Here is a 57,671-nt window from a genome sequence, read left to right as displayed (position 1 = left end):
GCCGCCGGAGCCGAGTTGTATGAGCCTTGGATGTCGTTCACCCGAGGACTTCAGGAAGCCGCTCCGACAGTTTCTGGTAGTCCTGCAGCGAGTTGTAGGCGTGGATGGACAGCCGGATGAAGCCGCGGTTGTCGAAGCCGGTCAAGGTGATCTCGGCCTTGAGGTCGCGGGAGACGCGCTCCTTGATCGCCTCGCCGGCGGTGAGGTCGACGGTGGACGGGAGCTCGACCAGGCGCATCGTCGGCGTCTGCCGGGCGAGCTGCGCGATCCCGGTCCCGAGCGCCTTCGCCACGATCTTCGCGCCCTCGTCGATCATCGCGCTCAGCTGCGTACGCCGTACCGGCCATTCCAGCTCGTCGAGCACGCGGAGCGACTCCGGCGCGGCGATCCACGGCGCGTAGTCGTAGGTGCCCTGCATGTCGAACCGCTCCGGCAGCCGTTCGTCGTACTCCGACCAGGACACGATCAGCGGGAGCGTCGCCGACCGCCAGCGCTCCGCGACCACGAGACCGGCCGTCGCACGCGGTGCGGCCGGCCACTTGTGGAAGTTGCCCGTCCAGAAGTCGGCGCCGTCGGCCGCCGGGGCGTCGATCAGCCCTGGAGCATGCGCGCCGTCGACGACGACCGGGACACCGCGGTCGTGGCACACCTCGACCAGCGCCGCGATCGGGAAGATCATCGCGGTCGCCGAGCTGATCTGATCCACGATGAGGGCGGCGGCGTCGTCCAGGTGGGCCGCGAGCAGCGCGACCACGGTCTCGTCGTCGGCCTCCAGGGGTACGTCGACGATGACCACCTCGGCCTGGTTCAGCCGGGCGAAGCGCTCGGCGGCGTACCGGACCGCGCCGTAAGCGTGGTTGGTCAGCACGATCCGGCTGCCCGCCCGGATCGGCAGCGTGGCCAGCGCGGCGGTCACGCCGGCGCTCGCGTTCGGGACCAGCGCGAAGCCGGCGGGATCGGTCCGCAGGAACGACGCCAACTCGAGGCGGCTCGCGGTCAGTCGCGCCGCGACCGAGCGGAACCAGGCCATCGGGTTCGCGTCGGCCTCCGTGCGGAGGGCGGCCAGGACCTCTTGGGTCCGCCGCGGCACAGCGCCGTACGAACCATGGTTGAGGTGCAGGACCTCGGGGTCGAGGGTCCACAGGTCGGGGCGGGGGCTCAAAAGCGTCACCAGCCAAACGGTACATACTTCCTGTCGTGTATCCCTACCTCGACCACGACGGGCCGATCGCGATGGCCCATCGGGGCGGCGCGCTGCACCCGGACAACATCGGCTACGAGAACTCGCTGCACGCGTTCCAGAACGCGGTGGACCTCGGGTACCGCTACCTCGAGACCGACCTGCACGCCACCAGCGACGGGGTCGTGATCGCCTTCCACGACAGCAAGCTGGACCGGGTCACCGACCGGACCGGGGTCGTGGCGGAGCTGCCCTGGTCCGAGGTCAGCAAGGCCAGGATCAGCGGCCACGAGCCCATCCCCCGCCTGGACGAGCTCCTCGAGCACTTCCCGGACGTCCGGTTCAACCTCGACATCAAGGCCGAGAACGGGCTGAAGCCGGCGGCCGGCGTCCTGCGGGCCGCGAACGCGATCGACCGGGTCTGCGTGTCGTCGTTCTCCCAGTCCCGGGTACGGCGAATCCGCAAGGACCTCGGTCCGCGCCTGTGCACCGGGTACGGCGAGTTCGAGATCGTGCTGATCCGGTTCCTGCCCTTCGCGCTCAAGTCCGGCGGGGCGTGCCTGCAGATCCCCGACGGATACGGCCCGTTGCGGGTGCTCACGCCCGGGTTGATCAAACGAGCGCATGCCCGGGGCAAGCAAGTGCACGTCTGGACCGTGGACGATCCGGCCACCATGCGGCGGATGCTGGACGCCGGCGTGGACGGCCTGATCACCGATCGCACCGATCTGCTCCGCGACGTCCTGGTCGAGCGGGGTCAGTGGGATTGAAGTGTTATCCGCGGGGACGCCGCATCGTCGCCGGGACCTGACACACTTCCGCGCATGGGACTTCTCTCCGCCCCGGCCGCGGTGGACAAGCGCGAGTACTGGGGGTTCAGCGCCTTCGACTGGGCGAACTCCGGCTATGTCACCACGGTCGGCACGGTCCTGTTCGCGCCGTACCTGACGTCGGTCGCCGAGACCGCGGCCTGCGGGTACGCCGGTACGACGGACAGGCCGTGCAACACCAATCTCCACGTTCTGGGGCTGGGCATCTCCCCCGGTTCACTCGCCTTCTACGTCGTCACGGTGGCGACGCTGATGTCGGCGCTCTTCCTGCCCGTGGTGGGAGCGATCGCGGACCGGATGTCCCGCAAGAAGGTGCTGATGTGCGGGTTCGCCTGGGTCGGCGCGCTGGCGGCGTGCTCCATGGTGTTCGTGGGCGGCGGCCGCTGGTTGCTCGGCGCTCTGCTGCTTTTCGTCGGCAATCTGTGCCTGGGCTCGTCGCTGGTCGTCTACGACTCGATCCTGATCGACATCGCGCCGCCGGATCAGCGCGACACCGTCTCGTCCCGCGCGTGGGCGTTCGGGTATGCCGGTGGGTTCATCCTGCTGCTCCTCAACCTCGCCGTGGTCACCGCGCACGACGCGCTCGGGATGAGCCAGGGGACGGCCGTCCGCCTCAGCCTGCTCAGTGCCGGGCTGTGGTGGGGACTGTTCACGTTCATCCCGTACGTGCGTTTGCGGAACCGGCCCCCGACGAGCGTCGAACCGGTGCGGAGCAGGGGCTTGGTCCGGCAGAGCTTCGGGCAGTTGTCGGCGACGCTCAAGCACCTGCGGAGCTATCCGATGACGCTGCTGTTCCTGGTCGCGTACCTGTTCTTCAACGACGGCATCCAGACGGTCGTCTCGGTGTCGTCGACGTACGGCGAGAAACAGCTCGGTTTCGCGACCCAGGTGCTGATCGCGACGATCCTGCTGGTGCAGTTCGTGGCGTTCTTCGGGGCGCTGGCGTTCGGCCGGTTCGCCCAGCGGTACGGCGCACACCGGACGATCATCGGCGGTCTGGTCGTCTGGATGCTGATCGTGATCGCCGGGTTCCTGCTGCCCGCCCACCAGATCGTGCCGTTCCTGGCGATGGGCATCGCGATCGGCATCGTCCTCGGCGGCACCCAGGCGCTGTCGCGGTCCGCCTTCAGCCAGCTGATCCCGAAGGGCCGCGAGGCCGAGTACTTCTCCCTCTACCAGGCCGGCGAGCGCGGCACCTCCTGGCTCGGCACCCTCGTCTTCGGGCTGGTCCACCAGCTCACCGGCTCCTACCGCCCGGCCATCGTTGCCCTCGGCCTCTTCTTCCTCATCGGCCTGATCCTGCTGACCCGCGTCGACATGCGCCGAGGCATCACCGAAGCCGGCAACGCCCAACCCGCAATCGTCTAGCGCCACGGCCGGCTAAGTGTGCAGCTCGACAGGAGGTGTCCGCCCCGGCCTCGGCCAGGCCGGCCGGGCCGAGGCGTGAATGCCTCGCCCGACCGGCACCCTGGACCGACACGTCCTGTCGAGCTTGCACACCAGCCGACCTCACTCACTTCGCCCACATCCGGCAAAAGAGCCGGATATCCCCTCGCACGGCACGGACTCCAACACCGCCGACGTCGTGACACCCAACCCGCCGCCTGGGTTGCGGAGCCGCCATCGAGCCGACGCGGCTTGCGGGTCAGCCAACCAGCCGTTGGGTTGGCCCACCGGATTCTGGTTTGCCAACCCTCACACTGACGGGTCAACCCACCGCAGCTGGCCCCGACCTTTCTGGATGCGCACTAATCGGGTACGACAGAGGCGACAAGCTTCTGCACCTGCTGCCGACTCGGCCGGATGCCGGTCCGATCTGCGAACAGCATGTGGGTGGAGCCGATCAGGGTGAGCGCGAGCGTGTCGACGTCCGCGCCGGCGGGGATCCGGCCGAGGTCGCGCTCAGCTTTCAGGTAGTCGATGATAATGTGCCCGCCGTCCGTAAGGATCGGTACTCCGGTGGGGACTGCCTGCCGCAGGCGCGCGCGCAGCCCGTCGCGCGAGATCGTCAGGCTGATGATCGCCACCGCCACCGACCCGAACAGCTCGGTCAGCATGGTCGTCAGGTTGTCCGCCACACTCCCCCGCCCAACGGACTCCCGCAGTACGGCGGCCTGACCGTCGAGCCGCTGGATCCGATCCAGCACCAACTCGGCCAGGAAGCCGTCGAAGTCGGTGAAGTGCCGGTGCAGCACGCCCTTCGCGCAGCCCGCTTCGGTGGTGACGGCCCGGCTGGTCAGCGCCTCCGGTCCGTCCCGAAGCAGGACGCGCTCGGCCGCGTCGAACAGCTGCTCGCGGGCGTCCCGCAGCGCCACACCTGTCGGCATACGCACCTTCCGTTGACATGAGTGGGCAGTCGCCCATTAATGTGGGCGCATGCCCACTTTACCGCACGAGCACCGTGAGATGGCCGAGTCCTTCGGGGCCGGCGCCGACCTCTACGACCGGGCCAGACCGCGCTACCCGGATGCACTCATCGAGGCGATCGTCGCAGCGGCACCGGGCCGGAAGTTCCTCGACGTCGGGTGCGGCACCGGGATCACCTCCCGGCAGTTCCAAGCGGCGGGGTGCCAGATTATGGGTGTGGACGTCGATCAGCGGATGGCGGCGTTCGCCCGCAGTACGGGCGTTGAGGTCGAGGTGTCACCGTTCGAGTCGTGGGACCCGGCGGGCCGGACCTTCGACGCCGTCGTCGCCGGGATGACGTGGCACTGGATCGACCCGGACGCCGGCGCGGCCAAGGCGGCCGCAGTACTACGACCAGGCGGCCGGCTGGCGGTCTTCTGGTATGTCCTCCAACCGCCGCCTGAGGTGGCCGAGGCCTTCGCCGCCGTTTACCGCGAGGTGCTCCCTGACAGCCCGATGTATCACCGCGTGGTCGCCTCCCCACTGGGGGCGTACGACGCCTTCCTCGACAAGGCCGCCGACGGTCTGCGCGGGACCGGTGCCTTCGAGGAACTCGAGCGATCGCAGTACCCCTGGAGCCGCGCGTACACGCGCGACGAGTGGCTCGACCAGGTCAGGACCGGAGGCACCGCCAAGCAATTCGCGGACGCCAGCAAGCTCGAGCCACTCCTCACCGGCATGGCCACCGCGATCGACGAAGCCGGCGGCAGCTTCACCATCGACAGCACCGCGGTCGCACTCACCGCCACCAGGCGATGACGTGCGCCCGGCCGGGGTGCTGGCCGGGCGCACGGTTCGGGGTTACCGCGACGGCGTGGCGCTCGGGTTGCGGAAGCCTCCGCCGAAGCTTCCCTGCCGGACGGTGTTCGCCGTGATCGTGCCGTTGGCGTTCTGGCCGCTGACGACGACCTGTTCACCCTGCTTGAGGTCGGCCGCGGTGCCCTTGGCGGTGATCTCGTACGTCGTGTCGCCGGTCAGCTTGACCGTGACGTTGCCGTTCTGCGTCTTCACCACGAGCTCGGTACCCGTCGCCGACACGACCGTGCCGATCGCCGCGCCGCCCGGACCACCTTGGCCGGCGCCCGGTGCCTGCCCGTTGCCGTTCTGGCCCCGGAAGCCGCCGTACCCGCCGCCGAAGCCGCGGCCGCCGGCCTGCGGCTGAGTCGTCGTACTGTCCGACGCGAACGCCGCGTGCAGGCCGGCGCCGCCGGCGAGGCCGATGGCCAGGACCACGATGCCGGCCAGGATCGCCGTCGCCAGTGGCAGGTTGAGGCTCTTCTTCGGCGTCAGCGCCGCGTCGACCTCCTCGTTCGACCCGATCTGGGCGAACTCGTCGGGGTTCTGGTTGCTCATCGGCGTCCTCGCTTCGCTCCGGGCGCCGATTCCGGGCTGTGTTTGATGATGAACTCGCTCCGCTCGTTCATATGCCTCTCACTCGTGTCGTAGTGCGTCGATGGGACGAAGACCGGCGGCTCGGTGCGCCGGCATGCTGCCGAAGAACAGGCCGACCGCCGCGGACACGCCGAGCGCGAGTCCGATCGACGACGGCACCAGCACCGGCTGCACACCGGCGAGCTGGAAGCGGGTGACGATCAGCGCGACGCCGACCCCGACGGCGCCGCCGATCAGGCTGAGCAGGGTCGCCTCGATCAGGAACTGGCCGAGGATCGTCCGCCGCCGCGCGCCGAGCGCCTTGCGGATGCCGATCTCACGGGTCCGCTCGGTGACGGTGACCAGCATGATGTTGGTGACCCCGATCCCGCCGACGACCAGGCTGATCGCGGCGACCGTCGCCAGCAGGGCGGTGAAGGTCGCGGCGGTGTCCTGGCTGGTCTGCAGGATCTGCGCGGAGTTCGTGATCCGGAACGGCGAGGTCTGGTTCGCCGGCACCTGGTGCCGTGCGGTCAGCAACTGCGTGACCTCGGCCTGCGCGGTGTCCACGCGATCCTCGTTCGCCGCCTGGACCACGATCTGGTTGATCGCGCCGTACCCGGCCTGGGTCGCGCGGAGCGTGCTGATCGGCATGATCGCGGTCGCGTTCGGATCCGAGAACCCGGTGCTGTCCTTGCTCGCCAGCACCCCGCGGACGACGAAGTCGACGGCGCCGAGCTTGATCGTCTGACCGACCGCGCTCGCGGGCCGGGTGAACAGCTCGGTCGCGGTCGTCTGCCCGAGCAGGATGACCCGCTGTGAGGTGTCGACGTCCTCCTGGGTGAACGACGCTCCGGTCCCGACCGGCGTGTTGGTGGCGGGCATGTACTCCGGCGTCGTACCGATCACCTGGCTCACCGTGTAACTGGTGTCGCCGTTCGTCGCCGTCGTACCGCTGCTCGTCATCACCGGGGCGACCGCCGCCACGTCGGGGGCGAGCCGCTCGTCGGCGAGGGCGGCCGCATCGTCGAGGGTCAGGCTGTACTGCTGGGCCGACGGCCCGGCCTGGCCACGCTGGAAGCCGCCGCCACCGCCGGTCGTGGAGACCGTGAGCAGGTTGGTGCCCATGGCCTCGAGCCGGGCCTGGACCGCCTTGCCCGAGCCGTTGCCGACAGCAACCAGCACGATGACCGCGCCGACGCCGATGGAGACGCCGAGGATGGTCAGCAGCGAGCGGAGCTTGTTCGCGTTGAGACCGCGCAGGGCGGCCGCCATCAGGTCGCGAGGTGACATCAGCGGGTCACCTCGTCCGCGACGATCCGGCCGTCGGAGACCTGGATCAGCCGCCGGGCCCGGGCCGCCACGTCATGCTCGTGAGTGATCACGACGACCGTGCGCCCGTCGGCGTTCAGCTGGTCGAACATGCCGAGCACCTCGTCGGTCGAGTGAGCGTCCAGGTTGCCGGTCGGCTCGTCGGCGAGCAGGATCCGCGGCCCGGTGGCCAGCGCGCGGGCGATCGCGACACGCTGCTGCTGGCCGCCGGACAACTCGTTGGGCCGGTGATCGGCGCGATCGGACAGTCCGACCAGGTCCAGCGCGCGACTGGCTCGCTCGCGCCGCTCGGCGCGGCGCAGATGAGCGTAGGTGAGCGGGAGTTCGACGTTGGCGAGCGCGCTGGTGCGCGGGATCAGGTTGAACGACTGGAAGATGAACCCGATCTTGCGGCCGCGGACGAGCGCCTGCTGATCCTCGGTCAATCGGGCCACGTTGCTCCCGTCCAGCCAGTACTCGCCCCGGCTCGGGACGTCCAGGCAGCCGAGGATGTTCATCAGCGTCGACTTGCCGGATCCGGACGAGCCCATCACCGCGACGTACTCACCAGCCTCGACCCGCAGGGACACCCCGCGGAGCGCGTGCACGGCGGTCTCGCCGCTGCCGTACGTCTTGGTGACGTCCCGGATCTCGATCAGGGCGTCAGCGGCCACGGTTGCCCCCGCCGCCTGTGCCCGCGCCGACGCCGGGGAACTGGCCGCCACCGGCGGGGAACTGCCCCTGACCGAACTGCCGGCCCTGGCCGGTCTGGTTCGTGGTGCCACCGATCGTGCCCTGCAGCAAGTCGATCCGGTCGCCCTCGTTCAGACCGGAGGTGATCTGGGTGAAGCTACCGCCGCGGACGCCGACCTTCACCTCCCGCGTCCCGCCGCCGTCGGCCATCGTGACGGTGTACGTCGTACCGCTGGTGGCGATCGCCGTGCTCGGGACGTAGAGGGCGTTGGTCGCCTTCGCGGTCTGCACGGTGACGTTGGCGGTCTGGCCGATCCGGGCGTTCGCCGGCAGCTTGGCCAGCGAGAAGGTGGCCGAGTACGAGACGACGCCGTTCGTCGTGGTCGGCGTCGGCGACACGGACACCAGCGTGGCGGTGAGCGTCGTACCCGGTTCGGCGTTCAGGGTGACGGTGGCGGACTGGCCGGCCTTGATCTTGATCGCGTCCGCCTCGGCGAACGACGCGACCACCTGGAGTGCCTTGAGGTCCGAGATGTCGACGAAGCCGGAGCCCGACGTGGTCGTCGTACTCGAGCTGGTCGACCCTGAACCTTGACCTGAGGTCGAGCCTGAACCAGAGCCGGAGGCTGACCCCGAACCGGTACTCGAGCCGCCGGTCACCGAGCCGACCGAGCCGTTGATCGCGGTGATCGTGCCCGCGATCGGTGCCTTCAGCGTGGTCGCGTCGACCGCGGCCTGGGCGCCCTCGACGTCCTGGTCGGCCTGCTCCTTGTCCGCCTTCGCCCGGGCCAGGCTCGCCTCGGCGTTGCTGACGGCAACCTCCGGGTTCTGGGTCTGGCCCTGGTTCTGGGACTGCGTCTGCTGCTGGCCGTTGGTCGGCGTCGGGCTCGGCGAGGCCGATGCCTCCGCTGCGGCCCCGGCGGCGTCCTGGGCGTCGTCGAGCGACTCCTGCGCGGCCGTGACCGAGTTGGCCGCCGCGATCTGGTTCTGATCGGCGATCCGGAGCTGCCGTTCGGCGGCGGACGGATCGACCTTCGCGACCGCCGCGCCCTTGGCGACCACCTGGCCGACCTTCACCAGGATCTGGGTGACCGTGCCGGAGGTCTCGAACTGCGGTGACGCGTTCTGGGAACTCTGCAGGGTGCCGCTGGAGCTGACGCTGGCGGTCACGTCCCCGCGGGCCACTGCCGCCGTCGGGCGAGTCGCGCTCGCAGCTGGTTGGTCCTTTCGGAAGAACAGGAAGTACGCCGTGAGGGCGATGGCCAGGACGATGGCCACCAGGGCCACGTTGACGAAGCTGAGGCCACGGAGCTTGTGGCGGGGTAGCACCATGGACGCAGACGCTAGGGCCGTTTGCTGAGGATCTGATCCCCGATTCCTGGCAACTGGCTGTGAACTGTCCATCGGTTTGGTGCGTCGTACGTCGGACGCATCGCGACACACCGTGATGAGTGAACGCTCGATGACAGGGCGTCACGACGGTGCTGTCAGGTGCGTACCTGGGGCTCGGGCATGCCAAAATGGGAATGATCCGGGCCGGCCGACCGTTGGCACGGATGACGATCTCGGAGGTATCACATGTCTAATCGCGTACTGCGTGGTTCGGGGCTGGGTGGGGTCAGCTTCGAGGATGACCGCGGTGTCGAGTTCGCGCCGCGCCAGATGATCACGTATGACTGCCCCCGCGGCCACGTGGTCGAGGTGACCATGGCGCACGACGCCGAGGTGCCCGCGATCTGGGAATGCCCGCACTGCGGCAGCGAGGCCGCCCGGTCCACCGGCGAGAAGCCGGAGCCGAAGCAGGAGAAGCCGGCCCGTACGCACTGGGACATGCTGCGCGAGCGTCGCAGCATCTCCGAGCTGGAGGAGCTGCTGGCCGAGCGGGTCGAGTTGCTCCGCAAGGGCGAGATCGGCCCCGCCCACCTGCACCGCACCAAGCGCACCGCCTGATCAAGGCCCTGACGGGCTCTCACCGCAACGGCGCGGTGAGGGTCCGTTTTTCATGTCCTGAGAGGTATTTCACATGATCACCACCCCCATCACGGCCTCGCTCCAGCGAGGGGTGCTCGACCTTGAGCTGACCGACCGTGGCGTGCTGCCGCACCGGCTGCCCGCGTGGGCGCGGCAGCAGTACGACGACGGTCAGCTGGAGATGGCCGAATCCCAGCCGTCCGGGGTGCGGCTCGTGTTCCGGACCCGGGCGACCGTCGTCGAGCTGGAGACGCTGCCGACCAAGCGGGAATATGTCGGCGCTCCCCCGCGACCGGACGGCGTCTACGACCTGGTCGTCGACGGGAAGCTGACAGCTCAGGCCACCGTGGACGGCGGCGACGTCATCACGATCGACCTGATGACCGGGTACACCGAGAGCCGGCGTGGTGAGTCACGGACGCTGCGCTTCGACGGACTGAGCGACGTACCGAAGACCGTCGAGCTCTGGCTGCCGCACAACGAGACCACCGAACTCATTGCCCTGCGCACCGATGCACCGATCGAGCCGGTCGCCGCCGACGGCCGACGGGTGTGGGTGCACCACGGCAGCTCGATCAGTCATGGCTCGGACGCCAGCAGCCCGACAGCCATCTGGCCGGCGCTGGCCGCGGCTCACGGTGGAGTGGAGCTGGTCAATCTCGGCTTCGCGGCCAGCTCGTTCCTTCAGCCGTTCGTCGCCCGCACGATCCGGGACATGCCGGCGGACCTGATCAGCCTGAAGCTCGGTATCAACATCGTGAACACCGACTCACTCCGCCTCCGAAGCTTCACCCCCGCCGTCCACGGCTTCCTCGACACCATCCGCGACGGCCACCCCGACACCCCGCTCCTGGTCATCTCCCCCATCCTCTGCCCGATCCACGAGCACACCCCTGGCCCCACGGGCTGGGACCTGTCCGCGCTCGCCGAAGGCCACCTCCGTTTCGCCGCGACCGGCACCCCAGAGGAAGTTGCCACCGGCAAACTCACCCTCTCGGTGATCCGCGCCGAGCTGTCCCGGATCATCGCCCAACGCGCCACCGCCGACCCCAACCTCCACTACCTGGACGGCCGCGCCCTGTACGGCGAACCAGACAACACCGCCCGCCCCCTACCCGACGACCTGCACCCCGACCCCGAAACCCACCGAATCATGGCCACCCGCTTCGCCGCGCATGGCTTCAGCGCGAAAGGCCCCTTCGCCTGAGGCGCTGGGACCTGGGCCAGGAACTGGCGGGGGCCGTTGTGGTTTGGCTCGCTGCGGCAGCGAGGCTTGGCTGGAGGCGGCGTACGACGTCCAGATGATCGCTGGTCCACAGGATGCGGATCGCTGTCGGGGTCGCTTGGCCGTCGGGGTCGTACAGGTCGCGGCGTACTGCCACCATCAGTTGAGCTTTGGTCGTATGGTCGTGCGGGAGTGGATCGGGCACCCGGCCGTGGCCGTCCAGGGCGTTGGCAAGGGTGGTGTACCACTCGAGAAGCCGGTCCGCCAACGTGAGCAGTGCGGACTGTGCGGCGGCCCGGTCCTCCGAGGCCGGTTGCCCACCGGCGTACCGCTCCCAAAGCTCGACAACTGCGTCCGCCGCCAACCGGACCCCGACCACGCCGGTGACCAGGGCTGTCATCTCGCTCAGCGGGACCGGCTTCGCTCCGCGCTCGGCGAGGTAGGTGCGGAAGGCATCATCCAGTCGGCGGGCTGCGGCCGCTGTTCGGCGGCTGTCCTGTGGTGTGGCCGGGCGGGACCCGGGAACGCAGCAGGACACGGCGTACCCGACGACGCTGACCAGGTACTGCGCACTGTCCACGTACGCCTCCGCCAGCGCCTTTCCGACCGCGGCGGACGCCCCTCGCGGCCAGAACAACAGACCGACGAGCAAGCTCACCGCGCAGCCGAGCGCGATGTCCTCGATGCGGAACAGGATGAGCGACCAGCCTTCAGGCTGAGCGATGTTGAAGAGGATCACCAAGGTGACCGTGAACGCTGCCTGCCCTGCCGCGAAGGAGACCGCGGCAGGGGCGATGCCGGCGACCAGCACCGCGATCGGCAGCAGAATCCACAGCGCCATGGTGTTCTCACCGATCACCGCCAGCAGTGCGGCCCCCACGAGCGAGCCGACGACCGTACCGCCGATAGCACGGTAAGCGTTGTGACCGGTGTTGAGCGCGTTGGAGCGAAGCACCGACAACGCTCCGAGAACGACCCAGAAGGCATGCTGGACACCGGTCACGTTCGCGACCGCGACGGCGATCGCAAGCGCGGCCGCGCCGCGGATGCTGTTGTGCAGCCACACCGAGTGTGGCTCGAGGTGCGCGGCGGCGCGTTCTGCCGCGCTGACGAGCGGATCTGTGAGTGACCTTGGCTCGCGACCGAGCAGGCGGTCCATCCACTTTCGCTGGTCCGCGGCCCGCGCGATCTCGACGTTCTGCGCGATCAGCAGTACCCCGAAGGCAATCTCCTGCGCCCTGAAGGACACGTTGAGACTGCCGAGAAACCCGGCCGTGCCGGGCTCCTCCCCCACTGTGCCGTACGCCGATGGCAGGCGGCCCACCGCGCCTTCTTCGAGCGCCGCGACGGCATTGCGAAGCGCCTGTGCCGCGGTGGCCAGTTGGTCCGGTGCGATCCTCGGATCCGCCAAGAGTTCCGCACTGAGATCCAGTACGGTCGCTGCCGCGAAGTGAACTTCGGACGAGTCCGGATCGCTCGCCGCTCCCTGCGCGGTGGCAGGACTGAACTCGCCAAGGATCGCACTCAACCAGGTGAGTTCGTCGACCAAGCGCACCAGTGCCCTGGATCCCATGGACAGGCCGGTCGGCCGATACGGCGTCGCGGTGAAGGTACGCCGCAGCTCGTCGATGAGGGTCGCCGCCTCTTGCGTCTTCAGGGCGCATATCTCAACGGTGTCCCGTGCTTCGGCGCGAAGCTGCATCGCAGCGGCTCGGCAGACTCGTGCGGCCGGTGCCCCGAGCGGATCAACCGCTGGTCTCGGCCAGAGCAGCCAGACGGCGAGGACAGCGGCTCCGGCAGCAAGAGATACGCCAGCCAGTCGGTCCGGCAGCATCGAGAGCGGCGCGGGCGTCGCCACCGAGAGGATGAACGCGAGCAGCAAAGAAGTGCTGGCAACCGCCAGCACTGAGCTGACGACACCGGAGAACAGTACGGCGAAGCCCACGACGACCGTGGCCGCTGTCGCCGTCCACGCGGACTGCCCTGCGAGTGTGCCCAGCGAAACGAGCACGAGCCATGCCACCGCGAGCTGAACCTGCGCCCGGATGCGCTGCACTGTGGTCCCCGGGAAGTCGACCAGCAGCAACATCGCAAACGCGCCGAACGCGGCAAACGTCGCCACCACCGGGGACTCGATCACCTCGGCGCAGAACGCGAACAGCGCCGGCATCACCACCGCCGTCCTGGCGGCCCGTCGGGTCGCGGCCAGCCCGGGATCCCGGCGCCGCAGCCACGCCGTGACGCGTCCGCCCAGCACCATCACGCCCATCCCGACCTTCACTCGCCGGCCCGATTCCCGATCGTGCCAGTCTGCTCCACCCGATCGCTCAGGTCACGCGGTGCGCGCGGAGGTCCCGACCGAAGAACCTCCGCACAGACGATGGCTCTCCGGCGAGGAAGACCTACTTCGTATCCGGGTCGATGACCTCGCCCTGGACGACGTCGCCTGAGGACTGGGGTGGCCGGGTGGGTCCGCCGGCGCCGGGGATGAAGTCGCCTGGTCCCGAATCACCCAGACCGGAACCACCTAGTCCGGCGCCGCCCAGTTGGCCGGCGAGCCTGCGGTTGAAGAAGGCGGACATGCCACGTCGGGCGAGCGGTCGGGTGAAGGGAAGGACGAAGAAGAAGCCGAAGATGTCGGTGACGAAGCCCGGTGTGAGCAGCAGCGTCCCGCCCACCAGCACGAGCGCGGCGTCGGCCAGTTCACGCCCGGGCATCTTGCCGGTCTCGAACGAGCTCTGCAGCGCCCTCCAGGCCCGCCGGCCCTCGCGCTTGATGATCCAGGCGCCGAGCGCACTCTCGACGAGCAGCAGGGCGACCGTCGGCCAGCCGCCGATCACCTGACCGATCTGGATGATCACGTAGATCTCCACGATCGGCACCACCAGCAACGCGAGCGCCACGAACCACGGCATGTCCTACCCCTTCCTCCTGAGTCACCAGCGTACGGAACGGATGGGAACGGCCAACCCTGAGCGGACCCTGGTTCAGGCCGGGACCTTCTCGCGACTGGGGGTGGCGGCCGGCGGAGTCTGCGGACCATCGTCGGTACGCCGCCGGCGCCGGGCGACCAGCGCCAGCCCGATGCCCAGCAGCCCCAGTCCGGTCAGGATCCACTGCGGCCACGGGCCGAGGGTGCTGGCCAGCGTCCGGGCGTCGCGCACCGGAACCGTCGCGACATAGACATCGGAGACGAACTGGCCCGACTTGTGCTCGACCGTGCCGTCGGGGCGGACCACACCGGAGATCCCGCTGGTGGACGCGATCAGCACGGTCCGGCCGGTCTCGATCGCCCGCATCCGGGTGATCGCGAACTGCTGCTCGGGCTGGCCGGTCCCGCCGTACGTCGCGTTGTTGGTCTGCACGATGAGGACCTGGGCGCCACCCTTGATCAGGTCCGAGATCACGTTGTCGTAGACGAGCTCGAAGCAGATGATGTCGCCGTACGTCACATCGCCGATCGGCATCACGCCCGGGACCTTGCCGGGTGCGGTCTGCGCGCCGATCATCTCCAGCCGCTTGATGTACGGCAGCAGCTGGTCACGGAACGGGATGTACTCACCGAAGGGCACCGGGTGCCGCTTCGCGTACCGCTGCCCGGGGCCGCTGACCGGGTCCCACACGATGCCGGTGGTCTGCCGCTCGTTCGGGCCGGGGCCCTCGGTGACGGCACCGACCAGGATCGGCACGTCGACCGCCTTGACGGCCTCCTCGATGTCGGCCCTCGTCTCGTCGTCCTTGTACGGGTCGATGTCGGTCGAGTTCTCCGGCCAGATCACCACGTCCGGCTTCATCTCGGTGCCGTCCTGGATCCGCTTCTCCAGGTCGAGGGTGGCGGCCAGGTGGTTGCGGGTGACGGTCCGCGCGCGGCCGAGGAACTCCAGCCCCTTGCCGGGGACGTTCCCCTGCACAATCGCGGCCTTCACGGTCTTGCCGTCGCCCTGAGTGGACAGGTTGATCAGCGAGCTGCCGAAGACGATCGCCACCCCGGCGACGAGAGCGACGGCCCGGAGCCGCAGCCCGCTGTTCGGCCGGAGTACGGCGTACAGCAGGACGCCGACAAAGGCGACGACGAAGCTCAGCCCCGGGATCCCGACGAACGCGGCCAGCTTGCCGAGGGACTCGTCGGAGAACGCCCACGCGAGCTTGCCCCACGGGAAACCGCCGAACGGGACCGCAGCGGTCGCGAACTCGGTCGCCACCCATAGACACGGGATCCACAGCATCCACAGCTTGAGCTTGAGCACCTGCGTCGCGAACAACCCGAAGACGGCGTAGAACAGCCCTTCGAGCACCGCCAGTGCGATCGCGGCGTCGCCACCGATCACGCTGAGCCAGGGCACCAGGACTGCGTAGTACGCGATGCCGAAGCCGGCACCGATCAGGAAACCGCCCTTGGCCGAGGCGCCGTTCAGCGCGGCCAGGAACAGGGGTACGGCGATCACCGTGAGCCACGGGTGGTCGTGCGGTTCGAAGGCCAGCCCGAGCAGGGCGCCGGCGGCGACCGCGACGGCAACCCTCGGCAGGACACGCCCCAGAGCCTTCAACCGGTCCACGCGGTAACCCCTTGTCCTCACAAGCCCCGGCGGACGCCGGTCGCACGACCGTACAACGTCCCGGACACGCAAATGTATCCGGTCGGTAGCCATTCGGCACCGATCGCGGAAAGTGATGGGGTGACGACGCTGCGGAAGAGGACGAGGCTCAGATAAGAGGAAAGAGGCTCGGCACTCCTTCGGACCAACCGGCGATCCGCTGGCTGCGAACCGAACGGCTGTTGTCTACTGGGCGCCGAACCTCTTCCACCTCTGCCCCGCGGGGGGCTCACCACCAGCGATCTCAGCCCCCGTCGACTCAAGCCTGGCACTGGCCTGGTCAGCGTCGCGGGATCATCCGGTGGCCGAACTTCGTGTGACCGTGGATCGAACGGGATATGACGACTCCCAAAACGATGCTCGCTGACGGCGACGGTGTCAACCTCTCCACCGGCTCCTTGAGGCCGTTGTAACACGATCGCCCGCCCTGCAAGGGAAAACGAGATTCCCTCACCCAGGTCACGTTACAGAGCCGTCTCGGCACTCCATGTAATCGTTACCCAGGGCAACCAACCGTCACCCGACCGGTACGACGACGGTCCCTTTTGCGCGCGTGATCACAAGCGGTTCGGCCAGCACCTCGGCCGCCGACTCGGACTGATCCGGCCGGCCGCGGCAGACGACGTACGCGTTGAACTCGAGGTCGCGGCTGCGATTGCCGACCCGGGTGATCGTTGCCTGGACCTCCACAACGTCACCGGCCCGCAGCGGCTGCAGGAACTGCACATCCGAGTACGACGCGAACAGCCCTTCGTCGCCGTCGGCCTGGATGCAGACCTCGGTCGCCACATCGCCGAACAGCGCGAGGACGTAGGCACCGTCGACCAGGTTCCCCGCGTAGTGCGCGTGGCTGTACGGCACGTACCGCCGATGCGTCGCGGTCAGCCCGATAGTTGCCTTTGACACCTATGCGCTCCTCTTGCTCGGGGCGTGCTTGCGTTTGGTCACCAGCGCGTCGACCAGATAGCTGGCCACCTCGCCGGGAGTGGTGCCGCGGCCGAACACCCGGTCCACCCCGAGCTCGCCCGCCATCTGCTCGGTGAAACGGGGGCCTCCAGCAACTAATACCGGACGAGTGTCCTCTGAGTACGCCTCGCGGAAGGCGGCCGACATCTCCTTGGTGTTCAGTACGTGCGCCTCCCGCTGGGTCACCACCTGCGACACCAGGATCGCGTCCGCCTTCTCCGCCTTGGCCCGGCGGACCAGCTCGGGCACGGCGACCTGGGCGCCTAGGTTCACCACCTTCAGCTCGCGGTAGTACTCCAGGCCCTTCTCCCCCGCGAACCCCTTGATGTTCATGATCGCGTCGATGCCGACGGTGTGCGCGTCGGTGCCGATGCACGCGCCGACCACGGTGAGCCGGCGGCGCAGCCCCTTGCGGATCGCCAGGTTCGCGTCCTTCGGCGACAGCAGCGGGTAGTCCCGCTCGATCACCTCGACCTTGGATGTGTCGACCAGATGGTTGACCGGCCCGTAGACCACGAAGAACGTGAAGTCCGGACCCATCGCCTTCGAGTGCACGACCAGCGCCGGATCCATCCCCATCTTGTTGGCCAGCTGGACCGCCGCGCCCTCGGCCCGTTTGTCGTGCGGGATCGGCAGCGTGAACGACAGCTGCACCATGCCGTCCCCGGTGGTGTCGCCGTACGGCCGGATGATGCTCACCGCCGCGTCCCCTTCCTTGCGTCCGAAGAAGTGTGGCCTATAACCCTCGGATCTTCGGACGTAACTTCCTCTAGTAGGTCGATGGCGGGGTTGTAGTAGGCGTCGGAGCGTTTCGCGACCCCGTCCAGGCCTCGGCCGGCGTCCTGCGGGCGCTTCATCAGACCGAAGGTGCCGTCGCCGATCGCGTTCAGCAGACCGTCGTCGACGATCCGCTCCAGCAGCTCCACCGACTCCCCCAGCACCTGCCGGGCGCGCTGCGCGATGAAGCCGTCCGGCGCCGGGTGGAAATCCTCGTGCAGGTTGCCCGCGGCCCCCAACACGTAGCGGACGTTCTGCAGCGCCAGGTCCCGGTCGGAGATCCACGGTGTCACGACCGCCTCGGTCATCATGCCGACCAGCAGGATGCCCTGGCCCGTCATCGCGCCGACCAGGTTGAAGAAGCCATCGAGCAGGTAGCCGCGGAACACGTCGCCGGTCATGTGCCGGGTCGGCGGCATCCACTTCAGGGGAGCGTCCGGGAACAGCTGGCGGGCCAGCATCGCGTGCGCCAGCTCGAGCCGGAACGAGTCCGGCAGGTCCGGGTTGATCTCGAACGCGTGCCCGAGCCCGAGCTGCCAGTCCTCGAGGCCCGCCTCCTTGGCGAAGTACTCGTTCAGCAGCTGCGACACCGTCACCGTGTGCGCGGCCTCGACCGCGTCGGCGGTGGTCAGGTAGTTGTCCTCGCCGGTGTTGATGATGATCCCGGCCCGGGCGTGGATCTGCCGGCTGAACCGCTGGTCGACGAAGGTCCGGATCGGGTTGATGTCGCGGAACAGGATCCCGTACATGGAATCGTTCAGCATCATGTCGAGCCGCTGCAGCCCGGCCAGCGTCGCGATCTCCGGCATGCAGAGGCCGGAGGCGTAGTTGGTCAGCCGGATGTAGCGGCCGAGCTCGCGCGACGACTCGTCCAGCGCGGCCCGCATCAGCCGGAAGTTCTCCTGCGTCGCGTAGGTGCCGGCGAAGCCCTCCCGGGTCGCGCCCTCGGGCACGTAGTCGAGCAGCGACTGCCCGGTCGAGCGGATCACGGCGATGATGTCGGCGCCCGCGCGCGCCGCCGCCTGGGCCTGCGGGATGTCCTCGTAGATGTCGCCGGTGGCAACGATCAGGTAGATCCACGGCCGCTGCTCCGGGTCACCGTGCCGCTTGATCAGCCGGTCCCGCTCCCGTCGCCGCCCGTCGATCCGCTTCATGCCAGCGGTCGCGGCCTTCCGCGCCGCCGCCCGAGCGCGGACGGCGTCCCGTCCCTCAGGCAGCCGGAACGCCACGGACCCCGACGCAGCCTTCTGCGCCAGCACGCCGAGGTCTTCCGCCTCGCCACGCACCAACGCGTCCCACACCGGCAGGGCGAGGCCGTGCTCCAGTCCGACGTCGGCGCGGACGGTGTCCGCGAGCCGGTTGACCCACGGAATGCCCTCGGTGTCCGCGCCGGTCAGCCCGGCCAATCGCAGTACCGCTCGCTCGACCGACACCGTGGTGTGCTGCCGGGCCAGGTTGACGATCGGGCGCCCGGCCTTACGGGCCAGGCTGCGCGCCTTCCGAACGGTGACCGGATCGAGGTCGAGCTTCTTCTTGGCGCGCGTCATTGCGACCATCCTTCGGCGTCGTACACGATGCGGCCGCCGACAGCGGTCCGCAGACAAATGGGCACTGGCATTCCCTTGCTCAGGTCCGGCAGCACCGGCACTCCCGCGCGCGGATCCGTCGACCAGGCCGCGACGCGTTGGTCCGGCGTCTGGACGACGAGGTCCGCGTCGCTCCGCCAGATCGCGTACGTCGCCGCCGTACCGGGTGCGAGTACGCCGGCGTCGTCGATGCCGGCCGCTCGCCAGCCACCACGGGTGTGTGCCTGGAACGCGGCCCGCACTGTGATCCGCTCCGACTTCTCGTGATGGAAGGCGGCCGCTCGGACGGCCTCCCAACCACCGAGCTCGGTGACCGGCGAGTCCGAGCCGAACGCGAGTACGACGCCGGCCCGGGCGAGCGACCCGAAGGGGTTCATGCCCTGCCACCGGTCGCCGACGCGCTCGGCGTACATGCCGTCCGGGCCGCCCCACAGCGCGTCGAACATCGGTTGGACGCTGGCGACGACGCCGCAGCGCGCGAGGGTCGCGATCGTTGCCTCGTCGACCATCTCGACATGTTCCAGCCGGTGCCGTGCGGCGACGAGCGCCTGGACGCCGACCTTCTCGGCCGCGAGCTCGAAGCCGCGGGCGATGTTGTCGAGCGCCTGGTCGCCGATGCAGTGGAAGCCTGCCTGGACGTTCCGTTCAGTGCAGGCGATCACGTGCTCGGCGATCTGCTCGGGGGTCAGATACGCGTGACCGCGGTGGTCCGCGCGGTCGGCGTACGCCTCCCGCAGTGCCGCCGTCCGCGAGCCGAGCGCGCCGTCCGCGTTGAGATCGCCTGCAAGACCGGCCAGGTCATACGTCGCGATGTGCTCGAAGACGCCGGGCTCACCCCAGTAGAGGGTCGCTGCCAACCCGAGTCGGTCGGCCACCTCCCGCACGATCGGCAGTTCCCACAGCGGGCCGATGTGCGGCGCCGCCATCTCGTGGAACGCGCCGATCCCCTTCGATGCCATCGCCTTCAGAGCGGCCTCGATGTCCGTACGGCGCTGGTCCGGCCCGATGAGCTCGCTCAGCGCGTCCCGGACGGCGTGATGCGCGTCGCGCTCCACCCGGCCGCTCGGGTCGTAGCCATCGCCTTGCGCAGCGGGAACCAGAGCGGACGAGATCACTCCGGAGTGACCGTCGATCCGGGACAGGTACACGCGGCGGCCGTCAGCGGCGCGATCAAGCTCCTCCGCGGTCGGCGGCCGGCCCTCCGGCCACTTCGTCTCGTCCCAGCCGGCGCCGTCGATGACCGCATCCGCCGGCAGGCTCCGCGCGAACGCCGCGAGCCGGTCGAGCGCCTCGGCCAATGACGTCGTACCGGCGAGGTCGAGGCCGGTCAGCAGCGCGCCGGACTGCGCGGTGTGGACGTGGGCGTCGACGAAGGCCGGCGTGACCAGCTTGCCGTCGAGGTCGATCACCTCGTCCGCGCCGTCGGCGTACGAACCCGCGCCGGTGTCCTCACCGAGCCAGGTGACCACGCCGTCGTCGAAGGCGATCGCGGTGGCATGCGGGTCGGCAGGTGAGTAGACGGAACCGTTCGTCAGAAGTGTGCGCACGAACTAATCCTCCGCCAGCCTGCTCTCGAACAGTCCGCGGACACCCGGCTCGGCCCGCAACAGCTCCAGCGCATAGTCCGCATGGCCCGGCACGTACCCGTTGCCGACCAGCATCGTCACGTCGGCGGCAAGGCCTTCCGCACCGAGGGCCGCGGCCGAGAACGACGTGGCCATCGAGAAGAAGATCACCGTGCCACCCGCGGCCGTCGACAGTACGGCGCCGTGCTCGCAACCCGGTACGTCGACACACACAACGGTGATGTCCGACGGTCCCCCGGCGTCCTCCACCGCCTTCGCGAGCGCCACCGGATCCCGGGCATCGGCGAGGGTGACGACGTCCGCGATCCCGGCGTCGGTGAGCCGGTCGTGTTCCTGCTGGACAGGCACGATCCCGATCGTGCGCGCGGCTCCGGCGGCGCGAGCGGCGGCCAGCGACAGCGAGCCCGATTTCCCTGCGCCGCCAATTACTGACACGACAGGCTTTGTGCCTTTGTCGACATACTGGCGGACCACGCGAGCGGTCAGCGCGGGCGCGCCACAGACGTCCATAACGGCCAGCGACAGCTCGGGCTTCAGGTCGTCGGGCAGCTTGGCGACGATCGACCGCGCGAACAGGATCGCGTGGCCCTGCGCCGGGACCTGCTCGCCCTTGCCGTCCCAGCCGGCGAGCTGATCGGTGATCTGCAAAGGCGTCAGCGTGAGCGAGACCAGTGTGGCGACGCGGTCACCCTTTTGCACACCGAGGGGTGACTCCGGACCGACCTCGTCGACCACGCCGACGAGCATGCCGCCGGAGCCGGTGACCGGGTTCTGCATCTTGCCGCGGGTCGCGACGATCTCGAGCACCGCGCGGCGGATCGCCGTACCGTCGCCGCCGTGCGCCTCGGCGAGCTGTCGATAGGACGCCGCGTCCAGGTTCAGCCGCTCGACCGCGATCCGGACCTCGTCCGGCCAGATCTCCGGGCGGGCGTCCAACTGCTCCGCCGCCTGCGGCAGGACGCCGGCGGGTGCGAGTACACGGTGCAGTCCCACAGGGCTGGACGACACGGGCTCCTCCTCGGTTGAGATCGGGCAAAATACTACTGAAAGGGTAGTCTGGCGAGAATTCTTGCGGCGTACTGTTGGATCTGAGGGAAGTTCTATCGCTATCCTCACATGAGACCGCGCCACCCCTGAAGCCCCCGGAGGACTCGTGACTGACCTGATCAGCCCCGCTGAGCTGCTTGAGGGTGGCGCTGTACCGGAGCCCCGCGACGATCTCGCCGACCAGCCGTACGCATACCAGCGAGCCGAGCTGGTGGAGCCTGATTGGACCCGGATCCCCGGCTGGAAGGACGTCACCGCCGAGGAGTGGCGGTCCGTGCAGTGGCAGCGGTCGCACTGCGTGAAGAACGTCAAGCAACTGCGTGACGTGATGGGCGACCTGCTCGAGGAGCGGTTGTACGAGGACCTCGCCCGGGACCAGGCGGAGCGGGCAACGATGTCGATGCTGCTGCCGCCGCAGATGCTCAACACGATCGTGCCGAACGGCGCCCCGGACTACACCGAGGCGTTCTACGCGGACCCGGTCCGCCGCTACATGCTGCCGGTGTTCTCCGACCGGCGCAGCGATTGGCCGTCGCACCCGCATGCGACACGCGACTCGCTGCACGAACACGAGATGTGGGCCACGGAGGGGTTGACCCACCGCTACCCGACCAAGGTCCTCGCGGAGATCCTGCCGACGTGCCCGCAGTACTGCGGTCACTGCACGCGGATGGACCTGGTCGGGAACTCGACGCCGGTGATCGAGAAGCTCAAGTTCGTCGCGAAGCCGCAGACCCGGCTCGACGACATGCTCGACTACCTGCGCCGTACGCCGGGAGTCCGGGACGTGGTCGTGTCCGGCGGCGACGTGGCGAACATGCCGTGGCCGCGGCTCGAGTCGTTCCTGACCAGCCTGCTGGAGATCGAGAACATCCGCGACATCCGGCTGGCCACCAAGGCCCTGATGGGGATGCCGCAGCACTGGCTGTCGGACGACGTCCGGGCCGGCGTCGAGCGCGTCGCTCAGCTCGGCCGGCAGCGCGGCGTGATGATCGCGATGCACACGCACGTCAACGCCGCCCAGTCGGTCACGCCATTGGTGGCCGAGGCAACGAAGGCGATGTTCGAAGCCGGCCTGCGCGACGTGCGCAACCAGGGTGTGTTGATGCGTGGCGTGAACGACTCGGTCCCGCAGTTGCTCGACCTGTGCTTCGCGCTGCTCGATGGCGCGACCATCTCGCCGTACTACTTCTACATGTGCGACATGATCCCGTTCTCCGAGCACTGGCGGGTGTCCGTGAAGGACGCACAGCACCTGCAGCACGGCATCCTCGGGTACCTCCCCGGCTTCGCGACCCCGCGCATCGTCTGCGACGTCCCGTACGTCGGCAAGCGGTGGGTGCACCAGTTGTCGGAGTACGACGCGGTCCGCGGCATCTCGTACTGGAAGAAGAACTACCGCACCGGCATCGAGCACCAGGACCCGGAAGCGCTGAACCGCACCTACGAGTACTACGACCCGATCGACACCCTCCCGGCCGAGGGCCAGGACTGGTGGCGCCAGCACGCCGGCATCTCTCTGGCCGAAGCCGAGAAGCGCGCCGCCGCCTCCCGCAACGCCGCCGAGGCCCAGAAGCTCCTCGAGATCAACTAACACAATCAGCCTTCGGTGCCACCGATGCAGGGGGTGGCACCGGAGGCGTTCTGCAACCCGCGACCCCCCGCACCCCTGACGGTGCCCCGGGCAACCGCTAGCATCTGGCGTCGTCCATTGTGCGGCATGTCTGGGGCATGCCGCGAGCTCGGGAGTCCGTGTGCGGGTCGTCCGCTCTGTTCTTGGTGTCCTGCTTGCCCTCATCGGCCTACTCGTCGGCCTGGCCGGCGCCGCCGCGGCCTTCTGGCTGATCGGCCCGGACAACACACTGAAGTCGGGTGATCAGCACCTGACCAGCAAAGGGCTCGCGATCGCGAGCTCACCGGAACTGCTCGACCGCCACGGTCCGGTGCTGCACGTCGACGCGCACTCCACCAACGGCAAGCCGGTCTTCGTCGGCGTGGCCCGGGACTTCGACGTCGCGAGCTACCTCAAGGGCTTCGCGCACACCTCGCTGGTCCAGGTGCAGTACCCGATCGCTCTCACCACCCAGGAGCAGAAAGGTGCCTCAGGCCCGCTCGCGGCACCGGACACCCTCGACTGGTGGGTCGCCAAGGCGAACGGCGCCGGCACCCAGTCGATCGCCTGGCCGATCACCGACGGCCCGTACGACGTGGTGGTGATGACCGCGGACGGCAGGACCGCCCCCGACGTCCAGGTCAACCTCGGCATCGAGATCCCGCACGCGTTCCTCGCCGCCATCGGTGTGCTGCTGGCCGGCCTGGTCTTGCTTGCCGCCGGCATCCTCTTGATCCTGGTCCGCCGCCGGCGTCCCAGCGCTCCCCAGCAGGTCTTCACGGCGCCCGGCGTACCGGCGCAACAGCGGCAGCCGGCGGGGCCGATGCGTCGGGTCGCGGCGGTCGGTGTGGTGGTCGCGCTGGTGAGTAGCTGCTCGGCGATCCCGGAGCGCGACACCGTCGCGAGTCTCACTCGTCCGGCGATCGGCAACGAGACCGCCGCGGCCGTCGTCAAGCACTACAACGAGGTCAACAACGCCGCCAACCACCGCCGCGACGACAAGCTCATCGCGACCATCGAGGGCGGGACCGTGGTCCGGGAGAGCCAGGCCGGCTACGCGATCAGCCGGACGCTGGACAAGGCCGGCAAGGACCTGGTCAAGCCGTTCACCTACACCAAGCCCGTGGTCGGGGCGCCGGAGTACGGAACGTACCCGATGCACTTCGTCGTGTCCGCGGGCATCTCCGACACCAAGGACTACCGCTACCTCGGCGTCTGGGAACGCGCCACCGCGGGCAGCCCGTGGATGCTGACCTTCGCCGCCGCTCCCCCGGCCGCGGCCAAGGTCCCGGACATCACCGGTCTGCGCACGGTCACGAACGCCGGCGCCAAGCGATTGGCCGCCGCCCCGCAAGCGGCCGCGACCGCACTGGCCGAGTACCTGACGGCCGGCGCGAAGTCTCCGCGGGCGGCGTCGTTCGCGCCGAACGCCAGTGTCACCAAGGTTCTCGCGAGTGCGGCCGACTGGCGGTCGACGGCGGCGAAGCAGCCGAAGATCTACCAGAACGTGACCGAAGACTTCAGCATCGACACCCCTCCGACCGCGTTCGTCACCAAGTCCGGCGCGGCGCTCGTCTTCGCGACCGTCACCGAGGACTTCAAGCTCGAGAACGGCGCCGGCTACAGCTTCAACTGGTCCAGCGGTGACCCTCTCGGCTTCAGCCCCGCCACGGTCAAGTACCAAGGCGGCCTCACCAGGACCACCCTGCACGACGCCGTCCTCCTGGTCCCCGCCAAGGGCGCGGGCAAGATCACGGTCCTCTCCTTCGAGTCCCAACTCATCGACGCCGGCGGCTACTGACCGGCGAGATCGGCCAGGTGAATCACCGCGGGGAGTTCGGCGAACGACGAGATCGTCGGGCCGGTCCAGGTCGGGTCGCTGTCCGCGTGCTCCGTCGTACGGATCGCGTACATGCCGAGCGCGGCGGCCGCCTGTAGCTCGTTGTCCCGTCCGTCACCGACGTACACACACGAGGCCGGCGGCACGTCGAGCGCGGTGCACGCGGCGAGGTAGATCTCCGGATCCGGCTTGGCCGCGCCGACCTGGGTGGAGAACGCCGTGGCGTCGAAGTACGGCGGAAGCGGGCTCGCCGGCCACTGGAGCTCGGTGTGGGCGGTGATGTTGCTGACCAGGCCGATCCGCCACCCCGCCGATCTCAGCGCGGCCAAGGTGGCGAGCGTGCCGGCCGGTACGGCGTCCACCAGGCGGCGGGAGAGTCCTTGACGGACGGTCGTTGCCTGCTGCACCTGTTCGTCCGTCGGGTCGCCGCCGGCGCGCCGGGTGATCACGCGGATCGTGTTCGGCAGGTCGCCGTACGCGCCGGTGAACCGCTCCCGCGAGGTCGCGTCGAACTCGCGAGCAAACGCATGAGGGTCGACACCCAGCACGTGAGCCATCTGCTCGTGGACCGCATCACGCTCGACCTCACCACCGGGAACCAGAGTGCTGAAGAGATCACTCAGAAGGGCTCTGCGCACCCCCCGACCCTAGCCGTCCCCCGGCGATCCACCGGAGAACGGGCTAGGGCAGCTCGACAGGAGGTAATCGGTCGCGCGAGCAGATCCAGCCTGGCTGTAGGCGGGCAACCGATCCAGCGCGGCCGCACATCCTGTCGACCTGCCCGCTACAGTGCCGGGGGGCGGCGTTCGTACGGGGTGCTGAGGACGATCGTGGTGGTGGTGGAGACGTTGGCTCGGGCCCGGATGATGGCGAGGAGGTTCTCGAGGGCGCCCGGAGAGGCGACGCGGACGACGAGGATGTAGCTGGAGTCGCCGGCGACCGAGTAGCAGGACTCGATCTCGCGGACGTCGCGGAGGCGCTCGGGCGAGTCGTCCGGCTGGGACGGGTCGATCGGGCGGATCGAGATCAGCGCCGTCAGCGGCAGGTCGAGCGCGGTGTGGTCGATGGTTGCCGAGTATCCCTGGATGATGCCGCGCTGCTCGAGCCGCTTCACCCGCTGATGCACCGCCGACGTGGACAGGCCGGTCGCCTTGCCCAGGTCGGTGAAACTCATCCTGCCGTCGGACGCGAGCAGCCCGACGATCTTGCGGTCCAGGTCCTCCATCCTGGAGACCCTACTGCCGCGACGCCCCGGCATGAAAGCATCGCCCCATGGCTGAGACAGGACAGCGGCTGATGCTGCTCGACACCGCGTCGCTCTACTTCCGCGCGTTCTTCGGCGTGCCGGACACGATGAAGGCCGCCGACGGTACGCCGACCAACGCGATCCGCGGGCTGCTCGACTTCATCGCCCGCCTGGCCGAGAACCACCGGCCGACCCACCTGGTCGCCTGCTGGGACGACAACTGGCGCCCGTCCTGGCGCGTCGCGCTGATCCCGTCGTACAAGGCGCAGCGGGTCGAGTTCGTGACGCCGAAGGGTGAGCAGGTCGAGGACGTGCCGGACCGGCTCGAGGTCCAGGTGCCGTACATCCGCGCCACCCTCGAGGCGCTCGGCATCGCGATCGTCGGCGCGCCCGACCACGAGGCCGACGACGTGATCGGCACGCTGTCGCACCAGGCGACGATGCCGGTGGATGTCGTGACCGGCGACCGCGACCTGTTCCAGCTGATCGACGACAGCCGCGGCATCCGCGTCGTCTACACCGCCGCCCGCGGCGTCGGCCGGGCCGAGGTGTACGACGAGAAGGCGCTGCTGGCGAAGTACGACATCCCCGCCAGCCGGTACGCCGACTTCGCCACGCTCCGTGGTGACGCGTCCGACGGCCTGCCAGGGGTGAAGGGTATCGGCGACAAGACCGCTGCCTCACTCGTGACGGCGTACGGCGACCTGGACGCGATCCGGGCCGCGGCGGCCGACCCGAGTACGCCGATGTCGGCGTCGGTGAAGCGGAAGATCCTGGCGGCGAGCGACTACCTCGACGTCGCCCCGAAGGTGGTCGCGGTCGCCAAGGACGCGCCCGTCGGCTCGTTCGACGCGGAGATCCCGCACGAGGTCAAGGACCCCGAGCGCTGGCTCGATCTGGTCGAGCTGCTCGAGCTCGGCGGCAGCGCCCAGCGCGTGATGTCCGCGCTGAAGCTGGGACCGAAGGCATGAGCGCGACTCTGGGGCTGGCCAAGCAGTTCAGCGACGAGATCATCACCCTCCGGCACGCGCTGCACCAGGTGCCTGAGTTCGACCTCGAGCTGCCCAAGACGCAGCAGCTCGTCCTCGAGGCGCTGGCGGGTCTGCCGCTCGAGATCACTCTCGGCAAGGAGCTGTCCTCGGTGACCGCCGTACTGCGCGGTGGTCGCGGCCCGGGTCCCGTCGTACTGCTGCGTGGCGACATGGATGCGCTCCCGGTGACCGAGCGGACCAACGTACCGTTCATCTCCCAGCACCCCGGGATGATGCATGCCTGCGGCCACGATCTGCACGTCGCCGGGCTGGTCGGCGCGGCGAAGGTGCTGTCGGCGCTGCAGGCCGAGTTGCCGGGTGACGTCGTCTTCATGTTCCAGCCGGGCGAGGAGACCAGCGGCGGTGCGCCGATCATGATCCGCGAGGGCGTGCTCGACGCCGCCGGGCGCCGGGCGGATGCGGCCTACGGTCTGCACGTCGGGTCCGCCGGCCAGCCGCTGGGGATGTGGAGCAGCAAGCCCGGCTCCTTCATGGCCGCGGCCGACCAGTTGCACGTGCGCGTCGTCGGCGCCGGCACGCACGGCGCGACGCCGTACCGCGGCAAGGACCCGATCCCGGTGGCGTGCGAGATGGTGACCGCGTTGCAGACGATGATCACCCGGCAGTTCGACGTGTTCGACCCGGTGGTGCTCACCGTCGGGCGGATCGCGGGTGGCACGAAGGAGAACATCATCCCGGACGACGCGGTGTTCGACGCGACCGTGCGGACGTTCTCCGAGGCGACCCGGACCAAGGTCCAGCGGACGTCGACGCAGCTGGTCGAGGCGATGGCGGCCGCTCACGGGCTGGTCGCGGAGGTGGACTACGAGATCGGCTACCCGGTCACGGTGAACGACGCCGCGGAGTACGGCTTCGCGCGGGACACCATCGTGGACGTCTTCGGCGCCGACCGGTTCCGCGAACGGTCCAATCCGCGCTGCGGCGCCGAAGACATGTCCTACGTCCTGAACGAGGTCCCCGGCGTCTACCTCAACCTGAGCGCCTGCCGATCCGCCGACCCCGACGCGGCCGCGGACAACCACTCCCCGCTGGCCGACTTCGACGACTCCATCCTCCCCGACGCCGCGGCGCTGTTGGCCGAACTCGCCGTACGGCGGCTCGCTCGCGGGCTCGAATAGGGAGAAATCCCGATTCACTGGCCGTCGAGACGCCAAGAGACTACGGGCATGTCTCATCACACGAAGGACTTCGTCGACGTTCCCGGTGGCTACCTCTACTACGAGCAGCGGGGACACGGTCCGGATGTCGTGCTGCTCAACGGGGGGCTGGCCGATCTGCGGATGTGGGATGCGACCGTCGAGTGGCTGGCCGGGCGGGCCCGGGTGACGACGTGGGACTACCGCGACACGGGCCTGTCTGCACCGGCGTACGGACCGTACGACGAGATCGGCGACCTGGCCGCGGTGCTCGATGCCGTGGGCGTCTCCCGGGCCGTTCTGATCGGCTCGTCCGAGGGTGGCCGGCGGGCGCTGGGCTTCGCGCATCGGCACCCGGAGCGGGTGACGCGCGTGTGTGCTGTCGCCGCGTCGTTCGGTGAGTTCCCCGATCCGACGCCCGAGGAATCCGCCGCCCGCGAGGTGATGCGGAGCCACTTCGCCGAGTGCGAGAAGGTCCTCGCGACCGACGGAATCCCGGCCGTCTCCGCACTCGACGTCGACGCGTGGTGTCCCGCCGCGCCCGCGAACGACCGACGCCGTCTGATCGGTCTGCAGATCGCCAACTCCCGAGTGCGCACCATGGACGTCTACCACGGCCTCGAACTCGACCCGCCGGTCAAGACCCGCTTCGCCGAGCTCGTGACTCCGATCTCTGTCCTTATCGGCGAACGCGACTTCCATGGCTCCCAACTCTGGGCCCGCCGCCTCGCCACCCAGGCTCCGAACGCCGACCTCACGGTGATCCCGAGTGCCGATCACATGCCGATGTTCTCCGCACCCGAGGAGTTCCAGCAGTTCATCACGCGCTCCCTGCCGCTGTGACGCGGTCCCCGGCAACCGCTTCTGCTGCGGCGCCCGAGCCTACGCCCGCCGAACCCAGTACCCCCTCAACCTGACCGGCTCGCGCGACCGCTACAGGTCTTCGGAACATTCCGGTCAGATAGCGCACTTTGTTTCCGGTAACCCGATCAAGATTCTCGTGACCACAGCACTGAGGCCCGTGCGGGCAGCAACCAACGGCCCCTGGTCGACCTGGTGGAAGGGGACGCCTTGGGCGGCGTCCCCTTCCGGTCAGCGGCGGGCGGCGGGGGCGCCGACTGGGGTTGGGATGGCTGCGGCTTCCTCGTCGATGTCTACTACCGCGCCACTGAACTGGGCGTTGTAGAGGCGGGCGTACGCGCCGTCGGCAGCGAGCAGTTCCTGGTGGTTGCCCTGCTCGACGATCGAGCCGTCCTCCATCACGAGGATCAGGTCCGCGTCGCGGATCGTGGACAGGCGGTGGGCGATCACGAAGCTGGTCCGGTCGGACCGCAGTGCGGCCATCGCCCGCTGGACCAGGACCTCGGTGCGGGTGTCGACCGAGCTCGTGGCCTCGTCCAGGATCAGCAGTTGCGGATCGGCCAGGAAGGCACGGGCGATGGTGAGGAGCTGCTTCTCACCGGCGCTGACGTTGCTGCCCTCCTCGTCGATCACCGTGTCGTACCCGTCGGGCAGGCTGTGCACGAACCGGTCGACGTACGTCGCCTTGGCTGCGGCCAACATGTCGTCCTCGGCGGCCTCCAGGTTGCCGTAGAGGATGTTGTCCCGGATGGTCCCGCCGAACAGCCAGGTGTCCTGCAGCACCATGCCGATCCGCGAGCGCAGGTCGTGGCGGGTCAGCTCGGTGATGTCCACGCCGTCGAGCGTGATCCGGCCGCCGTTCAGCTCGTAGAACCGCATGATGAGGTTGACCAGAGTGGTCTTGCCGGCTCCGGTCGGGCCGACGATCGCGACCGTCTGGCCGGGCTCCGCGACCAGGCTCAGATCGGTGAGCAGCGGCTTGTCCGGGTCGTACGAGAACGACACGTGTTCGAACTCGACCCGCCCACGCGCATCGGTGACCTTCTCCGGTGTCGCGTCGTCCGGCATCTGCTCCTTGGCGTCCAGCACCTCGAAGACCCGCTCGGCCGAGGCGACTCCGGACTGCAGCAGGTTGGCCATCGATGCCACCTGGGTCAGCGGCTGCGTGAACTGCCGCGAGTACTGGATGAAGGCCTGGACGTCGCCCAGCGACATCGTGCCGGAGGCGACCCGCAGACCGCCGAGGACCGCGATGATCACGTAGTTGACGTTCCCGATGAACATCATCAGCGGCATGATCAGCCCGGAGATGAACTGGGCGCCGAACGCAGCCTGGTACAGCTCCTCGTTCTTCTGCGCGAAACTCGCCTCGATCTCCTTCTGCCGACCGAAGACCTTGACCAGCTCGTGCCCGGTGAACGCCTCCTCGATCTGGCCGTTCAGGGCGCCGGTATGACGCCACTGCGCGACGAACCGCACCTGCGAGCGTTTGGCGATCGCCGCGGTCAGGACCATCGAGATCGGGATCGTGATGAGCGCGATCAGCGCCAGCACCGGCGAGATCACGATCATCATCGTCACCACGCCGATCACCGTGAGCACGGACGTGAGCAACTGGCTCAGTGTCTGCTGCAAGCTGGTCGAGATGTTGTCGATGTCGTTGGTCACCCGGCTGAGCAGCTCACCGCGGGGCGCGCCGTCGAAGTAGCTCAGCGGCAGCCGGTTCAGCTTGGCCTCGACCTCGGACCGCAGGTCCAGGATCGTCCGCTGGACGACGCCGTTCAGGATGTAGCCCTGCATCCAGGACAGGAAGAACGCGCCGACGTACAGTGCCAGCACCCCCAGCAGGACGTTGCGCAGGGCATCGAAGTCGATGCCGACGCCCGGGATCAGATCGATCCCGCCCAGCAGATCCGCGAGCCGTCCGTTGCCGGCCGCCCGGGTCTGCTCGATCACCTGCTCCTTGCTCATGCCGCTCGGGAACTGCTTGCCGATCGCGCCGGAGAAGATGATGTCGGTCGCGCGGCCGAGGATCTTCGGCCCGAGCACCGACAGCGTGACGCTGCTGATGGCGAGCACGATCACCGTACTCACCTGCAGCATCCGCGGCCGCAGCCGGCCGAGCAGCCGCTTCGCCGACGGCATGAAGTTCAGGGACTTGTCGCCCGGGATCCCACCGGGCGGGCCGAACGCGCGGCCGGTGGTCGGCCGCTCGGTTGCCTTCACGGTCTTCGGCGTACCGCCGGCCTCGCCGTTCACCGACGGAGCCTGGCCGTTGGGAGAGGCCGGCGGTGTCTGGTTCTCCTCGCTCATGCCGCCTCCTCCGCGGATTGCTGGGACTCGACGATCTCGACGTACGTCGGACACGTCTCGAGCAACTCGTCATGCGTGCCGTTGCCGACGATCGCGCCGTCCTCGATGACGAGGATCTGGTCGGCGTCGATGATCGTGGACACCCGTTGCGCGACGACCACCACACAGGCGTTCGCCGTGATCGGCCGCAGGGCCGCCCGCAGCCGGGCGTCGGTGGCCAGGTCGAGCGCCGAGAACGAGTCGTCGAACAGGTAGATCTCCGGCTTGCGGACCAGCGCCCGCGCGATCGCGAGCCGCTGCCGCTGACCTCCGGACACGTTCGTCCCGCCCTGCGCGATGGGTGCGTTCAGCCCCTCGGCCATCGCCTCGACGAAGTCCTTGCCCTGGGCAATCTCCAGGGCTTCCCAGAGCTCCTCGTCGGTCGCGTCCGGGTTGCCGTAGCGCAGGTTGCTGGCGACCGTCCCGGAGAACAGGTACGGCCGTTGCGGCACCAGCCCGATCCGCTCCCAGAGCGCCTCCGGCTCGATGTCGCGTACGTCGATGCCGTCCACGAGCACTCGCCCGCCGGTCGCGTCGAACAGCCGCGGCACCAGCGAGAGCAGCGTCGTCTTGCCGGCCCCGGTGCTGCCGATGATCGCGGTCGTCTGGCCCGGCGACGCGACGAAGCTGATGTCGCGCAGGACCGGCTCCGCCGCTCCGGGGTACTGGAACGAGGCGTCCTCGAAGACCAGCTGCCCACGCCCGGTGAAGGTCGTGATCGGGGTGACCGGCGGCTTGACCGAGGAATCGGTGTCCAGCACCTCGGTGATCCGGTCCGCGCAGACCGAGGCCCGCGGCACCATGATCATCACGAACACGCCCATCATCACCGAGAACAGGATCTGGATCAGGTAGCTCAGGAAGGCGGTCAGCGCGCCGACCTGGATAGTCCCGTCCTCGACCCGGGAGGCGCCGAACCACAGCACGGCGATGCTCGACACGTTCAGGATCAGCATCACCACCGGGAAGACCAGCGCCATCAGCCGGCCGGCCCGGATGGCCGTGTCGGTCAGCTTCGCGTTGGCCTCGCCGAAGCGCTCGACCTCGTGCGGCTCCCGGACGAAGGCCCGGACCACCCGGATGCCGGTGATCTGCTCGCGCAGCACCCGGTTCACCCCGTCGATGTTCTTCTGCATCTTCCGGAACTGCGGGACCATCCGGCTGGCGATGAACCCGACCGACGCCGCCAGCAACGGTACGGCGACCGCCACCAGCCAGGACAGCCCGATGTCCTGGCGGACCGCCATGAAGATGCCACCGATCATGGTGATCGGCGCCGCGACCAGCATCGTGCAGCCCATCACCACCAGCATCTGGATCTGGGTGACATCGTTCGTGCTGCGCGAGATCAGCGTCGGTGCGCCGAACTGATTCACCTCGCGGGCGGAGAACTCGCCGACCCGGTGGAAGACCGCGGCACGGACGTCGCGCCCGAACAACGCTGCCGTCTTGGCGCCGAAGTACACGGCGATGATCGTGCAGGTGATCTGCAGCAGGCTGACGGCGAGCATCCAGAGGCCGATGCGCATGATGTACGCGGTGTCGCCCTTGGACACGCCGTTGTCGATGATGTCGGCGTTCAGTTTGGGTAGGTAGAGGGAGGCGATCGTCCCGATCAGCTGCAGGACGACCACCAGGGACAGGTTTCCCGCGTACGGACGCAGGCGCGCACGCAAGATGCGAAGTAACATCAATCTTCCCCAGAGTCGTGATGGCGGCCACCGTCGAGCGCGAACTCGGCGATGTCCTCGGTGGCCAGTGGCTGATCTTGATCGGGACAGCTCACCGCGTCCGGGCCTGTGGTGTGCTTGCGAAGGCCGTCGAACGCGAAGTCGACGATCTCCTCGGCGGTCAGCACGACGCCGCCGGAAATCATTGGGTGGGTGGCCGAGAAGGTGATCAGACCGATCCGCCGGACCACCTCTTCGGGCGAGTAGCGCAGTTGGTCCTGGTCCGGCCGGAGCAGGTCGGCGAACGCGGCGTTGGCCAGGTCGGACTGCCGCTTGCGGCGCGCCTCGTCCATCGGCGTGGTGTGTTTCCACTCCGGCGGCCGGCGCATCCGGAGCGCGAACATCAGCTTGAACACGCCGCGCAGCCGCTTCTGGCCGATGTCGACCGCGGCGATGGTCCGCTCCCGCAGCGGCAGCGAGCGGTCCACCCGCTCCAGCGCCCGGATCAGGTCGGTGGTGTCGAACGCGGTCGCCATCGCGGTCTCGACGAGCGCGTCCTTACTGCCGAAGGCCCGGAAGATGGTGCCTTCGGCGATCCCGGCCGCCTCGGCGATCTGCTTGGTGCTGACGTCCGGACCGAACTCCTCGAGCAGCGGCAGCGCGGCCTCGATGATGGCGGCGCGCCGTTCCTCGGGAGGTAGTGGAGTCGCTCGTGGTGTCACGAGTTCGAGGGTAACTGAGTGAGTACTCACTCACAACCTCGTTCACTCTTTTGGCGCAGACCGGTTCTCCAGCAGCGTGGAAACGCCGTCCAGGAGCCGTTCGAGACCAAACTCGAACGCGTGATCGGAGTCGTACGGCGCGTCGAACTCATTCCCGACCGTGGTCCCGACCCGAGACGCCAGCGGGAACTTCTTGGTGTCGCTGATCCGGTCCAGGTGCGGCACGTGCGCCAGCCACCATTCCTTGTCGGTGATCCCCGATCGTTGGATCACCTGGCGCGCCTCGACCGCCGTACGCACGGCGCCGTGCACGTAACCGTTGACCAGGGCGACGGTCGCGTCCATCTCGAGATCGCTCAGGCCGATCCCCTCGACCGCGGTCAGCTCGTACTCGTACTTGGCCATCACGTTGGGACCGAGCGGCGGGCGGCTGACGGCGACGTGGAGCATCCACGGATGCCGGAGGTACAGCTCCCGGTTCGCCCGCGCGACCTCATCGAGCCCGGCTCGCCAGTCCCCCGGTACGTCGCGGCGCGGCAGCTCGCCGTACACGGTGTCGAGCATGACGTCGAGCAGCTCGCCCTTGCCTGGGAAGTAGCGGTACAGCGTCATCGCGCCGGCACCGACCTCGTCGGCGACCCGGCGCATCGACATCGCGGTCAGGCCCTCCGCGTCGGCGACCCGCAGGGCGGCCTCGACGATCTGGTCGGCCGTCAGCGCCGGCTTGGGCCCGCGGGTCGGCTGCGGCCGGCGGCGCCACAGCAAGTCGAGGCTCTTCGCCGGGTCGCCGCTGCCGCTGTACTCCTGGTTCATGTGCGGGAGTCTCCCGGATTGGCTATAGTCGTGCGGTTACTTCGTACAGCGTACTCAGTTAGGTTTTCAGTTGACCTCAAGCATTGTCGAGGTCCTACGGTCGGGAACTGTCGGTGGTCTCCGGAATCATCGGCTGTCCCGATCGACCGGAAGCGGAGCACAACCGTGAGCATGGAGATGACCGCGTGGAACTCGCTGTACCACGCGATGCACGCCCAGGACGACAAACGCCCGTTCTCGCGGGCCACCCTCAAACGCATCCTGGCGTTCGCACGGCCGCATCGGCGGCAGCTGATCTGGTTCCTGGTGCTCAGCATCGGCGCGGCCGTCCTCGCGGTCGCCACACCGGTGCTGGCCGGCCGCGTGGTCGACGCGATCGTGGGTGGCAAGGCGTTCAGCGTCGTACTGAAGCTGGCTGTGCTGATCGCTGTCATCGCCATCGCCGAGGCGGGGATCAGCATGCTCACGCGTTGGTTGTCGGCGGGGATCGGTGAGGGGCTGATCCTGGATCTGCGGACGGCCGTGTTCGACCACATCCAGCGGATGCCGATCGCGTTCTTCACCCGGACCCGGACCGGCGCGCTGGTCTCCCGGCTGAACAACGACGTGATCGGGGCGCAGCGGGCGTTCAGCGACACACTGTCCGGCGTGGTCAGCAACGTGGTGATGCTCGTGCTGACCCTGGTGGTGATGCTCGGGGTGTCGTGGCAGATCACTGTGCTCGCGCTGATCCTCCTGCCGATCTTCGTCGTACCGGCCCGCCGGATCGGCGCCAGGCTGGCGGGCCTGCAGCGGGAGGCGGCCAACTACAACGCGACCATGAGTACGCAGATGACCGAGCGGTTCTCGGCGCCGGGTGCGACGTTGGTCAAGCTGTTCGGGCGGCCGGCGCGGGAGTCCGCGGAGTTCGCGGTCCGGGCCCGGCGGGTGCGCGACATCGGGGTGCGGACCGCGATGGTGCAGTGGATCTTCGTGACTGCGCTGACGCTGGTGTCCGCGCTGGCGCTCGCCGTGGTCTACGGGTTGGGCGGGTTCTACGCGTTGCGTGGACAGCTCGACGCCGGTGCCGTGGTGTCGATGGCGTTGCTGCTGACGCGGCTGTACTCGCCGCTGACTGCGCTAGCGAGTGCGCGGCTCGAGGTGATGACCGCGCTGGTCAGCTTCGAGCGCGTCTTCGAGGTGCTGGATCTGGAGCCGCTGATCAAGGACAAGCCGGACGCGGGGCGCGTGCCGGACGGACCGGTGTCGGTGGAGTTCGCGGGGGTCCGCTTCGCGTACCCGTCGGCGGACAAGGTCTCCCTCGCGTCGCTCGAAGAGGTCGCCAAGCTCGACACGCGGGGTGGTGTCGAGGTGCTGCACGACATGTCGTTCCGCGCCGAGCCGGGGCAGATGATCGCGCTGGTCGGGTCGTCCGGCGCCGGGAAGTCGACGATCGCGCAGCTCATTCCGCGCTTGTACGACGTCGACTCGGGCGCGGTGAAGCTCGCCGGGATGGACGTCCGTGACGTGTCGGCGGAGTCGCTGCGGGACACGCTCGGAATGGTCACGCAGGACGGTCACCTCTTCCACGACAGCATCCGGGAGAACCTGCTGCTCGCCCGCCCCGAGGCAACCGAGGACGATCTGTGGGATGCGATCTCTCGGGCGCGACTCGGTGAGTTGATCCGGTCGCTGCCGGACCAGTTGGACACGGTGGTCGGCGAGCGCGGCTATCGCCTGTCAGGCGGTGAGCGCCAGCGCCTCACGATCGCCCGACTGCTCCTCGCCCAGCCGCGCGTCGTCATCCTCGACGAGGCGACCGCCGCCCTGGACTCCACCAACGAGGCTGCTGTCCAAGCTGCTCTGACGGAGGCCCTAGCCGGTCGTACGGCGGTCGTCATCGCGCACCGCCTGTCCACGATCCGCGCCGCGGACCAGATCCTCGTGATCGAGTCGGGCCGCATCGTCGAGCAGGGCACCCACACTGCCCTCCTCGCCGCCGGCGGCCGCTACGAAGAGCTCTACCGAACCCAATTCGACCAACCCGGGACTGGGAACGCGGAGGTAGTCACGGTCTGAGGCACGGGTGTGATGTCGTTAGGTTCTGTTTCGGTAGGAGGGCGTCGGGTTGGTGGGTTCGGGGCAGGAGCTGGCTGGGTGTGCAGTGGTGTTCAGGCCGGCGGATCCGCCGCGGGAGAGCCGCGTCGCGTTCTGGGATCCCGAGGGTGGGCCACTCCCCCTCGGCGTCGGTGAACAGACCGAGCTCGACCTGATCGTCGACGCGGCTCCACGCACCGTCCGCGCGATCGAACTCCCGGTCGCCGACGCCGTCCCACTCCTCGGCCGTGCCCGCCAAGCAGCCGGCTCCCACCCGTCGGCAGCCTTCTGGGGAGCCGCAGCCCTGGCCGCGCTTCAACTGGTTGCCCGAGGCAAACTCCTGCCCGGCCTCTCCTCCGCCGGCCATGACGCCTGGCGAGTCGGCCCACTCGACGCCGACGACGTCACCCGAGTCCTCACCCTCGCCGAAGCGATGCCCCCGACCGCCCGCGCCCTCCCCCTCCTCACACCCCAGGACCCGACCACCGGCTCGGCCTCGCCCCAGGACCCACCGCTCGGCTCGCTCTCGGCTCATGCTCCGACCCCGTCCGGCGCCCTCCCGGGATCGGGTGTTGGGGTACGGCTGCCTGTGGCGGAGGAGTTGTTGCGGGAGTTTCTTGATGCGGTGGCGGATGGGATGCCTCGGTCGCCGGCGGCTGCGAAGGCGCACAAGATGGGGCTGTTCGCGGGGGTTGCGCCGCAGCGGGCTGAGCGGTTGCGGTCGTGGGCTGATGAGGTGTCGGTAGGGCTCGACACCGGGGTGCGGATCTCGTTGCGGATCGAGATGGCCGCCGAGTCGCTGGCTTTCAGCGCTGTGGTGCAGTTGCACAGCCTGAAGGATCCGACCTTGGTTCGGGATGCGTACGACGTCTGGGCCGAGGACGTCGCCGGGTTCGGACCACGGGCCCGGATCGACGCCACGCTGGCGATTCGCCGAGCGGCCCGCGTGTGGATGCCACTCGGTCGGTTGCTGGATTCCGCCGTACCGGATCGGATGGAGTTGGCGGATGAGGACGTCGCTGAGCTGCTGGCTGGGACGGCGCAGCGGTTGGCGGCGGCCGGGGTAGATCTGCATTGGCCGCGGAGTCTCGGGCGGGCGCTCACGGCGCGGGCGGCGATCACCTCGGCGGATGGACCGCCGAGCGACCTGCCTGGCTTCTTCGGCGGTGGGGCGACGCTCGACTTCAGCTGGCAGGTTGCTCTTGGCAATGACCCGCTGACCGAGCCGGAGCTGGATCAGCTCGCGGAGGCGACCCGCCCGGTGGTTCGGCTGCGGGACCAGTGGATGCTGATCGATCCCGACCTGGCCCGGAAGGCCCGCGAGCGGATCCTCAAGCCGGTCACGGCGATCGACGCGCTCGGTGTCGCACTGACCGGCAGCACCGAGATCGACGGCCGCCAGATCACGGTCACCCCGACCGCCTGGCTGGACGACCTACGTGCCCGCATCGCCGATCCCGACCGCGTCGACGAACCGATCGACGCGCCCGCCGGCCTGCACGCCACCTTGCGCGACTACCAACTGCGCGGCCTGCGGTGGCTGGCCCGGATGACCTCCCTCGGCCTCGGCGGTTGCCTGGCCGACGACATGGGCCTCGGCAAGACGATCACCCTCATCTCGCTCCACCTCCACCGCCGGCAGTCACCCGGCACCGCAGGCCCCACACTCGTCGTCTGCCCGGCGTCTCTGCTGGGCAACTGGGAGCGTGAGATCCAGCGGTTCGCTCCCGGTACGCCGGTACGGCGCTTCCACGGTTCGTCGCGGTCACTCGACGACGCACGGGAGGGCTTCGTGCTGACGACGTACGGCACGTTGCGGCGGGACGCCGTACGACTGGCTGAACATCAGTGGGGACTGGTCGTCGCCGATGAGGCTCAGCATGTGAAGAACCCGTCGTCCAGTACGGCGAAGGCGCTGCGGACCGTGCCGTCGCAGGCGCGGGTGGCGTTGACCGGCACTCCGGTGGAGAACAACCTGTCCGAGTTGTGGGCGATCCTCGACTGGACGACGCCTGGGTTGCTCGGCCGGCTCGGGACGTTCCGGAGCCAGTGGGCTACGCCGATCGAGGCGGACAAGGACGAGGAGGTCGCGGCGCGGCTCGCGAAGCTGGTGCGGCCGTTCCTGCTGCGACGGCGCAAGTCCGATCCTGGCATCGCGCCGGAGCTACCGCCGAAGACCGAGACCGATCAGCCGGTGTCGCTCACCCGCGAGCAGGTCGTCCTCTACGAAGCGACCGTCCGCGAGCTGATGGCGGAGGTGCAGGCGAGCGACCGGATGGCCCGGCGCGGTCTGATCGTGAAGCTGCTGACCGGGCTGAAGCAGATCTGCAATCACCCGGCGCAGTACTTGAAGGAGCCCGCCGACGCACGGCTGAACGGCCGCTCCGGCAAGCTCGAACTCCTCGACGAACTGCTCGAGACGATCCTCGCCGAGGACGGCGCCGTCCTCGTCTTCACGCAGTACGTCGCTATGGCGCGACTGCTCGAACGCCACCTGGCCGACCGTGGCATCGGCACGCAACTCCTGCACGGTGGGACGCCCGTGGCGAAGCGGGAGGAGATGGTCGAGCGGTTCCAGGCGGGTGAGGTGCCGGTGTTCCTGCTGTCGCTGAAGGCGGCCGGGACGGGACTCAACCTCACTCGCGCCGATCACGTCGTGCACTACGACCGGTGGTGGAATCCGGCGGTCGAGGACCAGGCGACCGACCGTGCGTACCGGATCGGGCAGACCCGCCCGGTGCAGGTCCATCGATTGATTGCCGAGGGCACCATCGAGGACCGGATCGCGACGATGCTGACCACCAAACGCGAGCTGGCCGACGCCGTCCTCGCCACCGGCGAGGCCGCCCTCACCGAACTCTCCGACACCGACCTCGCCAACCTGGTCGAACTCCGCGGAGGTGGCCGATGAGTGAGGCGCGGGGGTTCGGGGCGTTCGGAGCTCAGCGGCGGAGCACTCGGGGGCGGTCCTGGTGGGCTCGGGCCTGGGTGCAGGCGTTGGAGGATACGTCGCTGGATTCGGATCAGCTGCGGAAGGGGCGGCGGTACGCGAACTCGGGACAGGTTGGAGCGATCACGATCAGTCCGGGGCGGATCGCGGCGCTGGTCGACTCGCCCGACGACACCTACGAGGCCGTCGTTCAGATCGATCTGCTGAGCGAGGACGCGTGGCGGAGGTTCCTGGATGAGGTGGCCGCCCGTGCCGGGCACATTGCCGCCTTGCTCGACGGTGACATGCCGCACGATCTGGTTGAGGCTGCGGCCGATGCCGGCGTGGCGCTCTTGCCCGGCATTGGTGACCTCGACCCGACCTGTACTTGTGACGGCTGGGAGCTGCCCTGCCAGCACGCCGCCGCGCTCTGTTATGAGGTCGCCTGGCTGCTTGACGACGACCCGTTCATCCTCCTGCTGCTCCGCGGCCGCTCCCGCGAAGACGTCCTCGACGAGCTCCAAGCCAGAAGCTCAAGAGCCGCCGCGCCAGAAGCGGCCGAGCCAGGCGCATCCCTGCAGGACGTACTCGCGGCGCCGGTACGCGAGTTGCCTGACCTGCCAGATCTGCCGGGGAAGGTGACAGCCGACGAGTTGGCGGTCAGTGGGATCGAGGCCCCGCCCGGCTTCACACCGGCGACCCTTTCGCTGCTGGTCCTCGATGCGTCCCGCCGGGCCCGGGCAATCCTCAGCGCACTCCTGCGCGGTACGCCGGAGCCACAGCCACTCGACGAATGGTCAGACGCCGTCCGGCTTGCCGCTGACTTCCCCGAGCTGACCACGCCGCTGACCGAGGCGACCGGCCGGCCCGAAGCGCTTGCCCTCGGCATCAAAGCCTGGCGGTACGGCGGCGCACCCGGCCTGGACGTGCTCGAACACACCTGGACGCCCGACCCGACCGACATCGCCCGGGCCCGGACCGAACTGCTGGCCGCTGACGACGAGCTCACGCTGCAGGCCAACCACAACCACCTCACGCTCGGCAACACCGTCCAGCTCCGCCTGGATCACCACGGCCGCTGGCATCCGTACGCCCTGATCGACGATCGCTGGACTCCAACCGCACCCGCGACCACCGATCCACTCACGGCGCTGGCCGACGACACGGCCGACCGGTAATTGCCGTGCGACGACGCCGGCGACGTGAGTAGGATCGCGGCAACTTCGGAGGATCGAGGAGGTGAGTTGATGACCGCGCCAACCGGCGCTGCCGTCCGTCCGGCAGCCGGTCCGATCAGTCAACTCACCGTGGGTTCTGCCTGAACCCCCCGCCCGAAAGGGATTTCCGTTGTCTTTCACCTGGAACACCCGCGCCGAGACTCCAGCCGACGTCGACACGCTCCGCGACATCACCCTGCACGCCTTCGGTCGCCAGTTCGAGGTCGACTTCCTCGATGCCCACCGCGCCGACCCGATCGCCTGGCTTCCCGGGTTGTTGATCGTCGCGACCACCCCCGACGACAAGCCCGTCGCCTACTCGCTGCTGACCCGCTGCCACATCGGCGGCATCCCGGTCCTGTCACTGGGGCCGGTCGCCGTGCTCCCGGCCTACCAGAAACAAGGGGCCGGGAGCGCTTCGGTCACGGCAGCCCTCGCCACTGCGCGTGATCGTGGTGAGCAGAGCGTTGTCGTGCTCGGTCATGCGGACTACTACCCGCGATTCGGGTTCCGGCAGGCGACCGAGTTCGGCGTCCATCACCCGCAGTACGACGGGCCGAACCTGATGGCGCTCGCGCTCGACGGGCACGCCGTACCGGCCGGCGATCTGACCTACCCGGTCACGACCTGACCCGCGCCCGGGGCCGTCGGAGGCCGTGCGGAAGCCTCCGGCGGCCCGGGCGGCGGTCGGCGTTGAACGTTCGGCAAGCTGTACGGCGGGAACTCGTAAAAGGTTCAGTCAAACTCGCCGAATCACTTGCGCATGTGCCTTGTATACATGAAACAGTCGTCGAGACCGCCTACCCAGGAGTTCCGCCATGACTCGTCGACTTCCGTTCGCACTGAACCGCTCCAGCTGGAGCAACCGCCGCCGTGCGGTGGCCGGAGCCGTGGCGGGGGTGATCGCGCTGGCGCTCACCGGGACCGCCTGCTCCCCTGTCGAACCCGCCGGCAACGACACGAGTGGCGCGAGCCAGTCGCCGACCGGGCAGGACGTGTTCGGCGACCCGGCCGACGCGGCCCAGGTGAAGCAGGGCGGCACGCTCACGGTCGCGCTGTCCGCCGACCCGGACAAGCTCGACCCGACGCTGTCGCGCAGCCTGTACTCGCGGTATGTCTTCCACACCATGTGCGAGAAGCTCTACGACCTCGGCCCGGACGCGAAGATCGTGCCGCAACTGGCGACCGCGCTGCCGACGGTCTCGGCGGACGGTCTGAGCCTGACCATCCCGCTGAAGCAGGGCGTGAAGTTCGCTGACGGCGGCACGCTCGACTCGAACGCGGTGAAGATCTCGATCAACCGCGGTCTGACGCTGGCCGGTTCCGGCCGGAAGAGCGAGCTCGGCCCGATCACCTCGGTCGAGACCCCGGACCCGAACACCGTGGTGATCAAGCTGTCGAAGCCGTTCGCCCCGCTCACCGCCGCGCTGGCCGACCGGGCCGGCATGGTGCTCAGCCCGGCCGCGGTCGCCAAGCTCGGCGCGAACTTCTCCACCGCGCCGGTCTGCGTCGGCCCGTTCAAGTTCGCCAGCCGGGTCGCGCAGAACTCCATCAAGGTGGTGAAGGATCCGCTGTACTACGACGCCGCCAAGGTGCACCTGGACGCGATCGAGTACCGGATCATCACCGACTCCAGTATCCGCTCGGCCAACCTGAAGTCCGGTGACGCGCAGGTCGCGGACTCGCTGTCGACGCAGGACGCGCCGTCGCTGCAGAAGGACAGCAGCATGACCGTGCTGCAGTCGCAGTCGCTCGGGTACCAGGGCCTGACCATCAACATCGCGAACGCGAACGGCATCGGCAACCCGCTCAAGCAGCTCGACACCCCGATCGCGAAGGACCCACGGGTCCGCCAGGCACTCGACCTGTCGATCGACCGCGCGGCCCTGGTGAAGTCGATCTTCAACGGCCTGAGCACGGTCGCGTGCTCGCCGATCTCGCCGAAGAGCGAGTTCACCTCCGACGCCGCGCAGGTCTGCCCGGCCCATGACACCGCGAAGGCGAAGCAACTGCTCGCGGATGCCGGCGTGACGACGCCGTACAAGGTCACGATGATCACCTCGAACAACCCCGACAGCCTGCGGCTCGCGCAGGCGCTGCAGGCGATGGTGAAGGAGGGTGGATTCGACCTGGTGATCAAGCCGGTCGAGTACGCCGCGTTGCTCGACCAGCAGGACCGCGGTGACTTCGAGCTCCTGCAGCTCGGGTGGTCCGGGCGGGTCGACCCCGACGCGAACACCTACAACTTCGTCGGCACCACCGGCAGCCAGAACGTGGCCGGCTACAGCAGCCCCGAGGTCGACAAGCTCCTCACCGACGCCCGTCAGAACACCGACAAGGCACAACGGATCAAGCTGTACGGCGACGTCGTCACGAAGCTGCAGCAGGCCGACCCGCTGATCTACATGTACCGCCAGCGCAACCTCACCGGCGTCAGCAAGAAACTCCTCGGCATCCAGGTCTACCCGGACGGCGTGATCCGGACAGCCTTCGCAGGCTTCGCGAAGTGAGCGCTTCCTCCGGTTCGCCCGCCTTCGGCGGGCGGATGACGACGAGCGAGAGGAGGTGGGGTTCGTGCGACGGTATCTGCTCAACCGGTTGTGGCAGTCGGTCGTGACGTTGATCCTGGCAACGATCGTCGTGTTCACCGGCGTCCGCGCGCTGCCGGGTGACCCGGCGCTCGCGCTCGCCGGTGAGGACCGGGATCCGGAGTCGCTGCGGGCGATCCGGCAGCAGTACGGGCTGGACAAGTCGGAGCTGGTGCAGTTCTGGCAGTTCGTCAGCCATGCGGTCCGGGGCGATCTGGGGCAGTCGATCCGGACCGGCGAGCCGGTCCGGACGATGATCGTGAGCGCGTTGCCGGTGACGATCGAGCTCTCGGTGCTGGCCATCCTGGTGGCGAGTGTGATCGGCGTCGGCGCCGGCGTGGTGGCCGCCGTACGCCGGGGCGGCCCGGCCGAATGGGCGGCCAACGCGCTCGCGCTGCTCGGCCTGTCGGTGCCCAACTTCTGGCTCGGGCTGATGGCGATCCTCTACCTGTCCGTTGCCTTGGGCCTCTTTCCGGCGTCCGGCTTCGTACCGTTCTTCAGCAACCCGGTCGACAATCTGCACCACCTGATCCTGCCCGCGCTGATCCTCGGCACCGGCCTGGCCGCGGTGATCATGCGCCAGACCCGATCGTCGATGCTCGACGCGCTGAGCGCCGACTACATCCGTACGGCCGAAGCGAAGGGGCTCGCGCCCCGCGCGGTGATCGGCCGTCATGCCCTCCGCAACAGCCTGATCGTCGTCGTCACGATCGTCGGCCTCCAGCTCGGCGCGCTCATCTCCGGCGCCGTCGTCACAGAGCGGATCTTCGCGCTCCCCGGCTTCGGCAAGCTCACCGTCGACGCCGTCTTCCAGCGCGACTATCCGGTCATCCAGGCCGTCGTCCTCGTCACGGCGACGGCGTACATCGTCATCAATCTGCTGGTCGACCTGCTCTACTCGGTGATCGACCCGCGGATCCGCGTTCGGGGTGATGCGTGATGGCCGTCGCCGAAACCCTCACCACCAGCCCGGCACTGCGCAGCAACCGCAGCAAAGTCGTACGCCGGATGCTCCGCAATCCGCTCGCGATCACCGGACTCGTCGTCCTCTGCATCGCGATCATCCTCGCCGTGTTCGCCCCCTGGCTCGCACCGCACGAGCCGACCCAGACCCATCTCGACAATGCCTTCGCGCCACCCGGGACGGCCGGCTACCTTCTCGGCACCGACGACCTCGGCCGCGATGTGCTCTCCCGGATCATGTTCGGGCTCCGAGCGTCCCTGCACGTCGCGCTGCTCGCGGTCGCCACCTCACTCGTGATCGGCGTACCGCTGGGTCTGATGGCCGGTTACTTCCGTAGGATCGACGCGCTGATCTCGCGGTTCACCGACCTCGTCCTCGCGTTCCCGTTCCTGATCCTGGCGGTCGGGCTGGCGGCGATCCGCGGCGCGAGTCTCGGCAACGCGGCGATCGCGATCGGTATCGCCCAGATCCCGGGCGTGATCCGGATCGTCCGGTCCGAGACGCTGCGGCTGAAGTCGCTCGACTTCGTCGCGGCCGCGATCGTCGAGGGCGCCGGCGATCCGTGGGTGCTCGGCCGGCACATCCTGCCGAACGCGGCCTCGGTGATCATCGTCCAGGCGACCGTCGCGCTGCCGGCGGCGATCCTCGGCGAAGCGGTGCTGTCGTTCCTCGGGCTCGGCATCCAGCCGCCGGCGCCGAGCCTGGGCACGATGCTGTCCGACGCGCAGCAATTCGCGTCGCGGGCGCCGTGGGCCGCGGTGATGCCCGGCCTCGCGATCATGCTGCTGACGCTGGCGTTCAACATCGTCGGCGACAGCCTCCGTGACGCGCTCGACCCGAAAGCGAGCCGCCGATGACTGTATCGACGAATGGGCATGTCCTCGAAGTCAGCAATCTGTCCGTCACCTTCCGGACCGAGGACGGCCTGCTGTCAGCCGTCGACCGGGTCAGCCTGGAGGTCGGTGACGGTGAAGTGCTCGCCGTGGTCGGCGAGTCCGGCTGCGGCAAGAGCGTCACCGCGATGAGCCTGGCCGGCCTGCTCCCCCGGACCGCGACCGTCGACGGCTCGGTCAAGCTCGACGGCGTCGAACTGATCGGCGCCGGCAAACGCACGCTCCGGTCGATCCGCGGCCGCGAGGTGGCGTACATCTTCCAGGAGCCGATGACCTCGCTGAACCCGGTCTTCACCGTCGGCCACCAGATCGGCGAAGTCCTCCGCACCCACGTCGGCGTCAGCCGCCAGGCCGCCCGGGATCGCTCGATCGAACTGCTCAAGCTCGTCGGGATCCCGTCCGCCGAGCGCCGGGTCAGCGACTACCCGCACCAACTCTCCGGCGGGATGCGCCAGCGCGTGATGATCGCGATGGCGGTCGCCTGCGATCCCAAGGTCCTGATCGCCGACGAGCCGACCACGGCCCTCGACGTCACGATCCAGGCCGGCATCCTCGACGTACTGCGTGGACTCCGCGAACGACTCGGCACCAGCATCGTCCTGATCACCCACGACCTCGGCGTGGTCGCGGACCTCGCCGACCGGGTGGCTGTCATGTACGCCGGACGCGTCGTCGAGACAGCCGAGGTGCACGACCTGTTCGCGAATCCGCAGCACCCGTACACAACCGGCCTCCTCGGCGCATCACCCGCCGCCGGCCGCCATGCCGAGACGCATCGCCTCAACGAGATCCCAGGCCTCGTGCCCGTGCTCGAGGAGCAGCCCGACGCCTGCACCTTCGCCGACCGCTGCCCGCGGGCACTCGACACCTGTACGACGTCCCAGCCAGAACTGACCGGTGGTCCGCACCGGGTCGCGTGCTGGAATCCAGTCAGAGAACCAGTGGAGGTCTGATGACTGTGCTTTTGGCCGGGCCTTCGGCGCCGGCAGTGTCATGGGGCCTTGGTTCCCGGCCTTCCCTCGTCGCTCCAGTCGCTTCGCTCCCTGCGCTCCTCAGTCCAGGCCGGGAGGCCCCATGACCGACGTACTCGCCTTAGAAGTCGAAGATCTGGTCATGCATTTCGGGCCGGTTCGGGCGGTCGACGGTGTGACGCTGCGGATCCGTCAAGGGTCTGTCGTCGCACTGGTCGGTGAGAGCGGCTCCGGAAAGTCGACGGTCGGCCGGTGCATCGTCAGACTGCTCGAACCGAGCGGTGGGACCGTCAGACTCGCAGATGCCGACATCACCCACCTCAACCGCAGACAACTCCGACCGCACCGGCGAGACGTATCCATCGTGTTCCAGGACCCGGCCGGCTCGCTCGACCCGCGGCTGTCGGTCGGAGACATCGTCGGCGAACCACTCCGGCTCATGCGCCGCAAAGACATCCCGGCCAAGGTCGCAGAGGCACTACGCCGCGTCGGACTCCGGCCTGAGGTTGCACAGCGCTCACCACACGAGTTGTCCGGCGGTCAGCGCCAGCGAGTCAGCATCGCCCGTGCACTGATCTCAGAGCCGCGGCTACTCGTCGCGGACGAGCCGACGAGCGCACTGGACGTCTCAGTCCAGGCAGCAGTGCTCAATCTGCTCGCGGACCTCCAACGCGACCTGGGCTTCGCGTGCCTGTTCATCACCCACGACCTCTCCGCCGTCGAGTACCTCGCCGACGAGGTCGCAGTGATGTATCTGGGCCAGTTGGTCGAGCAAGGCCCACGATCCCGCATCTTCGGCGCGCCTGCTCACCCCTATACCCAGGCACTCCTGTCGGCGGCGCCCGTACCCGACCCGACCGAGCAGCGGGCGCGCAAGCCGGTCCTGCTCGGTGACGACCTGCCCTCCGCGATCGATCCGCCGTCCGGGTGCCGCTTCCACACCAGATGCCCGGTCGCGATCGACACATGCCGGACAGTCGTGCCGGAGTCGCGGGTAATCGGAGAAGGTGGACACCAGGTGGCTTGTCACCTCGTGAACGACGACGGCACCGGACCAGACGTACGCAGAGTCGAAGAAGGAGTTACTCGATGAGGTTCACCACCCGGCCCACCTTGCGCGGCACGTTCGGGATGGTCTCGTCCACGCACTGGCTGGCGTCGCAGTCGGCGATGCGGATCCTCGAGCTCGGCGGCAACGCGTTCGACGCAGGCGCCGCCGCCGGGTTCGTGCTGCACGTGGTCGAGCCGCACCTCAACGGACCCGGTGGTGAGGTGCCAGCGATCATCGCGACCGCTGACGACCCGACGCCGCGGGTGCTGAGCGGCCAGGGCGTCGCTCCGGCCGGTGCGACGATCGAGCACTATCGGTCACTCGGTCTGACGCTTGTGCCCGGTTCCGGACCGCTCGCGGCCACAGTGCCCGGCGCTGTCGACGCATGGCTGCTCCTGCTGCGTGATCACGGCACGCTGCCGTTGCGCGTCGTACTGGAGCCTGCTGTCGACTATGCGCGCAACGGTCACCCACTGGTGCCGCGGGTCGGTGACACGGTCAACACTGTGCAGGACCTGTTCGAGGAGCACTGGCCGACGTCAGCCGCGCTGTGGCTGAAGGACGGGCGCCCGCCGACCGGCATGTTCCGCAACGAGGCGTACGCCGCAACCCTCGAGAAGCTCGTGACCGAGGGCGAGGCGGCCGGCGCGGACCGGCAGGCGCAGATCGAGCAGGCCCGGAAGACCTGGCGGGAAGGGTTCGTCGCGGAGGCGGTCGACGCGTTCTCCCGGCTGCCGCATCGCGACTCCAGTGGTGCGGACCACGGCGGCCTGATTACCGGCGACGACATGGCTGCCTTCCAGGCGAGCTGGGAGGAGCCGGCCACGCTCGACTGGAACGGCTACACCGTCGCCAAGACCGGGCCGTGGGGCCAGGGACCAGGTCTGCTGCAGTCGCTCGCCGTACTGGCCGAGCTGGGCGACGTCGACCTGGACAGTGCCGAGGGTGTGCACACGACGGTCGAGGTGATGAAGCTGTCGTACGCGGACCGCGAGGCCTGGTACGGCGACGACGCCGACGTGCCGCTGAAGACGCTGCTCTCCCCCGCATACGCCGCCGAGCGCGCGAAGCTGATCGGTCCGGACGCGAGCCTGGAGCTCCGGCCCGGTCGCCCGGACGGCCGTCAGCCCGTCCTGCCTTCGATTGCCGTCGGCAACGATCAGGGCGACGCGACGACGGGAGAGCCGACCGTTTCGTCCGTCGGTGAGACGCGTGGCGACACCTGTCATGTCGACGTGATCGACCGGTGGGGCAACATCATCTCCGCGACGCCGAGTGGCGGCTGGTTGCAGTCGTCGCCGACGATCCCGGAGCTCGGCTTCTGCCTCGGGAGCCGGGCGCAGATGTTCTGGCTCGAGGATGGACTGCCGGCCTCGCTCGCGCCTGGCAGGCGTCCGCGCACCACCCTCACGCCGACGTTGGTCCTGCGCGACGGCCGGCCGGTGATGGCCTGTGGCTCACCCGGTGGCGACCAGCAGGACCAGTGGCAGCTGCTCTTCCTGCTGCGTCATCTCGGGCAGGGGATGGATCTGCAGGAGGCGATCGACGCGCCTGCTTGGCACACGACAGGCTTCCCGTCGTCGTTCTACCCGCGCGCGACCGAGCCGGGTGGTCTGGTGATGGAGAGCCGACTCGGCACCGCCGTACGCGATGAGCTGGTACGACGCGGGCACGCCGTCACCGAGACCGATGCGTGGAGCCTCGGCCGGTTGTGCGCCGTACGCAAGGAACCTGACGGTGTGCTGGCGGCCGCGGCCAACCCGCGCGGGATGCAGGGCTACGCGGTCGGACGCTGAGTCAGCGCGGCCTTGGCGGCGGCTTCCACGTGTTCGCGCGCCGCTGTGGTCGCGGCCGCCGGGTCGCGGGCTTCGATCGCCTCGACCAGGTGGATGTGTTCCTCCCACGAGTGCGGTGCGCGCTGGGCGGCGCCGACGCGGAAGACCCAGTGCACGTGGTGATACATCGCGGCGGAGATCGAGAGCAGCCAGCGGTTGCCGCTGACCTCGATCACCCCGCGATGGAACGCGCTGTTCAGCTCGGCGACCAGGTCGAAGTCCTTCGCATCGGTCGCCGAGCTCGCCTGATCGAGCAGACGGCGCAAGTGGGCCATGTCGTTCGCCGTCGCCCGCTCGGCCGCGAGTCCGGCGGCGAGAGTCTCCAGCTGCTCGCGTACGGCGAACAGGTCGCGAACCGCGGTGTCGTCGAGCGTCGCCACCACCGCACCGCGACGGGGCAGGATCTGGACGAAGCCTTCGGCCTCCACCACACGCAACGCCTCGCGCACCGGATTGCGCGACACCCCGAAGTCGTCCGCGAGCCGGGTCTCGGTCAACCGCTCGCCCTGCGCGTAATCACCGTCGACGATCCGCCGGCGCAATTCCGCGAGTACCTGCTCGCGTAAAGCGACATGGTCGGCACCGATCGTGCGCACCTGGCCCCCACTCGGCTGCTCCACCCCAGGCTCCTCTCCCCGCTTCGCTTCGCGCCACGCTAGCCGATCGATCAGGCGTCGGCACGTGATCCCGGCGCGGGGTTATCTTGTCGGCTTGAGCATCAGACTGACTCCACTGACGGATCCCGACTACCGGCCGTGCAGCCGCCGGATCGCCTGGCTCGCCGCGGACGCCGACGGCAACCCGATCGGGTCCGCGTTCCTCCGGCTCAACAGCCGCGAGAGCCAAGCCCACCTGGCCGAGCTGCAGCTCAACGTCCACCCGGCCGAACGCCGCCGCGGTGTCGGCTCCCGGCTGCTCGAAGCGGTCGTCAACGCCGCCCAGGACCACGAGGCCCACACGCTGCTCGCGGACGCGACCGCCGGCTCCCCCGCCGATCATTTCCTCCAGCACCACGGCTTCGCGATCGGCCTGACGCGCGTCTCCGGTTGGACGATGCGACTCCCGCCGTACCGGATGTTCCGGGCTATCACCTGATCTCATGGCGAGGCGTCGTACCGGACGAGTTGGCGCAGACGTTCACGGAGGCGCGGACCGGGATGAACGACGCGCCTTCCGGGGACATCGCGTACGGCGAGGATCCGTGGGACGTCGAGCGGACGCGGTACGCCGCTCGGGTCATCGAGGAACGCGGTGACCAGCTGACCACTGTGGCGGCCGTGGACGACGCCACCGGCGCGATCGCCGGCTTCACCGAACTCGTCGTACCGGGTGACGGCAAGGGCGACGCCCAGCACTACGGCACCGCCGTACTCCCCGCACACCGAGGCCACGGCCTGGCTCTGTGGATGAAGGCTGAGCAGATCCTCCAGACCCGCATCCACTTCCCCGACCTCGACGCCCTCCTCACCGACACCGTCGACACGAACACCCCGATGCGCCGCACCAACACCCACCTCGGCTACAAACCCACGGGAGCCGTCCACCGCCGCACCCTGGACTTGTAACAGTCGGCTACTGGCCGAGGATCTTTTGGACTGCGGCTGTTGTGATCGGGTGGTAGCCGGGGCGGGCCTTGGCGAAGACTTCGGCGGCGAAGGCTCGATCGGTGCCGGCCAGGGCCTGGTAGACGGGGAGGACCAGCTTCATCCGGCCGACCTTGGTGAGGAATTCGGCCAGTTCGGCGTACGACGCCTCGTAGCTGCTGGCGGCAACGATCTGGTACCACCGCCGGGCGATCTCGCCGTTCGCCGTGCCGGTCAGGCCGAACGCGCGATCGAGCTGCTGCAAGAGCAGCGGGCTGAGTACGTCGGGGGCCGCGTCGAGGAACCGCAGCCACTCCTGCGTGGTCCACCGCTCCGCTCCGGCCGGGAGCTCGCCTGTCGTCAGCCACCGGTCCCGGGCCTCGTCGACTGCCTGGAAGCGCTCCGACACCGCCCGGCGGGCAAACGACGGGATCCCCGGCTCGTTCAGCCACGCCGAGATCTCGGCCTCAGTCACGACCCCCGGGTGCGGTTCGAGCAGGTGCTCCTGCAGATGCGCGACGAAGTCGTCGCTGTTGATGCTGCGGAACGCGTACCGGTCGAAGTACCCGCGCAGGAACGGGTCAAACACCTCGCGCGAGAACCGCTCCTCCAGCCACGACAGGAACCACGAGCCCTTGAGGGGCCCGGTCGACGTCGTCCCGTGGTACTCCGAGTGGTGGTTCAATCCTGGCAGCTCAACGGCCAGCTCGGCCGGGGTCAGCGGGTCCAGCTTCACGACCGTGGCGTGCTGCTTGATCGCCGTCTCCATCTCCGCGAACTCGGCGCCGTAGACCGCCTCGACGATCCGGTTCTCGACGTACGACGTGAAGCCCTCGTTCAGCCAGATGTCGTCCCAGCTGTCCTGGGTGACCAGGTTGCCCGACCAGCTGTGCGCGAGTTCGTGCGCGACCACGCTGACCAGAGACTTGTCCCCGATCACCACGGTCGGCGTCGCGAACGTCATCCGTGGGTTCTCCATCCCGCCGTACGGGAAGGACGGCGGCAGCACGAGCAGGTCGTAGCGACCCCAGCGGTACGGGCCGAAGAGTTCCTCGGTGACCCGCATCATCTCTTCGGTGTCGGCGAACTCGGTCGCCGCCCGCCGCGCCATCTCCGGCTCGGCCCACACCCCGGACCGCTCGCCGATCGGCTCGAACACCAGGTCGCCCGCGGCGATGGCCAGCAGGTACGACGGGATCGGCTCGGGCATCACCACGTCGTACGAGCCGGTGCGGCGCGACGTCGTACCGTTGTCGGCGCTCATCAGCACCATCAGCTCGGGCGGAGCGGTGACGTGGGCGGCGTAGCTGAACCGCACGCTCGGAGTGTCCTGCACCGGCACCCAACTCCGGGCGTGGATCGCCTGCGACTGGCTGAACATGAACGGCATCACGCCACCCGCCGTCATCGCCGGCTCCAGCCACTGCAGACCGGTTGCGGTCGGTGCGGTCCGGTAGCTGACCCGCACGCGCTCATGCTGAGCGGTGCGAATGGTCAGCGCCGAGCCGAGCTCCTTGTCCGGCACCGCCAGGCTGTACTCCAGCGCTTCCCAGCCGTCGCCGGTCGCGCCCTCGACCGCGACAACGGTCAGGTCGCGGGTGTCGAGAACGAGCCGGTCACCGGTGCCCGTCCAGGCCAGCGTGTGCGTGGCGCTGCCGGCCAGGACCTTCGCAGCGAAGTCCAGCTCGAGGTCGAGCTCGAGATGGGTGGTCCGAACCAGGGCAGGTTCGGCGTAGGAGTGGCGATCGTGCGTCACGGATTACTCCCCGAGTCAGGTGTCCGGGGAACAGTACCCACGCCACAGCCCGATCAGGCGGCCATTCTGAGCCAGCCGCACCATGGTGCCAAAACCCTGGTTTGATCCTGACGCCGGTTGCGAAAACCAGGACGTCTCCTAGCAGACTGTAACCATGATGTCGCAGGGAAGTCCCGAACTGACGCTGAAGAGGCGGCCGTTCGGATCATGGCTGCTGGGGCCCGCCGACCAAAGCACGCAGCTGCTGCGCTTCCGGCTGCAGGCGCTGATGACGACGTTCTCGATCGGGACCAACCTGATCGGTGCCCTGGTCGTCTTCGTGCTCGCCGTGTTCGTGCTGCCCGGCCCTCCCCTCCTCGACCACCTGAAGCTGTTCGAGGCGATCGCCATCCCGGCGTACTTCCTGATCGCGATCGCGGTCGGTTGCATCTGGAGCACTTGGCTGACCCGGCGCGTGACCCGCTGGGTGGACGAGGAGCGGCCGGCCACCCGCGCCGAGCAGATCGCGACCCTTCAGCTGCCGCTGCGACTCACGCTGATCGAGGTTCTGCTCTGGCTGGTGGCCGGGGTGATCTTCACCGTGATGACGCTCGTGCTCCAGCCGGAGAACGCCCTGCGGATCGCGGTCACCGTCTTCGACGGCATGATCATCACCTGCGCGGTCTCGTACCTGCTGACCGAGTTCGCGCTCCGGCCGGTCGCGGCCCGGGCGCTGGTCGACTCACCGCCGCCGCGCCGGCTGCTCGCGGCCGGCCTGAAGGCTCGGACGGTGTTCTTCTGGGCGGTGGGGTCCGGTGTGCCGGTGGCCGGGCTGATGCTGGCCGCCGTACTCGCGCTGATCGAGAAGGACGTCTCCTCGACCCGGCTCTCGGTCGTGATCCTGGCGCTGGGCATTGTGGCGCTCGGCAACGGCTGGCTGCTGACGATGCTGTCGGCCCGGTCGGTGGTCGCGCCGGTTCGCTCGGTGCGGACAGCCTTGAGTCTGATCGGTGAAGGGCGGCTCGACGTCAGCATCCCGGTCTTCGACGGCACCGAGCTCGGATCGCTGCAGGCAGGGTTCAACCGGATGGCGGAGGGACTGCGCGACCGGGAGCGGATCCGCGACCTGTTCGGGCGGTACGTCGGTCCTGGCGTCGTGGAGGAGGCGCTCACCAGTGACCAGCTCGGTGGCGAGGAGCGGTTCGTCGCGGTGCTCTTCGTCGACCTGGTCGGGTCGACCGAGCTCGCGGCGGACCGGCCGCCGACCGAGGTGGTCCACCTGCTGAACCGCTTCTTCGAGATCGTGGTCGACGAGGTGGATCGGCAGGGCGGGTTCGTGAACAAGTTCGCCGGCGATGCCGCGCTGGCGATCTTCGGCGCGCCGGCCGAGCTGCCGGACGCGGCCGGGAGCGCGCTGAGCGCAGGTCGCGAGCTGGCCCGGCGGCTGACCGAGGAGTTGCCGGAGGCAACGGCCGGGATCGGCGTGACGGCTGGGATCGTGGTGGCCGGCACGGTCGGCGACGTGCGGCGGCACGAGTACACGGTGATCGGCGATCCGGTGAACGAGGCGGCTCGCCTGAGCGAGCTGGCCAAGTCGACGCCGGGCCGGCTGATCGCGTCGATGAGCGCGGTCGACGAATCGGCGCCTGCGGAGGCCGATCACTGGCAGCCGACCGACCGGGTCACTGTCCGCGGCCGCTCCGCGCCGACCCAGCTGGCGATCCCTGCTCCTCGGTGATCAGCTCGTGCAGCAGGGCCGCGCCGTGCAGCATCGCCTTGGTCTGGCGGTCGTGGGCGCCCCGTCGTTCCGCGATCGCCTCCCGCAACGCCTCGGTGCTCCCGGTACGCCGCAGTCCGTCGATCACCGGCTTGATCTGCTCGAAGTAGTACCGCCCTTGGCGCAGCATGTGGATGACCCGCGCGTCCCGCACCTGCTCCGGACCATACCGCCGGTACTTCGTCCCCGGCTCCCGCGTAGGCGCCAGCAAGCCCGCAGCCTCCCAGACCCGCAGAGCCGAGGTGCGGACGCCCAGCCGATGCGCGAGCTCCCCCACCAGCAGTGAAGGCCCGGTCACCGGTGACTCCTCGACGTACTCCGCAGCCATCGCACCGAGCGCCTCACTCGCGGCATCGGTGGCCAGCCGTTGCTCATGCAGCGCGGCATGGGCTGCGTCGACGAGCCGGTAGGCCAGCGCCTCGTCGCCCGTGAGCACGGCGCGCATGATCTCCGTTGCGGTCTCCGCCCCGAACCCCGGCGCCAGTGCCCGATAGGTCAGCAACGCGGACAGATGTTCCGGCCCGTACTGCCGGTACCCGGTATCGGATCGCGGTGCCGGCGGCAGGATCCCGGCCGCCTCGTAGTTCCGGACGAGCTGCGTCGAGACGCCGGCTCGCCGCGCCAGATCAACCGGGCGTAGTCCCATCTCGTCTCTCCCTCGGAACTAGCGCCCGCCGGAGACGTCGATGGTGGTACCCGTCATGTACGACGAGCGGTCGGAGGCGAGGAACGCGATCACCTCGGCAACCTCTTCCGGCTTCCCGGGACGGGCCAGTGGTGGCGTCGTACCGATGCGCTCGAGCCGGCCCGGTTCGTGGATGTCGGTCTCGATCAGGCCGGGGCGGACGCCGAGCACGCGGACGCCCTCCTTGGCGACCTCGTTGGCCAGTCCGGTGGTGAGCGCGTCGACCGCGGCCTTGCTCGCGGCGTAGTCGACGTACTCGCCGGCTGACCCGAGCACGGCTGCCCGCGACGAGACGTTGACGATCACTCCGCCGGAACCGCCGTACGCCGTGGACATCCGACGTACTGCGGCACCTGCGACCAGGAACGCGCTGACGGAGTTGATCCGGAACACGCGGTCGAGTCGCTCGGCGTCGTACTCGGCGACCCGGCCGCGCGGGGACACGATGCCGGCATTGTTGATCACGGCACCGATCGGCCCGAGCTCGGCGGTGACGGTGTCGAAGAGCCGCTCGATCTGGTCGGCCTCGACCACATCGGCCTGGACGGCGATCGCCCGCCGGCCGAGCCCTTCGCACGCCTTCACCACACGCGCGGCCTCGTCCTCGCGGGTCCGGTAGTTGACGCCGACGTCCCATCCGTCCGCCGCGAGCGCGATCGCCGACGCCGCGCCGATCCCTCGACTCCCACCGGTAACCAGGACAACCCCACGCCGTACGTCAGTCATGCCCCCACCCTGTCACGCCGGCGGCAGCGAGAACTGCAACTGGGTCTCCGAGTCGGTGAATCCGAGCGCGCGGTAGATCCGGATCGCGAGGTACTCCGGGTCCGCGACCATCACCAGCGTCCGCGCCCCACCGTCGGTCAGGCCGTACGTCGACGCACGGTGGACCAGCGTGCTCGCCAGCCCGCGGCCGCGATCCTCCGGTGCGGTCTGCACGGTCTGGAACCGTGCCAGCCCCTTCCCGTCGAACATCAACCCGAGCGAGCTCTGCAACCGGCCCCCGTCGAACGCCCCGAACCACTTCCCGTGTCCAGCCTCGACCAGACCGCGATTCGCGACCAGCTTCCGCCGGGTGAACTGCTCGTACCCCTCGTCGACCGTCATGTCCGCGGTCGCCAGGCTCAGCTGAACCAACTGCTCCCAGTCGTCGTCGCTGCCCAGCAAGCGGTACGTCGACTCCTCATTGGGCCGGCCTGGTGGGACGACCTCGCTCGCGGTCATCACCACGCTCCGCTCGACCGTGAAGCCGGCCGCGGTCAGCTCGTCCTCGGCGCCGATCTGGCCGTCCACGCTGTCGATGCCCAGGGCAACATGTTTCGCGGCCGGGAACTCCTGGTGGAAGGAGTCCAGGCGCGTCTTCGTGTCACCGGGCGCGAACGGGGTGCGGTAGAGCAAGAAGTTCCCCCACCAGAAGCCCGGGTTGTCCGGCGTCCGCACCACGACGTACTCGCCGGCGTCGTGGAAGACGCTTCCGCTCAGCTCCAGCAGCAACAGGTCGGTCCGATAACCGAGGCTCGTGATCTCCACAGGGCCATCCTCCTGCCCTCGTCAATCTCATTCCGGATTGACATGCAGCCGCCGGGCTGCCTATTGTCTTTATGCAGCCAACCGGCTGCATGACCTGATCGGAGCGTGATGGACGACGAGGTGTTCCGCGCCCTGGCCGACCCGAACCGCCGGCAACTGCTCGACATGCTGAACGCGCGCAACGGGCAGACACTGCGGGAGCTCTGTGTCGGCCTGGAGATGGCCCGGCAGTCGGTGAGCAAGCATCTCGCCGTACTGGAGGCCGCGAACCTCGTCACCACCGTGTGGCGCGGCCGGGAGAAGCTGCACCACCTCAACGCCGAGCCGATCAACGCCATCGCGGACCGCTGGATCAACCGGTACGACCGCCGGCGGGTCGAGCTGTTCGCCGATCTCAAAACGGCTTTGGAGGCCGAAACCATGAGCGACAACGACTTCGTCTACACCACGTACATCAAGACCACGCCGGAGCGGCTGTGGCAGGCGCTGACCGACCCGAAGTTCACCGAGCAGTACTGGCACGTCCAGCACGAGACCGACTGGAAGGTCGGCTCGGAGATGGTGTGGCACCTGGGCGACGTCGCGATGGCCGGCCCGGGACAGGTTGTGCTCGAGCACGACCCGTACACGCGGCTGTCCTTCACCTGGCACCACATCACGCCGGAGTTCGCGAAGGCGGTCGAGATGGACGACGACCTCTACCAGAAGACCAGCCACGAACCACTCTCGAAGGCCACCTTCGAGCTCGAGCCGGTCGACGACCAGGTCAAACTGACCGTCATCCACACCGGCTTCGAACCAGGCAGCGCCATCCGCGCCATGATCGAGGACGGCTGGACCCGCCTGATCTCCGACCTGAAGTCGTTCGCCGAGACCAGCCCTGAACTGGTAGCCGGCTGATTACGGACGTTTGTGGATGAGGAGCGGGAGGACTGCGGCGGCGCCCGCCTCGCGGAGTTTGGCGGTGGCCACGGTGATCGGCCATTGGG

The 57,671-nt window shown here is 68.9% G+C and carries 50 protein-coding genes (1 of these 50 only partly in view); 24 read left to right on the top strand and 26 right to left on the bottom strand.

The window, feature by feature from the left end; translation table 11 throughout:
• Positions 1-37 precede the first annotated feature (37 nt).
• Positions 38-1,171: an aminotransferase class V-fold PLP-dependent enzyme gene (locus tag OG555_RS35010; RefSeq protein ID WP_329477043.1), complete on the bottom strand. Its 1,134-nt coding sequence runs from the start codon at positions 1,169-1,171 to the stop codon at positions 38-40.
• A 26-nt stretch (positions 1,172-1,197) separates the two neighbouring features.
• Between OG555_RS35010 and OG555_RS35005 the strand changes: the two genes are divergently transcribed.
• Both OG555_RS35005 and OG555_RS35000 read left to right on the top strand, forming a co-directional pair.
• Positions 1,198-1,950 (top strand): glycerophosphodiester phosphodiesterase, encoded by a 753-nt coding sequence (locus OG555_RS35005; protein WP_329477042.1) that lies wholly within the window; start codon positions 1,198-1,200, stop codon positions 1,948-1,950.
• Between the two features lie 54 nt (positions 1,951-2,004).
• Positions 2,005-3,378 (top strand): MFS transporter, encoded by a 1,374-nt coding sequence (locus tag OG555_RS35000; protein ID WP_329477041.1) that lies wholly within the window; start codon positions 2,005-2,007, stop codon positions 3,376-3,378.
• A gap of 380 nt (positions 3,379-3,758) precedes the next feature.
• Here the strand turns inward: OG555_RS35000 and OG555_RS34995 are convergent, their stop codons facing one another.
• Positions 3,759-4,337, bottom strand: a complete 579-nt coding sequence (locus OG555_RS34995) for a TetR/AcrR family transcriptional regulator (RefSeq protein WP_329477040.1) — start codon at positions 4,335-4,337, stop codon at positions 3,759-3,761.
• Between the two features lie 49 nt (positions 4,338-4,386).
• Here OG555_RS34995 and OG555_RS34990 point away from each other — a divergent pair, with 49 nt between their 5' ends.
• Positions 4,387-5,175, top strand: a complete 789-nt coding sequence (locus OG555_RS34990) for a class I SAM-dependent methyltransferase (RefSeq protein WP_329477038.1) — start codon at positions 4,387-4,389, stop codon at positions 5,173-5,175.
• A 42-nt stretch (positions 5,176-5,217) separates the two neighbouring features.
• Here the strand turns inward: OG555_RS34990 and OG555_RS34985 are convergent, their stop codons facing one another.
• The 4 genes from OG555_RS34985 to OG555_RS34970 all read right to left on the bottom strand — a co-directional run bounded on the left by OG555_RS34985 (position 5,218) and on the right by OG555_RS34970 (position 9,123).
• On the bottom strand, positions 5,218-5,769 hold the full coding sequence (locus tag OG555_RS34985; RefSeq protein ID WP_329477036.1) for a hypothetical protein: 552 nt from the start codon (positions 5,767-5,769) through the stop codon (positions 5,218-5,220).
• A 78-nt stretch (positions 5,770-5,847) separates the two neighbouring features.
• Positions 5,848-7,080: an ABC transporter permease gene (locus OG555_RS34980; RefSeq protein ID WP_329477034.1), complete on the bottom strand. Its 1,233-nt coding sequence runs from the start codon at positions 7,078-7,080 to the stop codon at positions 5,848-5,850.
• Positions 7,080-7,772 (bottom strand): ABC transporter ATP-binding protein, encoded by a 693-nt coding sequence (locus OG555_RS34975; RefSeq protein ID WP_329477032.1) that lies wholly within the window; start codon positions 7,770-7,772, stop codon positions 7,080-7,082. The genes OG555_RS34980 and OG555_RS34975 overlap by 1 nt, the downstream gene beginning before the upstream one ends.
• Entirely contained in the window at positions 7,762-9,123 is a 1,362-nt protein-coding gene (locus tag OG555_RS34970) for an efflux RND transporter periplasmic adaptor subunit (protein ID WP_329477030.1), read from the bottom strand. The genes OG555_RS34975 and OG555_RS34970 overlap by 11 nt, the downstream gene beginning before the upstream one ends.
• 246 nt (positions 9,124-9,369) lie before the next feature.
• Between OG555_RS34970 and OG555_RS34965 the strand changes: the two genes are divergently transcribed.
• Both OG555_RS34965 and OG555_RS34960 read left to right on the top strand, forming a co-directional pair.
• Entirely contained in the window at positions 9,370-9,741 is a 372-nt protein-coding gene (locus OG555_RS34965) for an RNA polymerase-binding protein RbpA (protein ID WP_131296220.1), read from the top strand.
• Positions 9,742-9,814: 73 nt separating this feature from the next.
• Positions 9,815-10,969, top strand: coding sequence for a GDSL-type esterase/lipase family protein (locus OG555_RS34960; RefSeq protein WP_329477028.1), 1,155 nt, complete (start codon positions 9,815-9,817; stop codon positions 10,967-10,969).
• On the opposite strand, the gene OG555_RS34955 is transcribed toward OG555_RS34960, so the two are convergent.
• From OG555_RS34955 to OG555_RS34920, 8 genes are all read right to left on the bottom strand, one after another.
• Positions 10,944-13,256: an FUSC family protein gene (locus OG555_RS34955; protein WP_329477026.1), complete on the bottom strand. Its 2,313-nt coding sequence runs from the start codon at positions 13,254-13,256 to the stop codon at positions 10,944-10,946. The genes OG555_RS34960 and OG555_RS34955 overlap by 26 nt on opposite strands.
• Before the next feature lie 133 nt (positions 13,257-13,389).
• Entirely contained in the window at positions 13,390-13,902 is a 513-nt protein-coding gene (locus OG555_RS34950; protein WP_329477024.1) for an FxsA family protein, read from the bottom strand.
• 72 nt (positions 13,903-13,974) lie between these two features.
• Positions 13,975-15,543: an apolipoprotein N-acyltransferase gene (lnt, locus tag OG555_RS34945; RefSeq protein ID WP_329477022.1), complete on the bottom strand. Its 1,569-nt coding sequence runs from the start codon at positions 15,541-15,543 to the stop codon at positions 13,975-13,977.
• A 555-nt stretch (positions 15,544-16,098) separates the two neighbouring features.
• Positions 16,099-16,488 (bottom strand): hotdog domain-containing protein, encoded by a 390-nt coding sequence (locus OG555_RS34940; protein WP_329477020.1) that lies wholly within the window; start codon positions 16,486-16,488, stop codon positions 16,099-16,101.
• Entirely contained in the window at positions 16,489-17,247 is a 759-nt protein-coding gene (locus OG555_RS34935; protein ID WP_329477018.1) for an OAM dimerization domain-containing protein, read from the bottom strand.
• Entirely contained in the window at positions 17,244-18,872 is a 1,629-nt protein-coding gene (locus OG555_RS34930) for a lysine 5,6-aminomutase subunit alpha (protein WP_329477016.1), read from the bottom strand. The genes OG555_RS34935 and OG555_RS34930 overlap by 4 nt, the downstream gene beginning before the upstream one ends.
• Positions 18,869-20,458, bottom strand: a complete 1,590-nt coding sequence (locus tag OG555_RS34925) for an amidohydrolase (RefSeq protein ID WP_329477015.1) — start codon at positions 20,456-20,458, stop codon at positions 18,869-18,871. Before OG555_RS34925 ends, OG555_RS34930 begins: the two co-directional genes overlap by 4 nt.
• 3 nt (positions 20,459-20,461) lie before the next feature.
• On the bottom strand, positions 20,462-21,505 hold the full coding sequence (locus OG555_RS34920; protein ID WP_329477013.1) for an L-erythro-3,5-diaminohexanoate dehydrogenase: 1,044 nt from the start codon (positions 21,503-21,505) through the stop codon (positions 20,462-20,464).
• A 145-nt stretch (positions 21,506-21,650) separates the two neighbouring features.
• Between OG555_RS34920 and OG555_RS34915 the strand changes: the two genes are divergently transcribed.
• Both OG555_RS34915 and OG555_RS34910 read left to right on the top strand, forming a co-directional pair.
• Entirely contained in the window at positions 21,651-23,138 is a 1,488-nt protein-coding gene (locus OG555_RS34915; protein WP_405066777.1) for a KamA family radical SAM protein, read from the top strand.
• Positions 23,139-23,298: 160 nt separating this feature from the next.
• Entirely contained in the window at positions 23,299-24,957 is a 1,659-nt protein-coding gene (locus tag OG555_RS34910) for a hypothetical protein (RefSeq protein WP_329477011.1), read from the top strand.
• Here the strand turns inward: OG555_RS34910 and OG555_RS34905 are convergent.
• Both OG555_RS34905 and OG555_RS34900 read right to left on the bottom strand, forming a co-directional pair.
• Complete coding sequence (locus tag OG555_RS34905) at positions 24,951-25,634, bottom strand: HAD family hydrolase (RefSeq protein ID WP_329477009.1); 684 nt, start codon at positions 25,632-25,634, stop codon at positions 24,951-24,953. The genes OG555_RS34910 and OG555_RS34905 overlap by 7 nt on opposite strands.
• Positions 25,635-25,780: 146 nt before the next feature.
• A complete protein-coding gene (locus OG555_RS34900) occupies positions 25,781-26,221 on the bottom strand; it encodes an Lrp/AsnC family transcriptional regulator (RefSeq protein ID WP_328520724.1) in 441 nt (146 codons plus the stop codon).
• A 71-nt stretch (positions 26,222-26,292) separates the two neighbouring features.
• Here OG555_RS34900 and OG555_RS34895 point away from each other — a divergent pair, with 71 nt between their 5' ends.
• Genes OG555_RS34895 through OG555_RS34885 form a run of 3 tightly spaced genes read left to right on the top strand, consistent with a single transcriptional unit; the run spans position 26,293 to position 29,273 of the window.
• Entirely contained in the window at positions 26,293-27,213 is a 921-nt protein-coding gene (locus OG555_RS34895; RefSeq protein ID WP_329484916.1) for a 5'-3' exonuclease, read from the top strand.
• The gene (locus OG555_RS34890; RefSeq protein ID WP_329477008.1) at positions 27,210-28,412 is read left to right on the top strand and encodes a M20 metallopeptidase family protein; all 1,203 of its coding nucleotides are present in this window, start codon (positions 27,210-27,212) and stop codon (positions 28,410-28,412) included. Before OG555_RS34895 ends, OG555_RS34890 begins: the two co-directional genes overlap by 4 nt.
• A gap of 48 nt (positions 28,413-28,460) precedes the next feature.
• Positions 28,461-29,273 carry an alpha/beta fold hydrolase gene (locus tag OG555_RS34885; RefSeq protein ID WP_329477006.1) on the top strand — a complete coding sequence of 271 codons (813 nt, stop codon included), beginning with the start codon at positions 28,461-28,463 and terminating at the stop codon, positions 29,271-29,273.
• A gap of 249 nt (positions 29,274-29,522) precedes the next feature.
• On the opposite strand, the gene OG555_RS34880 is transcribed toward OG555_RS34885, so the two are convergent.
• The 4 genes from OG555_RS34880 to OG555_RS34865 are packed head-to-tail and all read right to left on the bottom strand — an operon-like array spanning position 29,523 to position 34,848.
• On the bottom strand, positions 29,523-31,604 hold the full coding sequence (locus OG555_RS34880; protein WP_442914457.1) for an ABC transporter ATP-binding protein: 2,082 nt from the start codon (positions 31,602-31,604) through the stop codon (positions 29,523-29,525).
• Positions 31,601-33,334 (bottom strand): ABC transporter ATP-binding protein, encoded by a 1,734-nt coding sequence (locus OG555_RS34875; protein ID WP_329477003.1) that lies wholly within the window; start codon positions 33,332-33,334, stop codon positions 31,601-31,603. Before OG555_RS34875 ends, OG555_RS34880 begins: the two co-directional genes overlap by 4 nt.
• Positions 33,334-34,035: a TetR/AcrR family transcriptional regulator gene (locus OG555_RS34870; RefSeq protein WP_329477001.1), complete on the bottom strand. Its 702-nt coding sequence runs from the start codon at positions 34,033-34,035 to the stop codon at positions 33,334-33,336. Before OG555_RS34870 ends, OG555_RS34875 begins: the two co-directional genes overlap by 1 nt.
• A 42-nt stretch (positions 34,036-34,077) precedes the next feature.
• On the bottom strand, positions 34,078-34,848 hold the full coding sequence (locus OG555_RS34865) for a TetR/AcrR family transcriptional regulator (RefSeq protein WP_329476999.1): 771 nt from the start codon (positions 34,846-34,848) through the stop codon (positions 34,078-34,080).
• A gap of 177 nt (positions 34,849-35,025) precedes the next feature.
• Here OG555_RS34865 and OG555_RS34860 point away from each other — a divergent pair, with 177 nt between their 5' ends.
• The 10 genes from OG555_RS34860 (at position 35,026) to OG555_RS34815 (ending at position 49,333) form a co-directional block, all read left to right on the top strand.
• On the top strand, positions 35,026-36,906 hold the full coding sequence (locus OG555_RS34860; RefSeq protein WP_329484914.1) for an ABC transporter ATP-binding protein: 1,881 nt from the start codon (positions 35,026-35,028) through the stop codon (positions 36,904-36,906).
• Positions 36,907-36,994: 88 nt separating this feature from the next.
• Positions 36,995-39,835, top strand: a complete 2,841-nt coding sequence (locus OG555_RS34855) for a DEAD/DEAH box helicase (RefSeq protein WP_329476997.1) — start codon at positions 36,995-36,997, stop codon at positions 39,833-39,835.
• Positions 39,832-41,031 carry an SWIM zinc finger family protein gene (locus tag OG555_RS34850; RefSeq protein WP_329476995.1) on the top strand — a complete coding sequence of 400 codons (1,200 nt, stop codon included), beginning with the start codon at positions 39,832-39,834 and terminating at the stop codon, positions 41,029-41,031. The genes OG555_RS34855 and OG555_RS34850 overlap by 4 nt, the downstream gene beginning before the upstream one ends.
• Before the next feature lie 169 nt (positions 41,032-41,200).
• Positions 41,201-41,701, top strand: coding sequence for a GNAT family N-acetyltransferase (locus tag OG555_RS34845; RefSeq protein ID WP_329476993.1), 501 nt, complete (start codon positions 41,201-41,203; stop codon positions 41,699-41,701).
• A gap of 187 nt (positions 41,702-41,888) precedes the next feature.
• On the top strand, positions 41,889-43,580 hold the full coding sequence (locus OG555_RS34840; protein ID WP_329476991.1) for an ABC transporter substrate-binding protein: 1,692 nt from the start codon (positions 41,889-41,891) through the stop codon (positions 43,578-43,580).
• A gap of 64 nt (positions 43,581-43,644) precedes the next feature.
• Entirely contained in the window at positions 43,645-44,598 is a 954-nt protein-coding gene (locus OG555_RS34835) for an ABC transporter permease (protein ID WP_329476990.1), read from the top strand.
• Complete coding sequence (locus tag OG555_RS34830) at positions 44,598-45,479, top strand: ABC transporter permease (RefSeq protein ID WP_329476988.1); 882 nt, start codon at positions 44,598-44,600, stop codon at positions 45,477-45,479. The genes OG555_RS34835 and OG555_RS34830 overlap by 1 nt, the downstream gene beginning before the upstream one ends.
• A complete protein-coding gene (locus tag OG555_RS34825; protein WP_329476986.1) occupies positions 45,476-46,468 on the top strand; it encodes an ABC transporter ATP-binding protein in 993 nt (330 codons plus the stop codon). Before OG555_RS34830 ends, OG555_RS34825 begins: the two co-directional genes overlap by 4 nt.
• 121 nt (positions 46,469-46,589) lie before the next feature.
• Positions 46,590-47,579 (top strand): ABC transporter ATP-binding protein, encoded by a 990-nt coding sequence (locus OG555_RS34820; protein ID WP_329476984.1) that lies wholly within the window; start codon positions 46,590-46,592, stop codon positions 47,577-47,579.
• Positions 47,576-49,333 carry a gamma-glutamyltransferase family protein gene (locus tag OG555_RS34815; protein ID WP_329476982.1) on the top strand — a complete coding sequence of 586 codons (1,758 nt, stop codon included), beginning with the start codon at positions 47,576-47,578 and terminating at the stop codon, positions 49,331-49,333. The genes OG555_RS34820 and OG555_RS34815 overlap by 4 nt, the downstream gene beginning before the upstream one ends.
• On the opposite strand, the gene OG555_RS34810 is transcribed toward OG555_RS34815, so the two are convergent.
• Positions 49,315-49,992: a GntR family transcriptional regulator gene (locus OG555_RS34810; RefSeq protein WP_329476980.1), complete on the bottom strand. Its 678-nt coding sequence runs from the start codon at positions 49,990-49,992 to the stop codon at positions 49,315-49,317. The genes OG555_RS34815 and OG555_RS34810 overlap by 19 nt on opposite strands.
• Positions 49,993-50,083: 91 nt before the next feature.
• Between OG555_RS34810 and OG555_RS34805 the strand changes: the two genes are divergently transcribed.
• Both OG555_RS34805 and OG555_RS34800 read left to right on the top strand, forming a co-directional pair.
• Entirely contained in the window at positions 50,084-50,467 is a 384-nt protein-coding gene (locus OG555_RS34805; RefSeq protein ID WP_329476977.1) for a GNAT family N-acetyltransferase, read from the top strand.
• Positions 50,419-50,937 carry a GNAT family N-acetyltransferase gene (locus OG555_RS34800; RefSeq protein WP_329476975.1) on the top strand — a complete coding sequence of 173 codons (519 nt, stop codon included), beginning with the start codon at positions 50,419-50,421 and terminating at the stop codon, positions 50,935-50,937. Before OG555_RS34805 ends, OG555_RS34800 begins: the two co-directional genes overlap by 49 nt.
• Before the next feature lie 7 nt (positions 50,938-50,944).
• Here the strand turns inward: OG555_RS34800 and OG555_RS34795 are convergent, their stop codons facing one another.
• Complete coding sequence (locus tag OG555_RS34795; protein ID WP_329476974.1) at positions 50,945-52,711, bottom strand: M1 family metallopeptidase; 1,767 nt, start codon at positions 52,709-52,711, stop codon at positions 50,945-50,947.
• A 154-nt stretch (positions 52,712-52,865) separates the two neighbouring features.
• Here OG555_RS34795 and OG555_RS34790 point away from each other — a divergent pair, with 154 nt between their 5' ends.
• Entirely contained in the window at positions 52,866-54,428 is a 1,563-nt protein-coding gene (locus OG555_RS34790; protein WP_329476971.1) for an adenylate/guanylate cyclase domain-containing protein, read from the top strand.
• Here OG555_RS34790 and OG555_RS34785 read toward each other — a convergent pair.
• Genes OG555_RS34785 through OG555_RS34775 form a run of 3 tightly spaced genes read right to left on the bottom strand, consistent with a single transcriptional unit; the run spans position 54,373 to position 56,682 of the window.
• A complete protein-coding gene (locus OG555_RS34785; RefSeq protein WP_329476969.1) occupies positions 54,373-55,113 on the bottom strand; it encodes a TioE family transcriptional regulator in 741 nt (246 codons plus the stop codon). The genes OG555_RS34790 and OG555_RS34785 overlap by 56 nt on opposite strands.
• Before the next feature lie 18 nt (positions 55,114-55,131).
• The gene (locus tag OG555_RS34780; protein WP_329476967.1) at positions 55,132-55,878 is read right to left on the bottom strand and encodes an SDR family oxidoreductase; all 747 of its coding nucleotides are present in this window, start codon (positions 55,876-55,878) and stop codon (positions 55,132-55,134) included.
• A gap of 12 nt (positions 55,879-55,890) precedes the next feature.
• Positions 55,891-56,682, bottom strand: coding sequence for a GNAT family N-acetyltransferase (locus OG555_RS34775; protein WP_329476965.1), 792 nt, complete (start codon positions 56,680-56,682; stop codon positions 55,891-55,893).
• Between the two features lie 108 nt (positions 56,683-56,790).
• On the opposite strand from OG555_RS34775, the gene OG555_RS34770 reads away from it, so the two are divergent.
• The gene (locus OG555_RS34770) at positions 56,791-57,582 is read left to right on the top strand and encodes an ArsR/SmtB family transcription factor (protein WP_329476963.1); all 792 of its coding nucleotides are present in this window, start codon (positions 56,791-56,793) and stop codon (positions 57,580-57,582) included.
• Here the strand turns inward: OG555_RS34770 and OG555_RS34765 are convergent, their stop codons facing one another.
• On the bottom strand, positions 57,583-57,671 hold the 3' end of the coding sequence (locus OG555_RS34765; RefSeq protein WP_329476961.1) for a RecQ family ATP-dependent DNA helicase. It continues 2,041 nt past the right edge of the window; only the last 89 of its 2,130 coding nucleotides appear in the window; its start codon lies off the right edge, out of view — the gene reads right to left on this strand; the stop codon is at positions 57,583-57,585.

The organism is Kribbella sp. NBC_01484, assembly GCF_036227145.1.
Lineage (GTDB): Bacteria > Actinomycetota > Actinomycetes > Propionibacteriales > Kribbellaceae > Kribbella.
The sequence above is the reverse complement of the archived record's forward strand: the minus strand, read 5'-3'. Positions and strand labels throughout refer to the sequence as shown.

Bases quoted from the DNA above. Each gene is read 5' to 3' on its own strand.
- OG555_RS34860 (WP_329484914.1), top strand. From the start codon at position 35,026: ATGACCGCGTGGAACTCGCTGTACCACGCGATGCACGCCCAGGACGAC.
- OG555_RS34930 (WP_329477016.1), bottom strand. From the start codon at position 18,872: ATGACGCGCGCCAAGAAGAAGCTCGACCTCGATCCGGTCACCGTTCGG.
- OG555_RS34955 (WP_329477026.1), bottom strand. From the start codon at position 13,256: ATGGGCGTGATGGTGCTGGGCGGACGCGTCACGGCGTGGCTGCGGCGC.
- OG555_RS34785 (WP_329476969.1), bottom strand. From the start codon at position 55,113: ATGGGACTACGCCCGGTTGATCTGGCGCGGCGAGCCGGCGTCTCGACG.
- OG555_RS34780 (WP_329476967.1), bottom strand. From the start codon at position 55,878: ATGACTGACGTACGGCGTGGGGTTGTCCTGGTTACCGGTGGGAGTCGA.
- OG555_RS34900 (WP_328520724.1), bottom strand. From the start codon at position 26,221: ATGGAGGACCTGGACCGCAAGATCGTCGGGCTGCTCGCGTCCGACGGC.
- OG555_RS34880 (WP_442914457.1), bottom strand. From the start codon at position 31,604: ATGAGCGAGGAGAACCAGACACCGCCGGCCTCTCCCAACGGCCAGGCT.
- OG555_RS34815 (WP_329476982.1), top strand. From the start codon at position 47,576: ATGAGGTTCACCACCCGGCCCACCTTGCGCGGCACGTTCGGGATGGTC.
- OG555_RS34895 (WP_329484916.1), top strand. From the start codon at position 26,293: ATGCTGCTCGACACCGCGTCGCTCTACTTCCGCGCGTTCTTCGGCGTG.
- OG555_RS34980 (WP_329477034.1), bottom strand. From the start codon at position 7,080: ATGTCACCTCGCGACCTGATGGCGGCCGCCCTGCGCGGTCTCAACGCG.
- OG555_RS34890 (WP_329477008.1), top strand. From the start codon at position 27,210: ATGAGCGCGACTCTGGGGCTGGCCAAGCAGTTCAGCGACGAGATCATC.
- OG555_RS34840 (WP_329476991.1), top strand. From the start codon at position 41,889: ATGACTCGTCGACTTCCGTTCGCACTGAACCGCTCCAGCTGGAGCAAC.
- OG555_RS34995 (WP_329477040.1), bottom strand. From the start codon at position 4,337: ATGCCGACAGGTGTGGCGCTGCGGGACGCCCGCGAGCAGCTGTTCGAC.
- OG555_RS34770 (WP_329476963.1), top strand. From the start codon at position 56,791: ATGGACGACGAGGTGTTCCGCGCCCTGGCCGACCCGAACCGCCGGCAA.
- OG555_RS34820 (WP_329476984.1), top strand. From the start codon at position 46,590: ATGACCGACGTACTCGCCTTAGAAGTCGAAGATCTGGTCATGCATTTC.
- OG555_RS34865 (WP_329476999.1), bottom strand. From the start codon at position 34,848: ATGAACCAGGAGTACAGCGGCAGCGGCGACCCGGCGAAGAGCCTCGAC.
- OG555_RS34965 (WP_131296220.1), top strand. From the start codon at position 9,370: ATGTCTAATCGCGTACTGCGTGGTTCGGGGCTGGGTGGGGTCAGCTTC.
- OG555_RS34950 (WP_329477024.1), bottom strand. From the start codon at position 13,902: ATGCCGTGGTTCGTGGCGCTCGCGTTGCTGGTGGTGCCGATCGTGGAG.
- OG555_RS34985 (WP_329477036.1), bottom strand. From the start codon at position 5,769: ATGAGCAACCAGAACCCCGACGAGTTCGCCCAGATCGGGTCGAACGAG.
- OG555_RS34875 (WP_329477003.1), bottom strand. From the start codon at position 33,334: ATGTTACTTCGCATCTTGCGTGCGCGCCTGCGTCCGTACGCGGGAAAC.
- OG555_RS34830 (WP_329476988.1), top strand. From the start codon at position 44,598: ATGGCCGTCGCCGAAACCCTCACCACCAGCCCGGCACTGCGCAGCAAC.
- OG555_RS34990 (WP_329477038.1), top strand. From the start codon at position 4,387: ATGCCCACTTTACCGCACGAGCACCGTGAGATGGCCGAGTCCTTCGGG.
- OG555_RS34970 (WP_329477030.1), bottom strand. From the start codon at position 9,123: ATGGTGCTACCCCGCCACAAGCTCCGTGGCCTCAGCTTCGTCAACGTG.
- OG555_RS35000 (WP_329477041.1), top strand. From the start codon at position 2,005: ATGGGACTTCTCTCCGCCCCGGCCGCGGTGGACAAGCGCGAGTACTGG.
- OG555_RS34825 (WP_329476986.1), top strand. From the start codon at position 45,476: ATGACTGTATCGACGAATGGGCATGTCCTCGAAGTCAGCAATCTGTCC.
- OG555_RS34790 (WP_329476971.1), top strand. From the start codon at position 52,866: ATGATGTCGCAGGGAAGTCCCGAACTGACGCTGAAGAGGCGGCCGTTC.
- OG555_RS34960 (WP_329477028.1), top strand. From the start codon at position 9,815: ATGATCACCACCCCCATCACGGCCTCGCTCCAGCGAGGGGTGCTCGAC.
- OG555_RS34850 (WP_329476995.1), top strand. From the start codon at position 39,832: ATGAGTGAGGCGCGGGGGTTCGGGGCGTTCGGAGCTCAGCGGCGGAGC.
- OG555_RS34885 (WP_329477006.1), top strand. From the start codon at position 28,461: ATGTCTCATCACACGAAGGACTTCGTCGACGTTCCCGGTGGCTACCTC.